General features: G+C 62.2%; 52 protein-coding genes (2 of these 52 cut by a window edge). 12 read left to right on the forward strand and 40 right to left on the reverse strand.

Annotated features, from left to right (window positions below; genetic code table 11):
- Both G485_RS0100835 and G485_RS0100840 read right to left on the reverse strand, forming a co-directional pair.
- Nucleotides 1-72: the start of a DAK2 domain-containing protein gene (locus tag G485_RS0100835; RefSeq protein ID WP_027090944.1), read on the reverse strand. It extends 1,773 nt beyond the left edge of the window; 72 of the gene's 1,845 nt are visible here — the first part of the coding sequence; its start codon is at nt 70-72; the stop codon falls past the left edge of the window.
- Nucleotides 73-142: 70 nt separating this feature from the next.
- On the reverse strand, nt 143-502 hold the full coding sequence (locus G485_RS0100840) for an Asp23/Gls24 family envelope stress response protein (RefSeq protein WP_027090945.1): 360 nt from the start codon (nt 500-502) through the stop codon (nt 143-145).
- Between the two features lie 154 nt (nt 503-656).
- On the opposite strand from G485_RS0100840, the gene rpmB reads away from it, so the two are divergent.
- Entirely contained in the window at nt 657-845 is a 189-nt protein-coding gene (rpmB, locus tag G485_RS0100845) for a 50S ribosomal protein L28 (protein ID WP_027090946.1), read from the forward strand.
- 226 nt (nt 846-1,071) lie between these two features.
- Here rpmB and spoVM read toward each other — a convergent pair whose 3' ends face one another.
- From spoVM to dapF, 15 genes are all read right to left on the reverse strand, one after another.
- Nucleotides 1,072-1,152 (reverse strand): stage V sporulation protein SpoVM, encoded by an 81-nt coding sequence (gene spoVM, locus G485_RS24680; RefSeq protein WP_010345573.1) that lies wholly within the window; start codon nt 1,150-1,152, stop codon nt 1,072-1,074.
- Nucleotides 1,153-1,288: 136 nt separating this feature from the next.
- Nucleotides 1,289-1,948 carry a ribulose-phosphate 3-epimerase gene (rpe, locus tag G485_RS0100855; protein WP_027090947.1) on the reverse strand — a complete coding sequence of 220 codons (660 nt, stop codon included), beginning with the start codon at nt 1,946-1,948 and terminating at the stop codon, nt 1,289-1,291.
- Nucleotides 1,949-1,952: 4 nt separating this feature from the next.
- Nucleotides 1,953-2,855, reverse strand: a complete 903-nt coding sequence (gene rsgA / locus G485_RS0100860) for a ribosome small subunit-dependent GTPase A (protein WP_027090948.1) — start codon at nt 2,853-2,855, stop codon at nt 1,953-1,955.
- Nucleotides 2,856-2,871: 16 nt separating this feature from the next.
- Nucleotides 2,872-4,947, reverse strand: a complete 2,076-nt coding sequence (gene pknB, locus G485_RS0100865; protein WP_027090949.1) for a Stk1 family PASTA domain-containing Ser/Thr kinase — start codon at nt 4,945-4,947, stop codon at nt 2,872-2,874.
- Nucleotides 4,944-5,699, reverse strand: a complete 756-nt coding sequence (locus G485_RS0100870; RefSeq protein WP_035154304.1) for a Stp1/IreP family PP2C-type Ser/Thr phosphatase — start codon at nt 5,697-5,699, stop codon at nt 4,944-4,946. Before G485_RS0100870 ends, pknB begins: the two co-directional genes overlap by 4 nt.
- 17 nt (nt 5,700-5,716) lie before the next feature.
- Nucleotides 5,717-6,814, reverse strand: a complete 1,098-nt coding sequence (rlmN, locus tag G485_RS0100875) for a dual-specificity RNA methyltransferase RlmN (protein WP_240489033.1) — start codon at nt 6,812-6,814, stop codon at nt 5,717-5,719.
- A gap of 83 nt (nt 6,815-6,897) precedes the next feature.
- Nucleotides 6,898-8,241, reverse strand: a complete 1,344-nt coding sequence (gene rsmB / locus G485_RS24685) for a 16S rRNA (cytosine(967)-C(5))-methyltransferase RsmB (RefSeq protein ID WP_035154422.1) — start codon at nt 8,239-8,241, stop codon at nt 6,898-6,900.
- A 662-nt stretch (nt 8,242-8,903) separates the two neighbouring features.
- A complete protein-coding gene (fmt, locus tag G485_RS0100885) occupies nt 8,904-9,857 on the reverse strand; it encodes a methionyl-tRNA formyltransferase (RefSeq protein ID WP_027090952.1) in 954 nt (317 codons plus the stop codon).
- 1 nt (nt 9,858) lies between these two features.
- On the reverse strand, nt 9,859-10,344 hold the full coding sequence (gene def, locus G485_RS0100890; protein WP_027090953.1) for a peptide deformylase: 486 nt from the start codon (nt 10,342-10,344) through the stop codon (nt 9,859-9,861).
- A 168-nt stretch (nt 10,345-10,512) separates the two neighbouring features.
- Nucleotides 10,513-13,143: a primosomal protein N' gene (gene priA / locus G485_RS0100895; protein ID WP_027090954.1), complete on the reverse strand. Its 2,631-nt coding sequence runs from the start codon at nt 13,141-13,143 to the stop codon at nt 10,513-10,515.
- Nucleotides 13,140-14,387 (reverse strand): bifunctional phosphopantothenoylcysteine decarboxylase/phosphopantothenate--cysteine ligase CoaBC, encoded by a 1,248-nt coding sequence (coaBC, locus tag G485_RS0100900; RefSeq protein ID WP_027090955.1) that lies wholly within the window; start codon nt 14,385-14,387, stop codon nt 13,140-13,142. The genes priA and coaBC overlap by 4 nt, the downstream gene beginning before the upstream one ends.
- Before the next feature lie 149 nt (nt 14,388-14,536).
- Complete coding sequence (gene rpoZ, locus G485_RS0100905) at nt 14,537-14,752, reverse strand: DNA-directed RNA polymerase subunit omega (protein WP_027090956.1); 216 nt, start codon at nt 14,750-14,752, stop codon at nt 14,537-14,539.
- Between the two features lie 4 nt (nt 14,753-14,756).
- On the reverse strand, nt 14,757-15,392 hold the full coding sequence (gene gmk / locus G485_RS0100910; protein ID WP_027090957.1) for a guanylate kinase: 636 nt from the start codon (nt 15,390-15,392) through the stop codon (nt 14,757-14,759).
- Nucleotides 15,393-15,405: 13 nt separating this feature from the next.
- Nucleotides 15,406-15,666, reverse strand: a complete 261-nt coding sequence (gene remA, locus G485_RS0100915) for an extracellular matrix/biofilm regulator RemA (RefSeq protein WP_005548256.1) — start codon at nt 15,664-15,666, stop codon at nt 15,406-15,408.
- A gap of 322 nt (nt 15,667-15,988) precedes the next feature.
- Nucleotides 15,989-16,825 carry a diaminopimelate epimerase gene (gene dapF, locus G485_RS0100920; RefSeq protein ID WP_027090958.1) on the reverse strand — a complete coding sequence of 279 codons (837 nt, stop codon included), beginning with the start codon at nt 16,823-16,825 and terminating at the stop codon, nt 15,989-15,991.
- A gap of 226 nt (nt 16,826-17,051) precedes the next feature.
- On the opposite strand from dapF, the gene G485_RS0100925 reads away from it, so the two are divergent.
- From G485_RS0100925 to tatA, 4 genes are all read left to right on the forward strand, one after another.
- The gene (locus tag G485_RS0100925; protein ID WP_027090959.1) at nt 17,052-17,843 is read left to right on the forward strand and encodes a gluconate 2-dehydrogenase subunit 3 family protein; all 792 of its coding nucleotides are present in this window, start codon (nt 17,052-17,054) and stop codon (nt 17,841-17,843) included.
- Between the two features lie 18 nt (nt 17,844-17,861).
- Nucleotides 17,862-19,583, forward strand: a complete 1,722-nt coding sequence (locus G485_RS0100930; RefSeq protein WP_027090960.1) for a GMC family oxidoreductase — start codon at nt 17,862-17,864, stop codon at nt 19,581-19,583.
- A complete protein-coding gene (gene tatC / locus G485_RS0100935) occupies nt 19,580-20,329 on the forward strand; it encodes a twin-arginine translocase subunit TatC (protein WP_156922035.1) in 750 nt (249 codons plus the stop codon). Before G485_RS0100930 ends, tatC begins: the two co-directional genes overlap by 4 nt.
- 61 nt (nt 20,330-20,390) lie before the next feature.
- Nucleotides 20,391-20,588, forward strand: coding sequence for a twin-arginine translocase TatA/TatE family subunit (gene tatA / locus G485_RS0100940; protein WP_027090962.1), 198 nt, complete (start codon nt 20,391-20,393; stop codon nt 20,586-20,588).
- Here tatA and G485_RS0100945 read toward each other — a convergent pair.
- Nucleotides 20,575-23,379, reverse strand: a complete 2,805-nt coding sequence (locus tag G485_RS0100945; protein ID WP_035154424.1) for a calcium-translocating P-type ATPase, SERCA-type — start codon at nt 23,377-23,379, stop codon at nt 20,575-20,577. The two genes, tatA and G485_RS0100945, sit on opposite strands and share 14 nt — an antisense overlap.
- A gap of 190 nt (nt 23,380-23,569) precedes the next feature.
- Here G485_RS0100945 and G485_RS0100950 point away from each other — a divergent pair, with 190 nt between their 5' ends.
- Nucleotides 23,570-25,321, forward strand: a complete 1,752-nt coding sequence (locus G485_RS0100950) for an Rqc2 family fibronectin-binding protein (protein ID WP_027090964.1) — start codon at nt 23,570-23,572, stop codon at nt 25,319-25,321.
- Nucleotides 25,322-25,540: 219 nt separating this feature from the next.
- Here the strand turns inward: G485_RS0100950 and G485_RS0100955 are convergent, their stop codons facing one another.
- The 11 genes from G485_RS0100955 to G485_RS0101005 all read right to left on the reverse strand — a co-directional run bounded on the left by G485_RS0100955 (nt 25,541) and on the right by G485_RS0101005 (nt 39,032).
- Nucleotides 25,541-26,386, reverse strand: coding sequence for a PHP domain-containing protein (locus G485_RS0100955; protein ID WP_027090965.1), 846 nt, complete (start codon nt 26,384-26,386; stop codon nt 25,541-25,543).
- Entirely contained in the window at nt 26,373-27,281 is a 909-nt protein-coding gene (locus G485_RS0100960) for a LysR family transcriptional regulator (RefSeq protein ID WP_027090966.1), read from the reverse strand. Before G485_RS0100960 ends, G485_RS0100955 begins: the two co-directional genes overlap by 14 nt.
- A gap of 204 nt (nt 27,282-27,485) precedes the next feature.
- Nucleotides 27,486-27,923 carry a hypothetical protein gene (locus tag G485_RS0100965; RefSeq protein ID WP_027090967.1) on the reverse strand — a complete coding sequence of 146 codons (438 nt, stop codon included), beginning with the start codon at nt 27,921-27,923 and terminating at the stop codon, nt 27,486-27,488.
- Between the two features lie 122 nt (nt 27,924-28,045).
- Entirely contained in the window at nt 28,046-31,444 is a 3,399-nt protein-coding gene (locus G485_RS28160) for a response regulator (protein ID WP_051317929.1), read from the reverse strand.
- 80 nt (nt 31,445-31,524) lie between these two features.
- Nucleotides 31,525-32,223, reverse strand: a complete 699-nt coding sequence (locus tag G485_RS0100975; protein WP_027090968.1) for a response regulator transcription factor — start codon at nt 32,221-32,223, stop codon at nt 31,525-31,527.
- A gap of 229 nt (nt 32,224-32,452) precedes the next feature.
- On the reverse strand, nt 32,453-32,776 hold the full coding sequence (locus G485_RS0100980) for a YlbG family protein (protein ID WP_084423041.1): 324 nt from the start codon (nt 32,774-32,776) through the stop codon (nt 32,453-32,455).
- On the reverse strand, nt 32,773-33,261 hold the full coding sequence (locus G485_RS0100985; protein ID WP_420805715.1) for a YlbF/YmcA family competence regulator: 489 nt from the start codon (nt 33,259-33,261) through the stop codon (nt 32,773-32,775). Before G485_RS0100985 ends, G485_RS0100980 begins: the two co-directional genes overlap by 4 nt.
- Nucleotides 33,262-33,331: 70 nt before the next feature.
- A complete protein-coding gene (locus G485_RS0100990; RefSeq protein ID WP_027090971.1) occupies nt 33,332-35,338 on the reverse strand; it encodes a helicase-associated domain-containing protein in 2,007 nt (668 codons plus the stop codon).
- The gene (locus G485_RS0100995) at nt 35,335-37,059 is read right to left on the reverse strand and encodes a DNA repair helicase XPB (RefSeq protein WP_027090972.1); all 1,725 of its coding nucleotides are present in this window, start codon (nt 37,057-37,059) and stop codon (nt 35,335-35,337) included. Before G485_RS0100995 ends, G485_RS0100990 begins: the two co-directional genes overlap by 4 nt.
- A 218-nt stretch (nt 37,060-37,277) precedes the next feature.
- The gene (locus tag G485_RS0101000; protein WP_027090973.1) at nt 37,278-37,718 is read right to left on the reverse strand and encodes a CBS domain-containing protein; all 441 of its coding nucleotides are present in this window, start codon (nt 37,716-37,718) and stop codon (nt 37,278-37,280) included.
- 135 nt (nt 37,719-37,853) lie between these two features.
- Nucleotides 37,854-39,032 carry a M20 family metallopeptidase gene (locus tag G485_RS0101005; protein WP_035154308.1) on the reverse strand — a complete coding sequence of 393 codons (1,179 nt, stop codon included), beginning with the start codon at nt 39,030-39,032 and terminating at the stop codon, nt 37,854-37,856.
- 190 nt (nt 39,033-39,222) lie between these two features.
- Between G485_RS0101005 and G485_RS0101010 the strand changes: the two genes are divergently transcribed.
- Nucleotides 39,223-39,567, forward strand: coding sequence for a YugN family protein (locus G485_RS0101010; RefSeq protein ID WP_027090975.1), 345 nt, complete (start codon nt 39,223-39,225; stop codon nt 39,565-39,567).
- A 19-nt stretch (nt 39,568-39,586) separates the two neighbouring features.
- Nucleotides 39,587-40,768: a putative lipid II flippase FtsW gene (ftsW, locus tag G485_RS24695; protein ID WP_035154310.1), complete on the forward strand. Its 1,182-nt coding sequence runs from the start codon at nt 39,587-39,589 to the stop codon at nt 40,766-40,768.
- A gap of 155 nt (nt 40,769-40,923) precedes the next feature.
- On the opposite strand, the gene G485_RS0101020 is transcribed toward ftsW, so the two are convergent.
- Complete coding sequence (locus G485_RS0101020) at nt 40,924-41,304, reverse strand: Asp23/Gls24 family envelope stress response protein (protein ID WP_027090976.1); 381 nt, start codon at nt 41,302-41,304, stop codon at nt 40,924-40,926.
- A 169-nt stretch (nt 41,305-41,473) separates the two neighbouring features.
- Here G485_RS0101020 and cax point away from each other — a divergent pair, with 169 nt between their 5' ends.
- Nucleotides 41,474-42,532 (forward strand): calcium/proton exchanger, encoded by a 1,059-nt coding sequence (cax, locus tag G485_RS0101025; RefSeq protein WP_027090977.1) that lies wholly within the window; start codon nt 41,474-41,476, stop codon nt 42,530-42,532.
- A 74-nt stretch (nt 42,533-42,606) separates the two neighbouring features.
- Here the strand turns inward: cax and G485_RS0101030 are convergent, their stop codons facing one another.
- From G485_RS0101030 to G485_RS0101055, 6 genes are all read right to left on the reverse strand, one after another.
- A complete protein-coding gene (locus tag G485_RS0101030) occupies nt 42,607-42,897 on the reverse strand; it encodes an Fpa/YlaN family protein (RefSeq protein WP_027090978.1) in 291 nt (96 codons plus the stop codon).
- Between the two features lie 163 nt (nt 42,898-43,060).
- Nucleotides 43,061-43,663 (reverse strand): DedA family protein, encoded by a 603-nt coding sequence (locus G485_RS0101035; protein WP_051317930.1) that lies wholly within the window; start codon nt 43,661-43,663, stop codon nt 43,061-43,063.
- Nucleotides 43,664-43,767: 104 nt separating this feature from the next.
- Nucleotides 43,768-44,007, reverse strand: a complete 240-nt coding sequence (locus G485_RS0101040; RefSeq protein WP_027090980.1) for an HPr family phosphocarrier protein — start codon at nt 44,005-44,007, stop codon at nt 43,768-43,770.
- 83 nt (nt 44,008-44,090) lie between these two features.
- Complete coding sequence (locus G485_RS0101045; RefSeq protein WP_027090981.1) at nt 44,091-45,206, reverse strand: aminopeptidase; 1,116 nt, start codon at nt 45,204-45,206, stop codon at nt 44,091-44,093.
- A gap of 29 nt (nt 45,207-45,235) precedes the next feature.
- On the reverse strand, nt 45,236-45,994 hold the full coding sequence (locus tag G485_RS0101050; RefSeq protein WP_027090982.1) for a hypothetical protein: 759 nt from the start codon (nt 45,992-45,994) through the stop codon (nt 45,236-45,238).
- A 183-nt stretch (nt 45,995-46,177) separates the two neighbouring features.
- Nucleotides 46,178-48,166 (reverse strand): sensor domain-containing diguanylate cyclase, encoded by a 1,989-nt coding sequence (locus G485_RS0101055; protein ID WP_051317931.1) that lies wholly within the window; start codon nt 48,164-48,166, stop codon nt 46,178-46,180.
- Nucleotides 48,167-48,549: 383 nt separating this feature from the next.
- Here G485_RS0101055 and rpsD point away from each other — a divergent pair, with 383 nt between their 5' ends.
- Nucleotides 48,550-49,149 (forward strand): 30S ribosomal protein S4, encoded by a 600-nt coding sequence (gene rpsD / locus G485_RS0101060; RefSeq protein WP_027090984.1) that lies wholly within the window; start codon nt 48,550-48,552, stop codon nt 49,147-49,149.
- Nucleotides 49,150-49,248: 99 nt separating this feature from the next.
- Here rpsD and G485_RS24700 read toward each other — a convergent pair whose 3' ends face one another.
- The 3 genes from G485_RS24700 to tyrS form a co-directional block, all read right to left on the reverse strand.
- Nucleotides 49,249-50,751: a flotillin family protein gene (locus G485_RS24700; protein WP_035154312.1), complete on the reverse strand. Its 1,503-nt coding sequence runs from the start codon at nt 50,749-50,751 to the stop codon at nt 49,249-49,251.
- Nucleotides 50,752-50,796: 45 nt separating this feature from the next.
- Entirely contained in the window at nt 50,797-51,321 is a 525-nt protein-coding gene (locus tag G485_RS0101070) for an NfeD family membrane protein (RefSeq protein WP_027090985.1), read from the reverse strand.
- Nucleotides 51,322-51,537: 216 nt separating this feature from the next.
- Entirely contained in the window at nt 51,538-52,797 is a 1,260-nt protein-coding gene (tyrS, locus tag G485_RS0101075) for a tyrosine--tRNA ligase (protein WP_027090986.1), read from the reverse strand.
- A 119-nt stretch (nt 52,798-52,916) separates the two neighbouring features.
- Here tyrS and G485_RS0101080 point away from each other — a divergent pair, with 119 nt between their 5' ends.
- Entirely contained in the window at nt 52,917-56,015 is a 3,099-nt protein-coding gene (locus G485_RS0101080; RefSeq protein ID WP_027090987.1) for a penicillin-binding protein 1A, read from the forward strand.
- 24 nt (nt 56,016-56,039) lie between these two features.
- On the forward strand, nt 56,040-56,606 hold the full coding sequence (locus G485_RS0101085; RefSeq protein WP_027090988.1) for a DUF1697 domain-containing protein: 567 nt from the start codon (nt 56,040-56,042) through the stop codon (nt 56,604-56,606).
- A gap of 88 nt (nt 56,607-56,694) precedes the next feature.
- On the opposite strand, the gene acsA is transcribed toward G485_RS0101085, so the two are convergent.
- On the reverse strand, nt 56,695-57,671 hold the 3' portion of the coding sequence (gene acsA / locus G485_RS0101090) for an acetate--CoA ligase (protein ID WP_027090989.1). Its footprint extends 748 nt past the window's final position; the window shows 977 of its 1,725 coding nt (coding positions 749-1,725); its start codon lies beyond the right edge, outside the window — the gene reads right to left on this strand; it ends in the stop codon at nt 56,695-56,697.

Consider the following 57,671-nt stretch of genomic DNA (forward strand, 5'->3'; position numbering starts at 1 on the left):
CAGGGCAAGACGCTCCGCGCCCGCCAGCACCATGGCCGTCCATTCCGCTGCGTTCAAGCTGCGTTTGCTCAAATGAGAAATCCCCTTCCGAAAGGTACGATCGGTCGTAGTCCAGATCATGTAGCGTTTGTCCGGTCGATGCCTAGCGAGTCACGCGAACGCCTTGAACATAAATGTTGACCGAATACACGCGAAGCCCCACGACTTCCTCCAGCACGTATTTGACCTTGGTCTGGATATTGTGGGCGACTTCGGATATTTTCGTCCCGTAGCTTACGATCACGTGCAAATCCAAATGAACTTGTTCGCCTTCCCGGCGGACTTCCACGCCTCTGGACAGGTTCTCCCGTCCAAGCAGCTCGGCGATGCCGTCCTTCAGCTGCTTGCGCGACGCCATGCCGACCAGTCCATAACAATCCACGGCCGCCGATCCGGCAATGACCGCCACAACTTGATCCGCTATATCGATTTTCCCGTATTCCGTCGACAGCTGCATGGGCATGGAAATTCACTCCTTTATGGTGGTATTATGGACTATGTCTCATTGTACTATAAAAAATCCCCGGATTGAAGCCGAAATCGCCGATTGCAACGCCTTTGAGCCTATGCTATGATAGGGAAAGTGTCTGCAAGGACTTGGTAGGGAGGTGGATTTAATGGCACGCAAATGTTATATTACGGGCAAGAAGCCCGGCTCCGGAAGCAACGTATCTCACGCCAACAACCATACCCGCCGTACTTGGGGGGTCAACGTGCAGAAAGTGCGCATTCTGGTCAACGGCAAGCCGAAGCGGGTCTACGTCAGCACCCGCGCCCTGAAATCCGGCAAAGTGACCCGCGTATAATCGCGCTGCGCGTGGGCTCGGAACGTTCGGGATCGAATAAGCCGTGTAATGAACCTATACGATCGTCATGACAAAAGCACCTGGAGGCCAGGTGCTTTTGGTTATTTCGCCTTCGAACGCGGAATCCGTCTGTGCCCGGATCGGCGTCCGCCGGCGTTTTTTTTATCGTTGAAGCGCCTTCCCGGCAAAGCCGGAGCCTCCGGGAACCGCGGGTTCCATGGAGGCGTCAGTTCTTCTGGAACGTGTTCAGGATCGCCTTGACAAACCCGCCCAGAAATTTCGGAAGCTTGATCGTATAAAACTTCATCCTCACACCCTCCTCCGGTCCCTTGGCGGCCCCGCAGAATGAACGCGCGAACGCGTCCGTAACCTCCCGGCGCGCGCTGTTGATTCATATGTATGCGGAAGCCGCTTTGTCCTATACCGGCAGGAAGGGATCCATTTCAACTTTGGGCTGCCGCCCGGAGTGTCGAAATGGCGGAGGAACGGTCCTGCTGTCCGAAAATGTAATTGCCCGCCACGAGCGCGTTCGCTCCGGCTTCCGCAACGAGCTTCGCCGTCTCGCCGTTGATGCCGCCGTCGACCTCGATGTGCGCCTCGGTCCGCCCGCGCCGGTTCAGCTCTTCGCGCAGGGCGCGGATTTTGGGCAGCATGGCGGGAATGAACGATTGCCCGCCGAAGCCGGGGTTGACGGTCATGATGAGCACGAGATCGAGATCGTCCAGCACGTAATCGAGGACGGACAGCGGCGTATGCGGATTGAGCGCCACCCCCGCCTTGAGGCCGAGCTCGCGGATCGCGTGAACGGTCCGGTGAAGATGGACGCAGGCTTCCGCGTGCACCGTAATCCGGTCCGCTCCCGCCTTGACCAAGTCGTCCAACAGCCGCTCCGGCGTGTTCACCATCAGATGAACGTCGAACGGCAGCTTCGTATAAGAGCGGATAGCCGCCACGACCGGCGGCCCGAACGTCAGATTCGGGACGTACTGCCCGTCCATAATATCGATATGAATCCAATCCGCTCCGTGAGTTTCCACTTCGCGGACCTCCTCTCCCAGCCGGGCGAAATCCGCCGACAGGATGGAAGGTGCGATAATCGTCATTGCTTCAGTACCTCCGTCTGTTCTCTTTCCATTCCGCCATGAAGCCGGCGTAATGGTCGTAACGGCTTGGCGCGATCTCGCCGCTCTCCTTCGCGGCTCGCACCGCGCAGCCGGGTTCGTGAAGATGGGTGCAGCCGCGGAACTTGCAGCCGGGCGCCAGCTCCCGGAACTCCCGGAAGCAATCGCCGATCTGCTCGATGCCAAGCTCCGCGAAGTCGAGCTGGCTAAAGCCGGGCGTATCGGCCACATATCCCCCGCCGCCCAGCCTCACCAGCTCGACATGCCGGGTCGTATGGCGGCCCCGGCCGAGCTTCTCGCTGATTTCGCTCGTCTCCAGCCGCAGGCCGGGAACGAGCGCGTTCAGCAGCGACGACTTGCCGACGCCGGACTGCCCCGCGAATACGCTGATATGGCCGACGAGCCGCTCTCTCAGCTCGCCGATGCCATCGCCCCTCTTCGAGCTGGTCGCGATCGTCTCGTAGCCGATCGCAGTGTACAACGCGCGGGCCGACTCGATATCCGCCCGGATTCGTTCCCATTCGTCCGACTCTTCCGCTGCGTCCGTTTTCGTCAGGACGATCAGCGCGTCGAGTCCGGCGTGTTCGGTATGCACGAGGAACTTGTCGAGCAGCTGCAAATTCAGCTCCGGCCGCACGACGGAGAAGACGAGAACGGCCATATCCGCGTTGGCGACCGGCGGCCGGACGAGCGCCGTCGTCCGGGGCAGGATCTCGTCGACCGTTCCCTCTCCGTTCTCCGTAGCGGCGAACCGCACCCGGTCTCCTACGAGGGGGGATTCCCCCCTTTTCTTGAAGATGCCCCGGGCCCGGCATTGCACTTCGCGACCTTCGTCGTCGACGACGTAATAGTAGCCGCTGAGCGCTTTGTAAATCATGCCTTCAGGCATTCAAAGCCTCCTTTGGTCATCGTCCGTTGTCCTGGTTGTTGTCCTGGCCGCCATCCGGATAGCCGTTCGGATTGTCCTGCCCGAATCCCGGATCGGCGTATGGATCCGTCGACGCCGGAACGTCCGGCTCCGTCGCGGCCGGAACGTCCTCGTACGGCACCGGGAAGGTGTCCACGAGCTGGTTGTCCCGGTACACCTTGATCTCCCCTTCCGTGTCGGGGGCGAGAACGAGCGTTACCGGGAACGTCGTCGTCGACTGGATCTTTTTCGTTTTATATTCGATATTTTGACCGCGCGCATCCGAATATACGATCCGAATCGTGCTCGCCGTCCCTTCCACGGCCGGCGATACGGTTACGTTGTAGGTCTTCTCCTTCGCTTCCGCCGGATAACCGTTGCTAATCCACACCTGCACGGCCGTGCCGACCTGAACGGTCTCGTTCTGCTCCGCCGGGAACTGCTTGAAGATCGTTCCCTTCGTTACGTAGCTCGGCTCGTAGCTGATCTTCTGCTCGTCGAGCCGCAGATTGTTTTTGAGCAGTTCGGCTTTCGCCTCTTCGAGCGTCATTCCGATCAGATTCGGCATCTTGACCGTTTCCGGCCCCTTGCTGACGGTCAGGGTGACGGTCGCCTCCTCCGGATCGAACCCCTGGTTCGCCGGCGGGTCCTGGCTAAGCACCGTTCCTTCCTCGCTGTCGCTGTACTCTTCCTTCTTGACGATCCGGTCCTCGGTCATCCCGAGGCTCTTCAACTGATCGACCGCATCGTCGTAGGAGGAGCCCGTAAGCGCCGGCATCGGGGTAAGCTCCTTGCCGGAACTTACGGTCAGCGTAATGGTCGCCCCTTCCTTGACGGACATGTCCTGTTTGTCCTGCTCCATGACGACGCCCACGTCGTACTGGTCGCTCGCCTTCTGCGGAGGCGGATCGACGACGTTGAGGCCGAGCTGCTCCAGCTGCGCCTTGGCGTCTTCGTACTTCGTGCCTACGACGGTCGGAACCTGCACGTCCTTCGGGCTAAGCTGCCCTTTGAGCGCCAGAACCGCCCAGATCAGAATGCCGACCAGCACGAGCGCGACGGCGGACAGCACGGTCGGCATAACCCAGCGCCGCTTCGGCTCCTCGAAGCCGGCGTCCCGCTTCCCGTCTTCTCCCCTGGCGACCGTCTCCTCTCCGGACATGCGCATGTCCGGCTTCAGCGCCGGAATGACCAGCGTCCGCTCTTCTTCCTCGTCGTCGTCGCCAGGGAAATGCAGGCGCGGCTCGTTCAGCCTTTGCGGCTGCAGGCTTGTCTCCAGGTCGTCCAGCATTTGCTTGGCCGACGCGTAGCGCTCCTGCGGATTTTTGCGCATCGCCTTCAGAATGACGTTCTCGACGCTCTGCGGAATGTGCGGATTGACGAGCCGGGGCTCCTCGAAAGGTTCCTGCAGATGCTTGAGCGCCACGCTGATCGGGCTCTCGCCGAGAAAGGGCAGCCTTCCCGTCAGCATCTGGTAGAGTACGATGCCGAGCGAGTAGATGTCCGACTTCTCGCCGGTCGCCACGCCCTTCGCGTGCTCGGGCGAGAAATAATGCACCGAGCCGACGACCGAGCCCGTCTGCGTGATCGTCGAAGAAGTGACCGCCCGCGCGATGCCGAAGTCCGTTACTTTCACCCGGCCGTTCTTGCCGATCAGGATGTTGTGCGGTTTAATGTCGCGATGGATGATTTGATTATGATGGGCGTGGTCGAGCGCGTCGCAAATTTGCGAAGCGATCCGGACCGCTTCCTCCGCCTGGAGCGGCGCCCGCTCGCGAATAATTTCGTTGAGATTGTTCCCGTCCACGTATTCCATGACGATAAAATGCGTGTCTTCGTCCTGGCCGACGTCGTAAATACTGACGATGTTCGGGTGGGACAGCGAAGCCGCGGCCTGCGCCTCGCGCCGGAACCGCCTGACGAAATCCTCGTCGTGCATAAATTGCTGCCGCAGCACCTTGACGGCGACGAACCGGCCCAGCACCAAGTCTTTGGCCTTGTAGACGAGCGCCATGCCCCCGCCGCCGATGCGGGCCAGGAGCTCGTACCGTCCTCCCAGCGTCTGACCGATCATGCCGCACCGCCTCCCGAGACGTCGCCGTCCGAATCGTAAACGACCAGGGCAACCGTAACGTTGTCATCGCCGCCGGCAAGCAGGGCAAGCGCGATCAGACGGTCGACCGTTTGTTCCGGATCGTCTTCCGGTCCCGCCATCGTCTCCGCGATGGTATCCGCTTCGACCAGATTGCTCAGCCCGTCGCTGCATAGAAGCAGACGGTCGCCCGGCCGCCAATCGATCAGCCGGACGTCGGCCTCGACCTCCTTGTCGGTGCCGAGCGCGCGGGTCAGCACGTTGCGGCGGGGATGATGGGCGGCTTCCTCCGGACTGAGCTGACCGGATTTGGCCAGCTCGTTCACGAGGGTGTGGTCGTCGGTCAGTTGCGCGAGCTCGCCCTCCCGCAGCCGGTAAATGCGGCTGTCCCCGATATGGCCGATGAGCCCCCGGCTGTCGTCCAGCAGCGCGACAACGACGGTCGTCCCCATGTTGGAGTACCGCTCGTCGCCCGAAGCCGCCTCGTAGACGGCCGCGTTCGCGCTCGCGATCAACTCCCGCAGCTTGTCGGCGCTCCCGGCGGCCGCGATATCCTCCCGCCAGGCGGACAGCGACAGCTTCAAGCTTTCGACCGCCATGCCGCTGGCCACTTCTCCGGCTTTGTGCCCGCCCATGCCGTCCGCGACGACCGCCGCGACCAGCCCGTTGCCGGTGCGCCCGATCCAGGCGCAGTCTTCGTTCACTTGTCTTACTTTGCCAACATGACTTCGCATTGCCGTTCTCACAGCGGTCACCTCGCCTGCGCCTCCATATGTTTCGCCCGCAGTTGCCCGCAGGCGGCCGCAATGTCGTGGCCTTGCTCCCTGCGAATCGTCGCGTTGATCTTCTTGCGCTCCAGAATGCGGTGGAACTCGAAGATGTCGTCGCGCGGCGTGCGGACGTAGTCCCGCTCCGGAACGTAGTTGACGGGAATCAGGTTGACGTGGCACAGCATTCCCTTCAGCACGTCGGCCAGCTCCTCCGCGTGTTCCGGGCGGTCGTTGACGCCGCCGATCAGCGCGTATTCGAACGTGATGCGGCGGCCCGTCTTCTCGATGTAGTACCGGCACGCGTCCATCACCTCCGCGAACGGATAGCGGCGGTTGACCGGCATCAGCTTCGACCGCAGCTCGTCGTTCGGAGCGTGAATCGAGATCGCGAGATTGATCTGGGTGTTCTCGTCCGCGAAGCGGATGATATTGGGAACGATGCCGCTCGTCGATACCGTGATATGGCGCTGGCCGATGTTCAATCCCTTCGGATGGGTCATCAGCTTCAGGAACGTCATCGTGTTGTCGAAGTTCTCGAAAGGCTCGCCCGAGCCCATAATGACGATGCTGGACACCCGCTCGCCCTCCGGGTCGAGCAGCTTCTGCGCCTGCACGACCTGGGCGACGATCTCCCCGGCCGTCAGATTGCGCTTGAGGCCGCCGAGCGTCGACGCGCAGAACGTGCAGCCGATCCGGCAGCCGACCTGCGTCGTGACGCAGACGCTGTTGCCGTAATTGTGGCGCATAATGACCGTCTCGATCGCGTGGTTGTCGTGCAGCCCGAACAGGAACTTGACCGTTCCGTCCTTCGACTGCAGCTTCGTAATCTCCGTCAGCGTGACGAAGGCGAACGAGGCCGCAAGCTTGTCGCGCAGCGACTTCGGCAGATTCGTCATCTCATCGAACGAATCGACCCGCTTGACGTACAGCCAGTCGAAAATTTGTCCGGCGCGAAAAGCGGGCTCGCCCTGCACCTTCGTCCATTCCTGGAGCTGCTCGAGCGTCAGGTCGTAAATAAAAGGGATGTCCGGCTTATAGTTTAATTTGCTGTCCAATCCCTTGAGTTGTTGTTTTTCCAATGAGGTCACCACCGTTCGCTCTATTTTACCATAAACGCCGTGAGAGCCAAAAGCGGCGCGGGTCCGGCCCGGAAGCCGGTCCTTCAGCCTAGCCCGCGGCGCTTCATGCGGGCGATGAAAAATCCGTCGCTGCCGAACTGATGGGGAAGAAGCTGCGCCATCCCTTCGAACGGAACGGGCAGCGCACCCGCCCTTTTCAGCGTTTGCACGATCTCAGCGGGCCAGCCGGGGTCCAGGAAGAAGTCCGGATGCTCCCGCAAAAAGCCGCGCACCGCTTCCTCGTTCTCTTCCGGCGCGATCGTGCAGGTGCTGTACACGAGCGTTCCGCCCGGGCGGACGAGCTGGCCGGCCTGCGCGAGCAAGCGGCGCTGAAGATCGGCCAGAGAGGCGACGTCTTCGGCCGTCTTGTTCCATTTGATCTCCGGCTTGCGGCGGATGACGCCGAAGCCGGAGCAAGGCGCGTCCAAGAGCACGACGTCCATCGACGCTGCGGGCAGCTTCGCGGCCAGCTCCGCCGCGTCGCCCACCGTCGTGCGGATGCACGTCAGGCCGAGCCGCTCGGCCTGCTGCGCGATGAGCGCTTCCTTGTGCGGGTGAATGTCGTTGGCAATCACCTCGCCCCGGTCGCCCATCAGCTCCGCCAGATGGGTCGACTTGCCGCCCGGCGCGGCGCAGCAGTCGAGCACGCGCATGCCCGGCTCCGGCGCGGCGACGGCGGCGACGAGCATCGAGCTCTCGTCCTGCACCGTGATGCGCCCTTCGCGGAACCACGGCGTCGCCGCCAGGCTCCCCGCCCGGGTCGCAACGATGCCCGCCGGGGCGAGCTCGGACGGCCGCGCATCGATGCCTTCGGCGGCCATCGCCTTAAGCAGCTCCCCGCGTTCCGCGCGCAGCGGGTTGACGCGGGCCGAAGCGCGCGGCGGCTCGTTGCCGGCCGCGCAAATCGCCTCCGCCGCCGCTTCGCCGTAGGCGGCGATGAAGCGCTCGACGAGCCAACGCGGATGGCTGTGCTCGAGCGCGATGCGCACCGCCTCGTCCAGACCGGCGGGCAAGGTCGGGGCGACGCCTTCGCGGAGCAGGCCGCGAAGGACGCCGTTGACGAGCCCGGCGATGCCGGCGTGGCCGCGCCTCTTGGCGATGCGCACCGCCTCGTCCGTGACGGCGTGCGCCGGGACGCGATCGAGCCAGCGCAGCTGGTAATAGCTCAGACGCAGAAGGCTGCGCACCCACGGCTCCACCTTGTTCGGCCATCCCTTCACTCTCGGCGCCAGCACGAAGTCGATCGTGTTCAGCCGCTGGATCGTGCCGTAGACGATCTCCGTCGCCAGGGCGGCGTCCGGACGCGACAGCTCCGCCTCCGTCAGCATGCGGTTGAGCTCCAGGCCGCTGTACGCCCCCTGCCGCTCCACCCGCTCCAGCACGCGCAGCGCAACCTCGCGCGGGCCGGCCGGCTTCCTTCGCTCGGGCGGCGCGCTCCTGCCGCCCGCCGGAGCCGGGCCGCCTGGCTTGGCGGAGGCGGCTGCGCGTTTGTCGCCGGGCCGGTCCGGCCTATGACGTCCGTCCTTGCCGCCCGTACGGCTATGATAAGGCTTGTCTCGGTTGCTCAACGTCGGAACCCTCCGATTGCTATACGATTGCTTTTTACGAAACTTCTACGCCGTCCGCTTATCCGACAGTATGTCCACGGACAAGCTTTGCGGCTGCATGAACGATCGCTGCCTTGCATCCCGCCGCCCCTCGGCGCCCGCAAGCTTCCACGCCTTCGGGCTCCTTGGACGGGGCGGAGAGCTTTGCGCCAACACCCGTCCGGGGGCTCGTTGCCGGCCTGCGTCGATGCCGCTGCCCCCGCAGCCCCGCGAACGCCTATCGCAACGGACACAGAATCCGCTATTTTCCGGAATCACCGCATTTTTGGCATGCTAACGGACCGTCGGTCCGCTTACGGCGGGATTTCCCCCGAATACGGCCCCTCTCCAAGCGAATAAGGGATTCTCTGTCCGTTTAAGTTTCCAAATGAACTCCCGCTCGCTTAAATAAGGGATCTCCTGTCCGTAAGCCGCAAAATCGCCAAACGAAAAACGGCGCTCGTCTACCCGAGCACCGTACCCAGGGGAAGCCGCGCCCCTCTCGCATACTCCGCCGCGGACATCGCTTTCTTGCCCGCCGGCTGCACTTCCGTCAGCACGACGCTGCCGTCGCCCGTCCGCACGCGAATGCCGAACGGGCCGGTGTCGAGCACCGTGCCCGGCGCCGCCGCCCGCCATTCCGGGCGCAGGTCGAAGTCCCCGGCATCGGGCGCCTTGACGCCCCACACCTTGAACACTTCGCCCGCAAGATACGTGAACGCCCCGGCCATCGGATACAGGCCGCGCGTCCGGTTGAACAGCTCCCGCGACGTGCGCTCCCAGTGAAGCCGCTCGTCGTCGCGCGTCAAATTCGGCGCGTACGTCGCCAGCGCGTCGTCCTGCGGGACGCGCGGAGCCGTACCGTCGGCCAGCCTCGGCAGCCATTCGAGGAGCAGCTCCGCTCCCGCCGCGCTCAGCTTCTCGAACATCGTCCCCGCCGTGTCTTCGTCGGTAATCGGCACTTCGACGCGGGCGATCATGTCCCCCGTGTCGAGCCCTTCCGCCATGTACATCAGCGTAACGCCGGTCACGCTCTCCCCGTCGATGATCGAGCGCTGGATCGGCGCGCCGCCGCGATAGCGGGGCAGCAGGGAGCCGTGCACGTTGACGCAGCCGAGCCTGGGCAGATCCAGCACCGCCTTGGGCAAAATTTGCCCGTACGCGGCCGTCACGATCAGATCGGGCTTCAGCGCGGCCACCGCCTCGACCGCCTCCGCCGCCCGCATGCGCTCGGGCTGAAGCACGGGCAATCCGCGCTCCAGCGCGAACGCCTTGACCGGCGGCGGCGTCAGCTCCCGCTTCCGCCCCTTCGGGCGGTCGGGCTGCGTGACCGCCGCGACGACGTTCCAGCCTCCGTCGAGCAGCGACCGCAGCGAAGGAACGGCGAAGTCCGGCGTTCCCATGAACACGATCCGCATGTCATTCCCCATCCTGTTCCGGAATCGCCTTGCGCTCGTACACCGATTCGGCCAGATCGATGAACAGCACGCCGTTCAGATGGTCGACCTCGTGCTGGAACGCCCGCGCCAGCAAGTCGGTTCCCGTATATTCGACCGGATTGCCGTAGCGGTCCTGGCCGCGGATGACGACCTTCTGCGCGCGGCGGACGTCGCCCTGCAGACCGGGAATGCTCAGGCACCCTTCCGGTCCGAATTGCTCGCCTTCCTTCGAGACGATCTCCGGATTGACAAGCTCGATCAAGCCGTGCTCTTCGTCCGCGTCGACGACGATGACCCGCTTGGAGATGCCGACCTGCGGCGCGGCGAGACCTACGCCGTCCGCGTCGTACATCGTCTCGGCCATGTCGTCCAGCAGCTTATGCAAATTCGCGTTGAATTTCGTCACTTCCTTCGCGCGTTCCCGCAGAACTTCGTCCGGATGTTTGACGATAATACGAATGGACATGAATTCATCACCCTTTTGCCGGGATTGTAAGAAAAACTTCTATCGAAGTCCCTCAAGCATAAGCGACCGCGATTTGGCGGAAGTTTTTCCAAGTACGCAAAGTTCTTATTCGCTTTAACGCTTTAGCGAACATAAACTTTCTGTAACATTCGAAACAACTGGCCGGACCTACAGCATCATCTGAGGGTCTACGTCCACGCTGACCTGGACGCCGGAGCGCTTCACCGTCTCCGCCAGCTCTTTGAGCGCCTGTGCGGTCCAGGCCGGACCGTCCACGTCTCCCCGATATTTTACCATACATTGAAAACGGTAGCGATCCTTCAGTCTCGGAATCGGCGAAGGAACCGGCCCGAGCACCTCGAGCGCGTGCGGCGCCCCGCCCGCAAACGAGCCTGTAAGCCCCGCTCCCGATGCGCGCTCGCGCAGCTTGGCGGCGAACGCCTCGCCGAGCGCGATCAGGCGCGGCGCCTGCTCGTGCGACAGCGTCACGGCGATGAGCCGGCCGAACGGAGGATAACCGAGAACCCGGCGATGGCGCAGCTCCTGGGCCGCGAAGGCGTTGTAATCGTGCTGCTGGACCAGAGCCACCGACGGATGCTCCGGCTCGTACGTCTGAATGATGACCTCGCCGGGAAGCTCGTGCCGTCCGGCTCTCCCGGCCACCTGGGTCAACAGCTGGAACGTCCGCTCCGGCGCCCGGAAATCCGGCAGCTTCAAGGCGGAGTCCGCAGCCAGCACCCCGACGAGCGTCACGCGGGGAAAGTCGAGCCCTTTGGCCACCATCTGCGTTCCGAGCAGCACGTCGGCGCGGCGCTCGCGGAATTGCGTCAGCCATTTCTCGTGCGAACCTTTCTCCGACGTCGTGTCAACGTCCATGCGAATGACCCGGATGCCGGGAAAGGCCAGCGCCAGCGCCTCCTCCACCTTCTGCGTTCCCGTGCCGAAAAACCGGATGTGCCGGCTCTGGCACGAAGGGCAGGCTTCGGGCTCGCGTTCGGCGTAGCCGCAATAATGGCAGCGAAGGTTCTGCGAGCCGCGGTGATACGTCAGCGCGATGTCGCAGTGGGGGCATTGCGCCGTGTAGCCGCACGAGCGGCACATGACGAAGGTCGAGTAACCGCGCCGGTTGAGCAGCAGCACCGCCTGCTCCTCCCGCTCGAGCCGCGCCTGGAGCGCCTCGGACAGCGCCCGGCTGAACATCGCGCGGTTGCCGAGCTTCAGCTCCTCCCGCATGTCGACGATGGCGACGCCGGGCAGCGGACGGTCCGCTACCCGCTCCGGCAGCGGCACGTACACCGGGCGCAGGCGTTCGACCGCCCCGCTACCCGCTTCGGCGGCTGCGAACCCGCCTTCCCGCCCGAGTCCGCCGCTCCGCTCACCGGCAGCGGCGGCGACTTCGCTTCGCGCGCCTGCTGTTGCGGCTTCGCTTCGCGCGCCTGCTGCTGCGGCTTCGCTCCGCGCGGCGGCCGCCGCGGCGTACGTCTCCAGCGAAGGCGTCGCCGAGCCGAGCACGACGGCCGCTCCGTGCTTTCTCGCCCGCTCCGCCGCGACGTCCCGCGCATGATATTTCGGACTCTCTTCCTGCTTGTAGGAGCTCTCGTGCTCCTCGTCGATGACGATCAGGCCGATCCGGGAGAACGGGGCGAAGATGGCCGAGCGCGCCCCGACGGCCACCTGAGCGCGGCCGTCGCGGATTTTGCGCCACTCGTCGTAGCGTTCTCCGTTCGAGAGGCGGCTGTGCAGCACGGCGACGCGTTCCCCGAACCGGCTTTTGAACCGTTCGACCATCTGCGGCGTGAGCGCGATCTCGGGCACGAGCACGATCGCTTCCTTCCCCCGCTCCAAACATTTCTGGATCGCCTGCAAATAGATTTCCGTCTTGCCGCTGCCCGTCACGCCGTGCAGCAGAAACACCTCATGGCGCCCGGCCTCCACGGCCGCGGCGATCGGCTCGAACGCCGCAGCCTGCGCCGGCGTAAGCCGCATCGGCGAGGACGGCGGAAACGCGCGGCCCGCGTACGGGTCGCGGTCTTCCGTCACCGGGCGCAGCTCGAAGACGCCTTTGTCCGCCAATGCGCGCAGCGTCGCCGTCGTCGTCCCGACCGCTTCCGCCAGCTGCTGCTGCGGGACGGGTTCGGGGTGCTCCAGCAAGTATTCGACCGTCTCGCGCTGCTTGACGGCCCGCGCCGGAAGGCCCGCAAGCGCCTCGCGCAACGCTTCGGGCCCCGGCGGGAACACGGTCAGCACCGTCCGCACGGAGAGCCGGTCCTCGACCTTCTGCAGCTCTTCGAGCTTGCCCGACTTGATCAGCTTCTTGATCGCGTCGGCCTGCCCCGGGAACTGCTGCAGCAAATTCGCCAGCTTCAGCGGAGAATGCCGCTCCAGCGCCTGCCGCAAGGCGCCGAACGCCAGCGTCTCCTCCTCCGTCCATACGGCTCCGCGGGCGAGCGCGACGTATTTCTCCGTCCGGCCCTTCAGCGCGGCGGGCAGCATCGCCTGCAGCGAGATCGCCAGCGGACAGAGCCACCGCCGGCTCATCCATTCGCCGAGCTCGATCAGCTCCGCGGACAGAGGCGGAACGGCGTCCAGCACGTCCGCGAGCTCCTTCAGCCGCGCGCGGTCGACCGAAGCGTCCTCGGCGACCGCGACGACGATGCCCTGCAGCGTCCGGCCGCCGAACGGAACGGCCACGCGGCTGCCCGTCTCGACCCATCCCAGGAGCCGGTCCGGGATAAGATAGTCGAACGGCCGGTCGGTATCCCGGCTCGGCACGTCGACGATCACTCGGGCTACGCTCATGAGCGGGGCGCCTCCCCGTTCCAGCCCGCCCGCTCGCGCACCCATTGCCAGATCCGCTCGGCCGCGGCGCGCTTCGATTGCAGCGGCATCGATTCGAGCAGCCCTTCGGCGCCGAACACGCTGACGACGTTCGTGTCCGTGCCGAAGCCCGCCCCTTCCCGCGTCACGTCGTTGGCGACGATCAGATCGCAGCCTTTGCGGCGCAGCTTGTCGAGGGCGTTCCGCTCCACGTCGTTCGTCTCGGCGGCGAAGCCGACGACGAACGGACCTCTGCCCGCCGCCCCGCCTTCGCGCCGCCATTCCCCGATCGCCTGCAGGATGTCCGTCGTCCGCTCCAGCTCCAGCGTCAGCTTGTCCGGCCCTTTCTTCATCTTCTCCGCATGCCGCACCACCGGCCGATAATCCGCCACCGCGGCAGCCTTGACAACCGCGTCGGCCTCAGGCAGCCGCTGCATGACGGCGTCGAGCATCTCCTGCGCGGATTCCGCCTTCACAACGCGCACCCCGGGAGGCGGGGGAGCGTCCGTCCGCGCGCAGACGAGCGTCACGTCCGCCCCTTGGTCGCGCGCGGCTTCGGCCAGGGCGAACCCCATTTTGCCGGAGGAATCGTTCGTTATATAACGGACCGGATCGAGCCGCTCCACCGTTCCCCCGGCCGTCACCAGCACCTTCCGCCCCGCGAGCGGACGATCGCCGGCAAGCAGCCCGACGATCGCGGCGACGATCTCGTCCGGCTCCGCCAGGCGGCCCTTGCCCACGTAGCCGCAAGCCAGCTGGCCCGTGCCGGATTCGACGAAGCGCACGCCGCGGTCCGCGAGGATGCCAAGGTTGGCCTGCACGGCCGGATGGGCGAGCATATGAACGTTCATCGCCGGGGCGACGAGCACCGGAGCCGTCGTGGCGAGCAGCGTCGTGCTCAGCATGTCGTCCGCAAGTCCGTGCGCCATCTTCGCGATGATGTTGGCGGTCGCCGGGGCGACGACGACCAGGTCGGCGGCGTCCGCGAGGTCGATATGCTGCACCTTCGCGGCGTCGCGCTCGTCGAACGTGTCCGTCGCCACGGGGTGCCGCGACAGCGTCTGCAGCGTAAGCGGCGCAATGAACTTCGTCGCTCCCTCCGTCATGATGACCCGGACGTCCGCGCCGTACGACACGAGACGGCTGCACAGCGTCGCCGCCTTGTACGCCGCGATTCCGCCCGTAATGCCGAGCACGATCGTGCGGCCTGCCAACGTTTTGCTCATACAATCCCCTCCCGTTACTGGAAACGCCGCGCTTCCCTCCACCCGCCGGGGCGGCCTTTACCCTTGAAGCCGAGAAAAAAAACAACCGCTCGGGTTGTCCTTATCTTCTCGTCTTTATTTTCTCTTTTGCCTTCAACCGGCCGGCCGAATCATTTGTTGTCCGGCTCCGTCTTCTGCGCCTCGACGCTGATGTAATCCAAATAAATTTCCTCCAGCGCGAAGCCGACGACCTTGTGCGACTTCGGCGCCGTCAGCTGCGACGGCTTGCCGTCCCGCAGCGCCCGCGCCCGCTTGGACGCCGCCACGACGAGCGTATACTTGCTGTCTACTTTACGTACCAGTTCGTCAATCGACGGGTATAACATGCGCTCACCTCTCCGATCCGTTTTTGGCTGCCGTCAGGCCCTTCAGCTCGTCGAACAGCTCGTGCAAAAACCGTTCCCGCCTGCAGTGCTCGGCCGTTATGATCGCCTGAATGCGCGCGCAGGCGCAATCGATCTCGTCGTTGACGACGGCGTAATCGTAACGGCTCAGCAGGTTCATCTCCTCGACGGCGACGGCCAGCCGGTGGTCGATCTTGTCCTGCGACTCCGTGCCGCGGCCGACGATCCGCTGCTTCAGTTCGCCGAGCGACGGCGGAAGCAGGAAGACGAACACGCCGTCGGGAAATTTCTCTTTGACTTTGAGAGCCCCCTGGACTTCAATCTCCAAAATGATATCTTTGCCCTCGTTCAACGTCTTCTCTACGAATTCGCGCGGCGTGCCGTAATAGTTGCCGACGTATTCCGCGTACTCCAGAAGCGCGTCCCGGGCGATCATCTCCTGAAATTGTTCCTTCGTCTTGAAGAAATAGTTCACGCCCTCCTGCTCGCCGCTCCGGGGAGCGCGAGTCGTCGCGGAGACGGAGTACACCAGATCCGGCATTTTGCGGCGGAGAGACGCGCATACCGTTCCCTTGCCGACGCCGGAAGGCCCGGATAACACAATTAGCAAACCTTTGTTCATGGACTTCCCCGATTCATTCGTCATTATCGTCGTCTTTGGTCGACAAACGGTGAGCGACCGTTTCCGGCTGGACGGCCGACAGAATTACGTGATCGCTGTCGGTAATGATGACGGCCCGCGTGCGGCGGCCGTACGTGGCGTCGATCAGCATGTGCCGATCGCGCGCTTCCTGGATGATTCTCTTGATCGGCGCCGATTCCGGACTGACAATGGAAATAATGCGATTCGCCGAAACGATGTTGCCAAAACCGATGTTGATCAGTTTGATCGCCATGCAACTTTTCCCTCCGGTCATTCCTCGCAAGCATTTCCGGGGCAACCCTGCTACGCTCCCATTGTTACCGAAAGCGGCCCCCCGCATACTGCGGGACATAGATACGGTAGATACAATAGCATAACCGGCTTCGCGAGAACGCCGGAGCCTCGCTCCGAATCGCAAGCCATATTGATTCATTTTACTTGAAAATGCTAGGCCGGACAAGAGGGACGGCGCAGGTTGCGCGTTGAATAAGCGGTTTTTCCATCCTCTCGCCGCAGCCGTTCGACACGAGGAAGAACCCGGCCACGGCCGGGTTCTTCTTCGCAACGTCTCTCGTTCACGCTTCCGCTTCGCCCGTGAAAACGATAGCGGCGGGCCCCGTCATGTACACGCGGTTGTCCTGTTCGCTCCATTCGATCAGCAGGTCGCCGCCGGCGAGCGAGATCGTCGCTTTCCGGTCCGTCAAGCCGTTCAGCACGGAGGAGACGAGCGTCGCGCAAGCTCCCGTGCCGCATGCGAGCGTCGGGCCCGCGCCGCGCTCCCATACCCGCATGTCCACCCGGTCCCGCGAATGCACCGTCGCGAATTCGACATTGATTTTCCGCGGGAACAGCGGATGGGTTTCCAGCTTCGGCCCCCACTTCGCCAGATCGAAGCTCTTCGCGTCGTCCACGTAAATGACGGCGTGCGGATTGCCCATCGACACCGCCGTGAACGCGAACTCCCGGCCGTCGACTTCGACCTTGTGGCCGACAACCGGGTTTGCGTCGATCGTCGTCGGCACGTCAAGGCCGTTCAGAATCGGCTCGCCCATATCGACGCGAACTTGCCGCACCTTGCCGTCCTCGACCGTCAGCCGCAGCGGCTGAACGCCGGCGCCGATCGTCTCGATCGTCAAGTCCGTGCGGTCCGCAAGGCCGTTGTCGTATACGTACTTGGCCACGCAGCGGATCGCGTTGCCGCATTGCTCCGCCTCCGAGCCGTCCGAGTTGATGATGCGCATTTTGAAATCCGCGCGTTCCGAAGGCAGAATGTACACCAATCCGTCCGCGCCGATGCCGAAATACCGGTTGCACAGCCGCACCGCCAGCTCCGGCGCGTTCGCGGGCAGCTCCTTCTCTCCGTAGACGACGATGAAGTCGTTGCCGAGTCCGTGCATTTTCGTAAATCGCATAGGTTGTCCTCCTGTATAGGCGTCTGCCGACGCGTCCGAAGCGTCCGTCGGACCGTCTTCTATTTCTCTATCATACCTCAAGGAACGGTATCTGCGCATATAGCATTTTCGTATTTGTTTGCACTTTTGCGTCAATCGGAACCCCGGTGGATAGGAAATGCAGGAGTGGAAAAGATACGACTGAACGACCGATAATCCACTCGTATAGAAAGGGTTGGCGATCCAGATGTCAAACGACAATCCGGGCGGGAAGCCAAACGAACCCCAGGACGAATCGAGAAGGCGATTCCTCAAATATACCGGCACCGCCGTGGGCGGCCTTGTCGTCGGCGGCGTCGTCGGCGGACTGATCGGAGCGAACCGGAAGGCGGGCACGGGCAAGACCGCTCCGTCCCCGTCCCCTTCCGGCACGCCTCCCGCCGCCGAAGCGGACCGGGACTACAACCAGGCGCTCATGTTTTTCACCCAGGATCAATTCCAGACGGCCGAAGCCGCCGCGGAGCGGATTTTCCCCGCCGACGATCTGGGTCCCGGCGCCAAGGAGCTGGGCGTCGCCTTCTTCATCGACCATCAGATGGCGAGCGCGTACGGAACGAACGCGAGAGATTACATGTCGCCCCCCTTCCATCCCGGCGAAGCCTACCAGGGCTACCAGTTGACGTTCAAGCGGCAGGAGCTGATCGCTCTCGGCCTGGACGCGCTGAACGAATACAGCGAGGACAAATATAAGAAAAAATTCACCAAGCTCGCGGCGGAGGAGCAGGACGCCGTCCTGACGGCGTTCGAGGCGAACGAGGTCGAGCTCAAGGGCGTTCCCGCGGCGACGTTCTTCAACATGCTCCGATCGCTGACGCTGGAAGGCGTCTACTCGGACCCGCTGTACGGCGGCAACAAAAACATGGGCGGATGGAAAATGCGCAACTACCCCGGCAACCAGATGAGCTACTATGATGTGATCGAGAAGGAAGGGCTCGTCAAGCTCGACCCGCTCAGCTTGCACGACCATCTGACATCCTGACAGGAGGCGACGGCACCGATGGCCACCAAATTACCGAAGACAGACGTCGTCATCGTCGGCATGGGCTGGGTGGGCGGCGTCATTGCCTCCGAGCTCACGAAAGCCGGCCATAAAGTGGTCGGTCTCGAGCGAGGCAAATCCCGGAGCACCGCCGACTACTACCACGTGCACGACGAGCTCCGCTACGCGAACCGGTACGAGCTGATGCAGGATTTGTCCAAGGAGACCGTCACGTACCGCAACAACGAGAAGATTACCGCCCTGCCGATGCGCTCGTACGGCTCGTTCCTGCCCGGCATCGGATTGGGGGGAGCGGGCGTCCACTGGAACGGCCAATATTTCCGTTTCCTCCCCTACGACTTCCAAATCCGGTCCAAGACGATCGAGCGCTACGGCAAAAGCAAAATTCCGGAAGGCATGCTGCTTCACGACTGGGGCATCACCTACGACGAGTTGGAGCCCTACTACGTCAAGTGGGAGCAAATGGCCGGCATCTCCGGCGAGCCGACGACGACCGAGCACGTCGGCAAAATGTCGAAGCCGTTCCCGACCGGGCCGATGAAGGCGCCGCCCTCCGTCAAGCTGTTCATTGACGCCGCGAAGAAGCTCGGCTACCAACCGTACCGGATGCCTTCGGCGAACTTGTCCGAGAATTACAAAAACCCGGACGGCATCGAGCGCGCCGCCTGCCAATACTGCGGCTTCTGCGAGCGCTTCGGCTGCGAGTACGGGGCCAAAGCCGACCCCGTCGTCACGGTTATCCCCGTCGCTCAGAGCACCGGCAAGCTCGACTTGCGGACGTTCTCCAACGTAACGAAAATCGTGCACGACGGCAAGAAAGCCTCCGGCGTGCAGTACGTGCATATGCCGACGGGCGAGGAATACTTCCAGCCGGCGGACGTTGTCGTCATGGCCAGCTACGTCTTCAACAACGTGCGGACGCTGCTGCTGTCGAAGCTGGGCAAGCCCTACGACCCGAAGACGCAAACCGGCGTCGTCGGCAAAAACTACTGCTACCAAGTGAACGGCGCGTCGACCGCCGCTTATTACGACGACAAGGAATTCAGCACGTTCATGGGCGCGGGGGCGCTCGGCGCCGTCCTGGACGACTTCAACGGGGACAACTTCGATCATTCCGATCTGAAGTTTCTGCACGGCGCGAACATCGCCCTCACTCAGACCGGCCTTCGTCCGATCGCGAACAATCCGACGCCTGACGGCACGCCGGCGTGGGGCAAGCAGTTCAAACAGACGTCGATCAAATACGCCAACCGCATGCTGAACGTCGCCGCCCAAGGCTCCTGCATGCCGTGGCGCCACCACTACCTCGACCTGGACCCGACCTACAAAGATTCGCTCGGGCAGCCGCTCATCCGGATGACGTTCGATTTCGAGGACCAGGACAAGGAGCTCGTCAAATATTTGGCGGCCAAAACGAAGGAAATCGCCGACCAGATGGGCGCGACCAAGACGGAAATGCACGACAAGCTGGCGACGTACAACATCGTGCCGTACCAATCGACCCACAATACCGGAGGAACGATCATCGGTTCGGACCCTTCCGATTCGGTCGTGAACAATTACTTGCAAATGTGGGACGCGGAAAATGTGTTCGTCTGCGGAGCTTCGAATTTCGCGCACAACAGCGGCTATAATCCGACGGCGACGGTCGGCGCGCTCTCCTACCGGGCGGCGGAGGGCATTTTGAAATATTTGCAGAAAGGCGGCTCCCTCGTGTGAACGAACGGGACAACGCGATCGACCGCGAGCTTGTCGCCCATCTCGGCGAGCTGCGCAGGAGGCTCCTCTTCGTCGGCTCCTGGTTCGTCGCCGCACTCGCCGTCGGGCTGTACGCTTCCCCCCGGGTGCTCGACTTCGTCAGGCGGCATTCCGGCGCGATCCGCGTGGAATGGAGCGTGTTCTCGCTGTCCGACGGGCTGATCGTCTACATGAAATGCGCGCTGCTGGCGGGCATCGTGCTGACGCTGCCCTTCGCGCTCTATCACGTGTGGGCGTTCTGCCGCCCCGGGCTGACCGAGAGCGAAGCGAGGTCGGCGCTCGTTTACGTGCCGGCGTCGTTCGCGCTGTTCCTCGTCGGCATCTCCTTCGGCTATACGGTGGGGCTGCCGATGATGATCCGCTTCATGATCCGGCTCAACCAGAGCATCGGAGCGCAAGAGGTGTACGGCATCCGGCATTACGTCTCGTTCGTGCTCGGCTTCCTCCTACCGATGGGGGTGGCGTTCGAGATGCCGCTCGTGCTGCTGTTCCTGACGAAGCTCGGCCTTCTGACGCCCGATTCGGTCAAGCGGGTGCGCAAGTTCGCCTACGTCGGTCTGGCCGTGCTCGGGTCTTGCATCTCCCCGCCGGACTTCGTCTCCCACCTGTCGGTGACGGTTCCGCTCATTTTGTTGTTCGAGCTGGGAGCCTTCGTCTCGATCCGGTACTACCGGCGGCGGGCGAAGCTGTCCGTGCAGCCGGCGTAAAGTTTTGCAATCACAAGACAAGCCGCTCCCGAAGGAGCGGCCGCAAAGGAGGTGAGCGCGCATGTTCAACAACATCGGCGTATCCGGCTTGATCATCATCCTCGCGATCGCCCTGATCGTCTTCGGGCCCGCGAAGCTGCCGCAGCTCGGCCGCGCCTTCGGCGACACGCTGCGGGAATTCCGCAACTCGACCCGTGGCATCGCGGACGACCATGGCGACGAGGAACCCGCCAAGATCGAGGAAGTTACCGGGCGATAGGCCGCGGAGCGCTGCCGTAAGAGATGCGGTTCGTTTTACGGCGGCGGCGCGACGAGCCCCAGACGCTCCCGATGCCCATCAAGAACGTCGGGATGCCGGCCGCGACGAAGACGAGCGCCCAGTCGCGAAGCGTGAGCGGCACTGTTTTGAACACCGGCTGCAGCGGTTCGACGTACAGCACGGCCAGCATCAGCAGCAGCGAAGACAGAGCCGCAAGCACGAGAAATTTGTTCTCAAAAAAGCGGCGGTGGAAAATCGAGCGGGAGCTGCGGCAGTCGAACACGTGAATGAGCTGCGCCAGCACGAGGGTGGCGAATGCGACCGTCTGCGCGTGAACGAGCTGGGCTCCCGATCCCGACATCCCGCCCAGCGTCAGGACGAACGCGGCGAGCGTGCAGACGCCGATCAGGACGCCGCGGCTGATAATTTTCCACCCGAGCCTGCGGGCGAAAATATTTTCCTTGGCGGAACGGGGACGCTGGCGCATCAAGTCGCTCTCCGGCTGGTCGACGCCCAGCGCCATCGCCGGCAAGCCGTCCGTCACCAGGTTAACCCACAAAATTTGAATCGGAATGAGCGGCAGCGGCAGCCCCATCATCATCGCCAGGAACATCGTCAAAATTTCGCCGACGTTGGAAGCGAGCAGGTAGCGGATAAACTTGCGAATATTTTCGTAAATGCCTCTTCCCTCTTCCACGGCGGCCACGATCGAAGCGAAGTTGTCGTCGGCCAGCACGAGCGACGAGGCTTCCTTCGTCACGTCCGTTCCCGAGACGCCCATGGCGATGCCGATGTCCGCCGCCTTCACGGCCGGAGCGTCGTTGACGCCGTCGCCGGTCATCGCCACGACGTGTCCCCTCCGCTGCAGCGCCTGAACGATGCGCAGCTTGTGCTCCGGGGATACGCGGGCGTAGACGTAGACGTCGTCGGCCATTCGATCGAGCTCTCCGTCTTCCATCGCCGCCAGATCGGAGCCGCTCAGCACTTTGCCGTCCTTCGGCACAATGCCGATCGTGCGGGCGATCGCTTCCGCGGTCGTGCGGTGGTCGCCGGTAATCATGACCGTCTTGATTCCGGCCTGGCGGCATTTGACGATGGCGTCGAACACCTCGCGGCGGGGCGGATCGATCATTCCGGCCATGCCGATAAACACGAGGCCGTTCTCCGCCTGATCCTCCGTGTCGCATGGATCGTGCGGCCGGACGTCGCGGTACGCGAAGCCGAGCACGCGCAGCGCGTCGCGCGCCATCGCCTCGTTCGCCTGCAGCACCTTCTGCCGGAGCGTGCCCGTTAACGGCACGACGTTTCCGTCCCACAGCACGTAAGCGCAGCGCTCCAGCAGCATATCCGGCGCGCCCTTCGTGCAGACCAGCTTGCCGCCCTGGTGGGACACCATGACGGACATCCGTTTGCGTTCCGCATCGAACGGAAACTCCTTGACGCGCGGATACAGCGCTTCGAGCGAAGAACGCGATAAGCCCGACTTGCCGGCCAGCACGAGCAGCGCGCCTTCGGTCGGATCGCCTTTGACTTGCCATTTCGGAGAGCCGGACGCGTCCGGCTCTTTGGCCGTTTTCTTCTTCCTCGCCTCGTCCTGCTCCTCCCGCGACAGTTCGGCGTTATTGCACAGCGCGGCGATCTGCGTCAGGCGGCGGAGCAGCGGGTCGCCTTTGACTTCAACGGTCCGTCCGTTCTCGAGAAATTGCCCGCTCGGCTCGTAGCCTTCGCCGGTCACCTCCACGTTCCGGCCGCCGAGCCACAGCCTCGTCACCGTCATTTTGTTCTGCGTCAGCGTCCCCGTCTTATCCGAACAAATGACCGAGGCGCAGCCGAGCGTCTCGACCGAAGGCAGCTTGCGGACGATCGCCCGCCGCTTGATCATGCGCTGGACGCCGAGCGCCAGCGCAACCGTCACGATCGCCGGCAGCCCTTCCGGGATGGCGGCCACGGCCAGGCTGACGCCGGCGAGGAACATGTCGTAAATCGGCTGACCGTGCAGCACGCCCGCCAGCACGACGACGACCGTCAGGGCGAGCGCCAGAACGATCAAAATTTTCCCGAGCTGCTCGAGCCGCCGTTGCAGCGGCGTATCCGCCTCTTCCGTCTGCTGGATGAGGTCGGCGATTTTCCCCATTTCCGTGTTCATGCCGGTCTTGACGACGATGCCCTTGGCCGTGCCGCGGGTGACCATCGTGCCGAGATAGCCGCAGTTTTTGCGGTCGCCGAGCGGAAGCTCCGCCGCGTCGATCACCCCTGCCGTCTTGGCGACGGGAACGGACTCGCCGGTAAGCGCCGCCTCCTCGATCGTGCATTGGTTGCTCTCGATCAGCCGCACGTCCGCCGGAACCCGGTCGCCGCTTTCCAGCAGCACCAAATCGCCGGGCACCAGTTCCTTCGCCGGAACGACCTGCATGGAGCCGCCCCGAACGACCTTGGCCAAAGGAGCGGACAGCTCCTTCAACGCCTTCAGCGAGCGCTCCGCCCGGTACTCCTGGAAGAAGCCGAGCACCCCGTTGAGCACGATGATGGCGATAATCGTGAGCGCGTCCAGCATTTCGCCGAGCAAGCCCGAGATGACGGTCGCGCCGGTGAGCACGAGCACCATAAAATCTTTGAACTGATTAAGGAACAGCTTCAAAGGCGACTCGCCCCGCCGTTCGCTCAGTTCGTTCACGCCATGTTCGCGCAGCCGGCGCTCCGCATCTTCCGGGGCTAATCCTGATTTGATGTCGGTACCAAGCGATGAAGCCAGTTCGTTCTCGCTTAACTGGTGCCAAGCCTTCCCTTCCACGACGGTCATCCCCTCCCGCAAATCGCCGTCCGCCGTCGGCTGGACAGCCGTTCTCCCCTATGTGTATTCAGACAAGCCGGGAAATATCCCCCCGCGCGGGGAGGCGAGGACTTTCCCTTTGCGTGCAACTGTGGCATCATAGGAGAACGGAATTCGTTCCGAATCGTAACAAACCGGGAGTTAATCAGAGATGTCGCTTGACGGAATCGTAACCCGAGCGCTCGTTCACGAGCTTCACGCTTTGAACGGGGCCCGCATTCATAAAATTTATCAGCCTACCGACAGCGAAGTCGTGCTTCATATCCGGGGACAAGGTTTCGGCAAAAAGCTGCTGTTGTCCGCCCACCCTTCGATGCCGCGCATTCATTTTACCGAGCAGACCTGGACCAATCCGCAGGAGCCGCCGATGTTCTGCATGCTGCTTCGCAAACATTGCGAAGGCGGCATTATCGAGCAGATCCGCCAGGACGGCATGGAGCGGATCGTCTGGATCGACGTCCGCCACCGCGACGAGTTGGGCGACTTGACGATCAAGCGGCTCGCGCTCGAGATTATGGGGCGGCACAGCAACCTCATCCTGCTCGATCCGGCCACCGGTACGATCCACGACAGCATCCGCCATGTGACGCCGGCCATCAGCAGCTACCGCGTCGTCATGCCGGGGTCGCCGTACGTCTCCCCGCCGCCGCAGGGGAAAATCAATCCGCTGGAAGCGACGGAAGCGTCGTTCCGGGCGATGCTGGAGACGCTTGGCGAAGAAGGCGGGGAGCCTTCCGTCAAAGCGTTGGCCGGCGCAATTGTGGGCGCTTATTCGGGCGTCAGTCCGTTGCTGGCGAAGGAAATCGTGTTTCGGGCGGGCGACGGCGGTCCGGACGCGCTATGGAACGTTTTCAAGGAGATGACGGGCGAATTCGCCCGGAACCGGTACGAGCCGACGATCGCCCAGACGGCCGACGGCAAAACGTATTTCTCAGCCGTTCGCCTGACGCATCTCCAGGGCGACGAGCGTTCGTTCCCAACGATGAACGAGTGCCTCGAGTCGTATTACGCAGACAAGGCGGAGCGAGATCTCGTTCGCCAGCGGACGACCGACCTGACCCGCCTGCTTCTGAACGAAATGGCCAAAAACGAGAAAAAGCTGGAGAAGCTGCGGGAGACGCTCGCGGAAGCGGACGAGGCCGACCGTTTCCGCCGGTTCGGCGAGCTGCTGACCGCGCATTTGCATCAAATCGAGCGGGGCGACGTGCGGGCGGAGGTCACCGATTATTACGAGGAAGATCAGCCGACGATCGCCATCCCTCTCGACCCGCTGCTGACGCCGACGGAAAACGCGCAGCGCTATTTTCGAAAATACAACAAGCTCAAAAACAGCCGGGCCGTCGTCACCGAGCAGATCGAATCGGCCGAGGCGGAAATCCGTTACCTCGAGTCGGTGCTGCAGGGGCTGGAGACGGCGTCCCCGGCCGATATCGAGGAAATTCGCGAGGAGTTGGCGGAGCAAGGGTACATCCGCAGCCGCGGGCCCGGCAAAGGGATGAAGAAAAAGAAAAACGACCGCCCGGCGCTGCTCTGCTACACGTCCAGCGAGGGCGTCCCGATCTACGTGGGCAAAAACAACACCCAGAACGATTACGTGACGAACCGCCTGGGCCAGCCTTCGGATACGTGGCTTCATACGAAGGACATCCCGGGTTCCCACGTGCTCATTCGCGGCGCGGACTTCGGCGAGACGACGCTGCACGAAGCGGCCATGCTGGCCGCCTACTACAGCAAGGCGAAGGAGTCGAGCCGCGTGCCCGTCGATTACACGCGCATCCGCCTCGTGCGCAAGCCGAGCGGCGCGAAGCCGGGCTTCGTCATTTACGAGGGGCAGAAGACGCTGTTCGTCACGCCGGACGAGAGCGTCATTCGCAGCCTGGCGAGTACGATCAAGCAGCCTTGAGCGCAAAAAAACGAGAAGTCCTGCCGATTTCGGGGGACTCCTCGTTTTTTTGGGGTTGCGGTTGGCGGCACCTCGCACGCTCCTCTAAGCCGCTTTTTGCGGCTTACAGACGCCGATTCAGCCGCGCGCGCTCACCTAAGCCGCTTTTAGCGGCTTACAGCGGCCCCCAGCGCATCCGCCCCGCTGCGAAGCGGATGCGCCGTTCCGCGCAGTTGCGGGCTACCTCGCCGCGTGCCGCCGCAGCACGGTCAGCACGGCCGCGTCCACCGTCCGGTTGCCGATCGGGCCGTGGTACACCTTCCCCTTGCGCGCGCCGTGGAAATCCGAGCCACCGGTTACGAGCTTGCCGTGACGTTCCGCAAGCTCGCGGAAGTACGATTCGGCGGCGGGCTCGTGATCCGAATGGTACGCCTCCAGCCCGTCGGCGCCGCTCAGCAGGAACCGCTCGGCGAGCGCGTCGTTGCGGTACAAGCCCGGGTGGGCGACGATCGCCGTCCCCCCGGCTTCATGAATCCACGCGAACGCCTCCGGCGGCGAGATGCGCGGCGGCGGAGCGACGTAAGCCGCCTTGCCCTCGGCCAGGTAGCGGTCGAACGCTTCCTGCGTCGTCGCGACGGCTCCCAGGCGAACGAGCGCATCCGCGATATGCGGCCGCCCGATCGTCTCGTCCTGGCCCGGCTCCCGGCCGGCCGCCTCCATGACGTGCGCCATCGTGATCGGAATGCCGAGCTCGTTCAGACGGGAGACGATGCCTTCGTTGCGGCTGTCGCGAACGCGCCGCTGGGAGATCAGCCTGCGAAGCAGCGTTTGATCCGCCGTGTCGACGTAGTAGCCGAGCACGTGAATTTCACGGCCTTCGAAGGAGGTGCTGATCTCGACGCCCGGCACCACTTCGATGCCGTATCGTTTGCCGGCTTCGGCCGCCTCGGCCACGCCCGCGACCGTATCGTGATCGGTAATGGCGATCGCGGCCAGCCCCGCTTCCTTCGCCATCCGGACGTTGTCCGCCGGGCGGTGAAGTCCGTCCGACGCCGTCGTATGTGTATGCAAATCAGCTCGGTTCATGCGTCAGTCCCCTTAAATATTCTAGCAACACGGAAGCGTGAAAAGGCAGATCGGCCGACTTCGACCGGACCGCGTAAAATTGGCGCCGGAAGGCGACGCCCCGAATGCGCACCGGCTTCAGCAAGCCGAGCGCCGCTTCGTTCTTGATCGACCAGACCGACAGGCACGTCAGGCCGAGCCCGGCTTCGACCGCCGACTTGACGGCCCCGTTGCTGCCGAAATCGCTGACGATGCGCAGCTGCTCTTCCTTGATGCCGTGCCGCTCCAGCTCCTCCACCATCACCTGCCGCGTGCCGGAGCCTCTCTCCCGCAGCACGAGCGGCTCCCGCAGCACTTCCTCCAGCGTCACTTCCTCGCGGGAGGCGAAAGGGTGGGCGACGGGAGCGACAAGCACCAGCTCGTCGTTCATGACCGGCTCCGTGCTGACGGCCGGATCGTCGGTCGGCGCTTCGACGAGCCCGAACGCCAGCCCGTGATGGGCGATCTCCTCGACGATCTCGCTCGTGTTCATGACCCGCATGCTGACCGACACTTCCGGGTATTGAAGCAGGAACGGCCCCAGCAGGCGCGGCAGAACATATTCCCCGATCGTCAGGCTGGCCGCGAACTTCAACTGGCCTTTCAAATCTTCCACGTATTTCGCCATGAGTGAATCGGTCTCCCGCATCAGCTCGACCGCCTTGCGCGCCTGCGGCAGCAAGCAATGCCCGGCTTCGGTCAATTCCAGCTTCTTCGTCGACCGGAGCAGCAGCTTGACGCCGAACCGGTCTTCCAGCGACTGAATCTGCATCGTAACGGCAGGCTGGGTCATGTGCAGCGCCTGCGCTGCGGCGGAGAAGCTTCCCCGCTCCGCGACCGTGTAGAAGATATGGAGCTGGTGCACGTTAAGCGACATCTGTCTTCTTCACGCCTTTCCGTTCGAAAGTTCGTTACCATTATATCACAACTCGGGCCGCTCCCCGACCCGCTCCACGCCGCCTTCCGCGGGCCAAGCAAAAACGCCTTCGCGTCCTTGGACGGCGAAGAAGCTTTGTATTCAAAGAAGTTCTGAATGATGAAGAAAAAGCATGCCTTGCGGCATGCTGGAAATGAATGCTTGTCATCTTCGCTTGCGGTTGTTCTTGATCAAAGTCATCCGCCTGGAATGGCGCAGCCAGGAATAATAAGTTTTCAGATCGCGGAGCTCCATCGTCTCCGACATGCGGCCGAGAAAGGTGACGACGATCATCTTGTGCAGCGGATTGCCGAGCAGATCGACATCCTTCTCCGACACCGCGAATTCGGCGACGAAAATCAGGTCGTCGTCGATCGTATAAACATCCTGCTCATGTCGATAATAGGAAGCGATTCGGCCTTCTTTCAGGCATTGCCACATAAACTGGGCAATATCGGAGTAACCGGTCTTCACGGCTTCGACCCGATCGGTCCAACGGGCGCGCGCGTGATTGGTGATAATGATGTCGACAATTTTCTTGTCGCCTAGCGGGACGTGAAACGGCTCGTATGTACTCCAACGTTCGGTCTGCTTGTCTTTCACCGGGTTACCCCCTTCCTGAATGTAAGCCTAAAGAACTATATCGATGGCACAAAAATAGGAAGTTAAGTACATTCTAACTCATGGATTCCCGATGATTCAACACAAAAATAAATCGACTCCATCTATGGAATATAAAGGGAGTTATTTTGTCTATTTTCCTCAAAATAGATCGCCTCCAAAAGCTCCCGCAAAGCTCGCTCCAGCCGCTCGAAAAGCTCCTTCCATGCGGCGGCTCCCGCATGCGCCCCCTCATCGTCCGCGAGCGCGGTTTCGAGCGCCGCGGCCGCTTCGAACACCGGCCGGGCGGACAAATTGCCGGCCACGCCCTTGAGCGCGTGAAGCAGCTTTCGCGCTCCCTCCGCGTCGCCTTCCGCCAGCCGGCTCCGGAGGCGGCCGTCGAAGCCGGCGTATTGCTGTCCGAACGTCCGCAGCATGTGCCGGATAATCATCTCCTTGCCGTTCACCCGTTCGAGCGCGTCCTCCCAATCGATCTGACGGGCGTGCCGCACCCATCGCTCCACGACTGCGAACAGCGTATCCGCCTGAATCGGCTTCGTGACGACGTCGTTCATCCCGGCGTTGAAGCATTTCTGGCGATCTTCGAGCAGGACGTTGGCCGTCATGGCGACGATCGGCAACTGCCAGCCGTTCCGGTCGGCCCGAATTCGGCGGGCCGCTTCGAAGCCGTCCATCTCGGGCATATGCAAATCCATCAGCACCAGATCCCAATGCTCCTCCCGGAGGCGCTCCAGCGCTTCCCGGCCGTCGGAGGCGATGCCGGTCTCGTAGCCTTTGCTCTGCAGCAGTTCGCAGGCGATCTGCTGATTGATCGTATGGTCCTCGGCCAACAAAATGCGGGGCTTGTCCGACTTGCGCCGCTTTCGCGTCCCGCTTGAAGCCGCCGGGCGCTCGTGCGTCCGCTCCTGCTGCATGCTCTCGAACAGATTGCGCAGCGACTTGCGGTTCACCGGCTTGATCAGCGTCCGATACGGCCGCTCCGCTTCCTCCAGACGCAGCCATTCGCTCTGGCCGAACGGCGTCGTCATCGCAATCGTCCTCGCCGTTCCCGCCGCCTCCAACAGCTCGAGCCACGTCTCCGTCCCGTACATGTCCGGCATTTCCATATTGCAAATCACATAATCGAAGCGGTGGTCGTCCCCCAGGCCGTTCAGCAGCGACAGCGCCGCCCGCCAGGAGTCTGCGAACGTCGTCTCGGCGTTCAGCGAAGCGAGCATGCCCTGCAGCGCTTGCTGCATGAGACCCGGCCGTTCGATGCACAGAATGCGCATCCGGGCATCCTCCGCGGGCGGAACCGGCGGCTCCGCCGCGGGATCTCCCTTGGCGACCGGGAACGTCAGCGAGAACGAGAACCGGCTGCCGACGCCGGGGACGCTGTCGGCTTCCAGCTTCCCTCCCATCATCGCGACGAGCTCGGCGGCAATGACGAGGCCGAGGCCGGTGCCGCCATATTTGCGGCTCGTCGAACCGTCGGCTTGCGAGAACGGCTGGAACAGACGGGCCATCTGCTCCTCGGAGATGCCGATGCCCGTATCCTCGATCGCAAATTCCAGCGTAACCTTATCTGTGCCCGCCTCGGTCATTTGCACCTGAAAAAGCACATAGCCCCGGTTCGTAAATTTGATCGCGTTGTTCGCCAGGTTGAGCAGCACCTGCTCCAGCCTGAGCGGGTCGCCGACGAGGCGCTGCGGCAGCGTTCCCGGAACGTCGAAAATCATCTCCAACTGCTTCTTGCTGAGGAAAATGCTCAAGGTGTCGCCAAGCTTGCGGAACAGTTCCTCCGGCTCGAACGCCGATTTATCCAGCTTGAACTTGCCTGCTTCGATTTTGGAGAAATCGAGAATGTCGTTGACGATGCCGAGCAGCACTTCCGAGGAGGTGACGATTTTCTGCAAATAGTCCTGCTGCGCTTCCGTCAGTTCCGTTCTCGCGAGCAGCTGCGCCAGGCCGACAATGCCGTTGATCGGGGTTCGAATCTCGTGGCTCATGCGCGCCAGAAACGCGCTTTTGGCCGTGTTGGCGTCTTCGGCGGCCTGCTTCGACCGGATGAGCTCGGCCTGGATTTGCTTCTGCCCGGAGATGTCCCGGAACAGGCCGACGTAGCCGGATACCCTGCCGAGATGATCGACGATCTTGCTCACGTTCAGGAAAACCGGAAAGGAAGAGCCGTCCTTCCGAACGTACGTCCGCTCCTCGGAATAGGACATTCGCCGGTCCAGGTTGGCCCGAAAATATTCGATTCCCGGACGGATCGCGTATCCGCGCTTGACCGACAGCTTCCGGGCTTTGGCTTCGAGCTCTTCCATCGAGGAGAAATAAACCGGCGTCCGCTTCTTGACGACCTCTTCCGCCGAGTAGCCGAGCATCCGCTGGGCGGTCTCGTTAAACTGGGTAATCACGTAATTTTCGTCCGTCACGATAATGCCGTAATCGTTCTGCTTCGTGACCGCCTGCAGCGGCTCGAACAAATTCCGGAGCTGCTCGACCATCCCGTTGACGGACGACGCGAGCGCTCCGATCTCGTCGTTCCAGCCCGGCGCCAGCGGCCGAACGCGGAACTGGCCCGCCGCGACCGCCTCGGTCGTTCTCAAAATTTTCCGGATGCGCTTGAAAGGGGGAGAAATGAGCGCCAGCAGCAGAACGGCAAGCGCCAGCTCCGCCGCCAGGCTAATCGCAATCGTGCGGGCGAGCAGCCGCCGCAGCGGTTCGAACAGCTTGCCGGTCGGCACGACGAACACAAGGCTCCAGCCGGTGCCCTTCACGTTCGAAGCAAACAGCTTGTCGGCGCCGTCGTCCACGATCGTCCCGTCCTCCTTGTCCAGCGAACGGACGAGGCTGCGGCGGACGCCGTAATCGATGCGGGCCGTGTCCTTCGTCGCATAGATGACATTGCCTTCGCTGTCCAACAGCACATAATCGCCGAGCTGACGTTCCCGCACTTTGTCGTCGGAATCGAACGGAGCGAGACCGTCGACGATCGTCTGGATGGACGCCGTCGCCCAGAGCACGCCGGCGACCATCCGATAGCGGTCGCGGATTGGGACGAGCAGGTGGACGCCCGGAGCGACGTGACCGATCGGGGCGTTGTACGATTGGGTCACCGCTGTGACGCCGGCGGCGGCCTTGGCGAATGCGGGACTCGTCTTGATGTCGGCCACGGTGCCGTCGGTCAGTACGAGGCGGCCCTTCAAATTGCTGTAGCCCAGCGAGGTGAACGACGCCAGCGGCCAAAATTCGCGCTTCAGCGCCGTCATATACGCTTCCTCGGAGCCGGCATTGGCCGAGATGCGGTCGCTGAGCGCCGAAGCTTGCTTGAGCAGCGTGTCGATTCGGGCCTCCAGCGATTCGGAGCCCGTGCGGGCCGAAGTGCCGGCATTGTCGAGCAGTGAGTTGCGGATCGTCGTCCCGGCCGACTCGTAATAGATCCATCCGCAGATGAGGAGCGTGAGGCCGGTCGTCAGAAGAAGCAGGAGCCAAGTGCGCAAACGCAGCGAATGTAGCATAACGGCGGCCTCCTTCCCGTTCGTCGGCGCTTGTTGCGGCCCTCACGGGAGATCAATCGGGGGAATGGCACGAAGGGAGCTCACTCCAGTACCAGTTTATAACCGACCCCCCATACCGTGCGGATAAACTTGGGCTCCTTCGGGTTGCTCTCCACCTTTTTGCGCAAATTCGTAATATGTACGTCGATCGAGCGGTCGTTCACGTAGGAGTCGAGGCCGCGCAAGGTGCTGATCAGCTCGTCCCGCGAGAAGACGCGCCCGGGAAATTCGAACAGCAGCTTCATCAGCTCGAATTCCGAAAAGGTCGTTTCCACCGGCTGCCCGTCCACCAGAACGAGCCGCTTCTGAAGATCGAGCTCGATTCCGCGCCCGGAGCGCGATTCGGCGGCGGCACCCGCTTCCTCGGCGGCGAGGGAAGGCTTGTACCTGCGTACGGCCACTCCGATTCTCGCCTTCAGCTCCTGCATGCTGAACGGCTTGCACAAGTAATCGTCCGCGCCCGCATTCAACGCCCGGATGCGCTCGTTCACCTTCGTGTTCATCGAGATGACGATGATCGGCGTATCCGAATGGCGGCGCACCTTCTTGCACAGCTCGATGCCGTCCATATCCGGCAGCATCAGATCCAGGAGGATGACATCCGGCCCGAAGGTTCGAAGCGCCTCGAGACCTTCCTTGCCGTTCTCGACTCGGCAGACGGAGAACGCTTCGTCGGTCAAATACATGGAGATCATTTCTCCGATGATCTTCTCATCCTCAATGACGAGAATTCTGGTCAATGTGGGCGCACCTCGCAACGAAGCGAAATTGTTTTAATTATTAAAAAAACGTTAACATTTTGTTCGTTTTTAATTATATAGTTAACTGAAAATGATGTCCACTTTCCGTTTTTCCTGAATTTTCATGCAAAAGCCGCGAATTTGTTAAAGAAATATTAAGAAAAAAAGAATCTCCCTGGCCGCTTCAAGCGTTCAGGGAGATTCGTTCGGTCAGGCGCTCCGCCTCGGCTCACAGTCCGTAAAAGCGCGTCTTGTCCGGCACGTTGCGGTCGTACTCGGTCTTGATCTCGTTGCGGTAGGACCGCTCGATCTTCTTCACGTAAGGAAGCCGCTGCAAATTCCGCATCGTCTCCTCGGAGACGTCCGAGTCGACGTACAGAACCGCGTAGTGCATTTTGCGGGACAAATAGTGCAGCGTCCCGTACTTGTCCAGACCGCGGGCAGCCTTCCAATCGCTGTACCAGACGATGAAGCCCGTCCGCTCGCCGAATTTGCGGGCAAGGCCGTTCGCTTGCTCCGCGGAACCGTTCGGCGTAGGCGTATGTTCCGTCATCCGCAACCTCCTCCGCCGCAAGAGCAGCTTCCTCCGCTGCCGCAGCCCTTCGGATTCGGATCGTTGTCCGGCACCTTGATGCTGCTGGACACCGCTCGGGCGATCAGCAGCGATACTTCGTGCAGCAGGAGGTCGACGGCTTGCTCGGCTTCCTTGAATTGCTTGACCGGCTCGATGGCGGCCAGCCGGGCCTCCATCTCGTACACCCGGTCCAACGCTTCGTTGTAATCCGGATGGAACCGGCCGAATCTTTCGCATTCGGCGAACCTTTCCTTGGCTTTGGCGAAGTCCCGAACCAAGGCGTGGACCGTGGCGTCGCGTCCGACCCGGTCCTTGTAATAAACGTATTCCGCGGCCAGCGCGGATTGCTTGATCATTTCTCCCAGCTCGTAGGCGAGGGACATGAGAGACGCAAAGTCGGCGGCTTCTCCTTCCCTTGCGATCCCTGGCGCCTCGGCGGCGGGGAAGTGCTCGGTCAATCCGATCAACGGGATCACCCCACCTTTTCGGCTTGTAGTGCTCCCCATTATCATACCATAAACGGAAGCCTAGCGGTCAACGATTTGTCCGGGACGCGCCCGCGGGCTCGAGCGGAAGCTCGATCATCAGCTCATCCAGATTGTCGGCGGACAATTCGAGCGCGCGGTCCGCCGCCGTTTCTCCGTCTTCGAAGCCTCGCCGGCGTCCGGCGACCTTCCACCCGCCCTCGTCGGAGGTCAGCGTCTCCGGAACGAAGGCGAACCAGCGGTCGCCCTGTTTCACTTTCAGGCCGGTGCGCCAAGCGATGGCGCGCTCCACCAGCTCCCGGCGGGTGGAGACGTGATACCTCCCCGGCCGCTGCACCCAGGCCGCCGGAACGGCGTCCAGTCCGGGGAACAGGTCTTCGCGGCCGGGAATCGATTCGTCCGGCTCGTAGAGCGACAAAGCCGGCCCGCGCCGTATCCAGCCGGGATCGGTCGTACCGGGGGCGGGCGGGTTCTTCGAACGTTTGCCGGGCGCGCTTCCGTTCGGGGAAGAGGCAGCCGACGGCGAAGGCGCTGTCTCTACGGCGGGCGGATAGCCGAGCTCGTTCAGCCGGCGCGTCAGCTCCTTCACCCCGTCGGGCTTGACCGCGAAGGCGCGGCTGCCGAGCCGCTCCAGCAGCAAGCCCTCGGCTTGCGCATCCCGGGCGATCCGGTCGGCCAGCTCCTCGTTCTCGACCCGAAGCAGCTTCGCGTCGGAGATCGACAATTTGCCGATGCGGCCGAACCAGTCCTCCAGCGTCCGGCGGGCCGGCTCGGCAAGCGGCATGCCCGACGCTCGCTCCAGCCACGCCGCCACATCGGCGAAGCCGAAGCCGGCTTCGCCGGCCCGAACGCACGACGCCCGGGTCAGCCGGTAGATCGACACGACGTCGCACGCCATCCGGTCGGCGATGCGCTCGAGCTTCCAGCGCGCGCCGAAGCTCGTCTCGGGCGGCACGATCACCTCCAGATCCGGCTGGACGAAGAAGGCGCCGCCCTCCGATGCGATCGGACCGAACGCGGGCTCGTCCGAACGGAAGCTCTGCGGGGCCGGATCGATCCTCCAGCGGAAAGCCGTCTCGTCCCCGTACATGCCGAGCTCCATCCAACCGAACGATGCCATCAGCTTCAGCCATTTTCCGAGCGCTTCCCGTTCTTCCGCCCCCGGTTCCCGGAGCGCCTCCCTCTTAAGGTACCACCTGCCCGGCTTCAGCCCGCGAAGCGCGGTCGCAGCCCAGTGCAGCCCGGCCTCCTGCCCGCCGTAGCGGGCCGTGGCGAGGTCGAGCAGCGCGGCGTCCGCGTCGCAGAGGGGCTTGTCCGCCCATACGCCGTCCAATTCGTCCTTCGCCGCGATGCCTCCCGAATCCCGAACAAGCCGTCCCGCACACAGGCCGATGTCGAGCGCCAAGGCGACGTTGGCGGGAACCGGCTGTCCGCCTTCGCCCAGAATGCCCGAATCGGCGATTTCTTCGGCCGTCAACCGCATGCCGCTCGCCAGCTTCTGCACATGCGCCTTGTGGGGGGCTCCTTTGGCCGTGAGCGGAAAGCCGCGCCGCCGAATGTCCGCCCAAACTTGCAGCAGCTCCAGCGACAGAGGAAGCCGGGCCGGCGAACGAACTTCCACGGCGCCCTCGCGCTCTTCGGGGAGCGGTTCCGCGGTTGGCGGACAAAGCGTCAACTGCCATACGCCGACCATGTCGGTCGGGACGTACAGCAGCCGGTTGCCCCACGCTTTGCGAACGGCGAACAGGATGCCGTCCCGCCGCAGGCGGGCGAGGCCCACGCGAATTTCCGCCCCCGTCAAATCCGTTGCCCGCGCCAGGCGGGCTTCCGCGGCTTCTTCCCCGAACGGAAGGCCCGCGAACGTCCGGATCAGTCCCTCCAGAAGCGCCTGGGAAGCCGCGTCGGCAGCTGCTGCCCACCGCCGGGCCCATTCGGCGCCGCCGACGGCCGACTCCAGCGGCTCCCCTTCCTTCAGCCTGGCCTGAATGGCGGGATGGGCCAGCAGCTTGGCCCGCAGCTTCTCCGGCAGTCGGGACAGCGTCTCCGACAGGTTCATGTCCGAGCCTCCTTCGGCGCAGGCGTCGGCGATGAGGAGGGCGCTTCGGGAACGAACCGGTCCACCTCGTAGCGATAGCCTTGCTCCAGAAGAAATTGCTGCCTTTTGCGGGCGAATTCGACCTCGTCGGTCCCCTCGCTGACGAGCGAGTAGAAATAAACGTCCGCTCCGTTCGACTTGGGCCGGAGAATGCGTCCCAGCCGCTGGGCTTCCTCCTGCCGCGATCCGTAGCTGCCCGAGATTTGGATGGCGACGGAGGCGTCCGGAAGATCGACGGCGAAATTGGCCACTTTGGAGACGGCGAGCGCGTTCAATTCCCCGCGGTTAAAGCGGTCGAACAGCCGCTCGCGCTCCGACTGCGGCATGCTGCCCGTAATGACGGGAAGACCGAGCCGGTCCGAGACGAAGCGCAGCTGGTCGAGGTATTGCCCGATAATCAGCGTCTGCCGTTCGGGATGAAGGGAGAGCAGCCGGCGGAGCGCGTCGAGCTTGAGCGGATTTTCTCCGGCGATCCGATGGCGTGCGCGCTTCGGCGCGGCCTGGTAAAGCGGAGCGGTCTCCTCGTCGAGCGGAACCCGGACTTCGCGGCAGGTCGGCTTCGCGATCCAGCCTTCCCGCTCGAGACTTTTCCAGGCGGCGTCGTACCGCTTCGGGCCGATCAGGGCGAAGACGTCGCCTTCCCGTCCGTCTTCCCGCACGAGCGTCGCCGTCAGGCCGAGACGCCGCGTCGCCTGCAGATCGGCCGTCATCCGGAAGACGGGAGCGGGAAGCAGATGAACCTCGTCGTAGATGATCAATCCCCAATTCCGGTCCACGAACAGCTTCCAATGCGGAAACCCGCCGTCTTTGGTTTGACGGTGCGTCAAAATTTGATACGTCGCCACCGTGACCGGCCGAACTTCCTTGCGCTCGCCCGCGTAGACGCCGACGTCCCGTTCCCGGAGCGTCGTATTCCGGAGCAGCTCGCGAATCCATTGCGACACCGATGTGGCGTTGGGCGTCAGAATCAGCGTTTCGCACCGAAGCCTCGCGAGCGCGCCCATGCCCACCCACGTTTTGCCCGCGCCGCACGGGAGCACGACGACGCCGCTTCCGCTCTCGCGGCGGCCGCCGGCCGCCGGGGCGAACGCCTCCACCGCCTCCGCCTGGTAATCCCGAAGCGCGACCGTTCGCCCGTCTTCGGTCGTCCGCCGCAGCTCGACGTCCAGCGCTTCCCCTGCCCGGTACCCGGCTTCGTCCACGATCGGGTATCCCCGGGCGATCAGCTCCCGCTTGATCCAGCCGCGGGCTTCCGGGCGGATCGGGACGCTGTCGCAGGCGGGAGGCCCGAGCAGGCAAGCGTCAACACCCGGGTAGGACAGCGCCTCGCGCAGCAGCCCGGGATCTTCCGAACGCAGCACGAGCTCGTCCTCCCGGACGAGGCGCAATTTGCCGTACCGGCCCATGAGGCTGCGAATTTCCGCTTCCAGCAAAGCCGGCAAGCCGTACCGGGCCAGATCGCGGAGGTTCGCGACGACTTCTTCCGCCGTCCAGCCGGAAGCGGCGGCGTTCCACAGCGTCACCGGCGTGATCCGGTACGTATGCCACTCGCCCGGACGCTTGCGCAGCTCCGCCACGTCCCGGAGGATGTCGCGAGCTTCCGCGTACCGGGGATGCGACTCGCTGAGCAGCAACGTGCCGTCGGATTGGGCCACGAGAGGCCGCGACTGATTGGATGGCATCATGGAACAACTTCATCCCCTTTCTGTCCCCATGATGTCCAAATCCGGGCAGATTCAGCCGCGTTATCGCCTCGTCCATAGCAAAAACGCCTTCGCGTCCTTGACCGGCGAAGACGTTCTGCGGAGACGATTCGGACAGGCATAAACGCGAAGCTTATCTGCGCTGAACCGTCCAAATGAAAAGCGGAGCCGCCCCGACGAGCCGCTCCGCCTTCTTCTCAATGCGTATAGCTTGGTTCCCGATGCTCCTGCTCGGAGATGCCGCTCAGCGCTTCTCCCGCTTCGTTCACGAAAATTTCTCTCATCGCCAGGTCCCCGATCGAGATGACGCCCAGCAGCTCGCCGCCTTCCACGACGGGAAGCCTGCGGATTTGGCGGGAAGCCATGATCGAGCCGGCTTCGTCGACGGACAGGTTGGGCGAGATCGTCTCCACTTCCTTCGTCAGAACCGTCATGACCGATTCCGAGCCCGGGTGCTTCTCCGCGTAGCCCCGGACCACGAGGTCGCGGTCGGTGACGACGCCGATCAGCTTTTTGCCGTCGACGACGGGAAGAAACCCGATGTCGTGCTTCTTCATCAAGACGGCGCATTCGTAAATATTGTCTTGCGGCGTGACGGTCACGCAGTCCTTGCTCATGATGTCGGACACTTTGCGCATGTTCTGCTCCTCCTTTCGGTTACGCAAACCATAGCGTGACCGAAAAGAGCGCCTGCCATTCGTAAAAGGGTCCTGCGCCGCGCTGTAAGCCGACATCTGCGGGTTGCAGCGCCGCCGGCCCTTTGCGCGCTTCCGTTACCTTCTCGTATCTTCGGCGGAATCGTCCGCGATGCCGACGAGAAGCCTGGCGGCCGTCAGCATCGCCCTCTCGTCGATGTCGAACCTCGGATGGTGATGGGGCGCGCTCGTCCCGTCTTCCCGGCCCGCTCCGACGAAGAAGAAGCATCCCGGACGCTCGCGCAAGTAATAGGAGAAGTCTTCTCCCGCCATGATCGGATCGCAGCGGCGCGCTTCGCCGGGCTCGAGCAGCTCCGAGGCGACTTTGAAAAAACGCTCCACTTCCGCCGCGTCGTTGACGACCGGAGGATAACCTTCGAAATAGGTCATCCGGGCTTCGGTGCCGTGCATGGCGCCGATATGCCGGGCCACCTCTTCAAGCCTCTGGCGAACAAGAGCCCGCGCCTCGGGCGTGAACGTGCGCACCGTGCCCTCCACCTGGCAGCGGTCCGCAATGACGTTCCTCGCGCCGCCCGCGCTGAGCCGGCCGACGGACACGACCGCCGATTCCAGCGGATCGACGTTGCGGGACACGATCGTCTGCAGCGCCACGACGAGATGCGCCCCCGCGACGATCGCATCCGCGCTCTGATGCGGCAGGCCGCCATGGCCCCCGCGCCCGAGAATCTCCGCTTCGAACTCGTCAGGCGACGCCATAAGCGGGCCCGGACGGGTCGCGACCACGCCGTAAGGAAAAGGCGACCACAGATGAACGCCGTACACCGCGTCCACGCCTTCCAGCGCCCCCGCCGCGATCATCCCGACCGCGCCGCCGGGAAGCACCTCTTCGGCCGGCTGGAACAGAAAGACCCGCGTTCCGGCCGTTTCTTCCCGATGCAGGCTGTAATACCGGGCGACGGCAAGCAGCTCGGCCGTATGGCCGTCGTGCCCGCAGGCGTGCATGACGCCCGGAACGGTCGACGCGTATTCGCACGTCTTCTCGTCCTGAATCGGCAGCGCATCGATATCGGCGCGCAAGGCGATCGTCCGTCCCGGACGGCCGCCTCTGAGACGGGCAACGATCCCCGTCCCCGCCACTCCCCGGGTCACTTCGAGCCCCCAGGCCTCCAGCTTCTCCGCGATCCAGGACGACGTCTTGAATTCCTGGAAGCTCAGCTCCGGATGACGGTGCAAATATCGGCGCCATTCGACCATCTCGCCGTACAGCGACCGCAGCGTCTCTTCTCTTATCGGCATGGCGCCTCTCCTCTCCCTAAATGCGATTTGCCTTCTATTGTAACAGAAAGCGGCCGTCTTCGTAATCCCGCCCGATGGATCGGCGAACGTTCGCAAATCCCGACGACGGCAGGCTTGCAGAAGCCCGCCAAACCGTCTATGATGGAGGGTAAACAGAGGCTTGTTTGCATTTTCCAAAGGAGGCACTTTGATGATTCTCGAGAATACGGGACTGAACGGTTTGAAGAGCGACCTTGCGCATCTGGACGAATCGGCCGAGAAGCTGGGCTTCGTCCGTTGGCAGTGGGAATATACCCGCGCTACATACGATTTGAAGCTCGAAGACCGCGCAAGCAACAACGATTATTACCTGCGCATCAGCACGCGCGCCGTTGAGGGCAAGCTGGAGCGTCCCGACGCCGTGCTGCAGATCGAATCCGTTTACATCGGCCGCGCCACGTTCCCGCACGGCCTGGAATACGAATCGCCGGTTCCGCAGCCGATTCTGAACACGGCTAACCAGCGGCTTCAGGAATTAAAGCAATTGCTGAGCTGAGAGGCCGGGGGACGAAGAAATGAAGACCCCTGCAGGCGGCGGGCGGGGAACGCCGGATTTCCTGCTGCTTATTCTGACGCTGCTCATGGTCGGATTCGGCTTGGTCATGGTATTCAGCGCCAGCTCGAGCATGACCGTCGTATCCAAGAAGTACGGGTACGACGCTTTGTATTTTACGAAGCGACAATTGATGTGGGCCGGAATCGGAACGTTCATGATGCTTTTCCTCATGAACGTTTCTTACGTGAAGTTCAAGAAATGGTTCGCTCCGTTTCTGTTCGTCTCCATCCTGCTGCTGATGATCGTGCCGTTCGCATCCTCGGACATTAACGGCGCGCACAGCTGGCTCAGCCTGGGAGGCTTTTCGATCCAGCCGACCGAGTTCGCCAAGATTGCGGTCATTCTCTACTTGGCCTCCATCATTACGAAGAAGGAGGACAAGTTTCGGGAATTCAAGCGCGGGCTGCTCCCGGTCATGATCGTCATCGGAATCGTCGCCGGCCTCATTATGCTCCAGCCCGATCTGGGATCCTGCCTCATTCTGGTCATGTGCGCCACGGCGATGATCGTCGCCGGCGGCGCGAACCTGAAGCATGTGTTCCTGTCGGCGGGCGTGCTCGCAGGCATCGGCGCCTTGGGTTTGAGCCTTTATTTTTTGACTCATCCGGACTTCGACGGAGGCTATCGTCTCGCCCGCTTCACCGTTTTTCTGGATCCGTTCTCGGACTCGCAAGGCTACGGCCTTCAACTGCTCCGCTCGCTCGAGGCGTTCGGTCACGGCGGTCTAACCGGCGCGGGACTCGGGAACAGCGTACAGAAGCTTTTTTACTTGCCGTACGCCTATAACGACTTTATTTTCGCCGTCATAGCCGAGGAGCTCGGCTTTATCGGAACGAGCCTGTTCCTGCTGTTCTACCTGCTGTTCCTCTGGCGGGCGCTGATCGTCTCGCTTCGCTGTCCCGACATCTTCGGAACGCTGGTCGGCGTCGGCATGGTGTCGCTGATCGGGCTGCAGGCTCTGATTAATATGGGCGGCGTCAGCGTCGCCATTCCGCTTACGGGCGTTACGCTTCCGTTCATTAGCTACGGCGGGTCCTCCTTGCTGGCCTTGATGATGGGCATGGGTATCCTGCTCAGCATCTCAAGAGAGTACAACCGGGACGGCCGAGACGTCCGGGAAGCCGCTCAACGGAGAAGGTAAGACTCTACCTGCAAAGGACCGCTCACCTGCCCAGCCGGATCGGCCGCTTAACGGCGAGTCTCCGCAAGCGGGATTCGCATAAGCGGCGATTCGATATTGAAAAAGCGCCTCTATCCGGCCGATAACCGGAAGAGGCGCTTTTTTGCTTCTCTCGTTTATTTCACCCGCTGGCTGTCGTCGCTCTCCGTCTCGTCCTTGAAGGCGACGCCTTCGACTTTGACGTTCACTTCCACGACGCGAAGACCGGTCATGTTCTCCACCGCTTCGCGAACGTTCTCCTGAAGACGAACGCCGACCTCTTGAATCGGAATGCCGTACTGTACGACAATCCGCAAATCGATGGCCGCCTCGACTTGGCCGACCTCGACCGACACGCCCTTCTGCGCGTTGCGCCCGCTCAGCCGTTTGGCAAGTCCCTCGGAGATCCCTCCGGACATCGCGGCGACTCCCGGCGTTTCCAGCGCCGCGAGGCCGGCTATGGTGGCAACGACATCGTCGGAAATACGAATCAATCCTTGCTGCAGCTCTTCGGTCATCGGCGGCTCACACTCCCGGAACATTATCACTCCTATTGTAAAGGAAGAAGCCGCCACAAGGCAACAAGACGGCTTTTCCGCCGTTCACATTTACTTCATCTTTTATTTTGGATATAGTAAGAAAGTCAAGCTCATTCCCAAGTTCCCCCATTCGAGAGGTGTCGTACAGTTGAAGAAGTTGTTTTTCCCCTTGCTCATCGTTTTTTTCGTTCTTAGCGCGATCGCGCATTATGCGCATTGGAACGTGACGTTGCAGTTCGTTCTCTCCGCCGTCGCCGTCATTTTCGTGGCGGGGTTCCTCGGCAAGGCGACGGAAGCGGTCGCCCACTACGCGGGCCAACGGCTGGGCGGATTTCTGAACGCGACGTTCGGCAATGCCGCCGAGCTCATTATTGCGATATTTCTCGTCAAGGAAGGCCTGTTCGACATGGTCAAGGCCAGCCTGACAGGTTCGATTATCGGCAACCTGCTGCTCGTGCTCGGGGCCAGCGCGTTTGCGGGCGGGCTTAAATTCAAGGAGCAAAAATTCAACATTCATCTGGCCGGGCAGAACGCCTCCTTGATGCTGCTGGGCGTCATTGCGCTGTTCATCCCCGCCGTCTTCGTCAAAACGGAGCATCTGTCCTCGCAAGATACGATGTCGGTCAGCGTCACCGTAGCCGCCGTTCTGATCGTCGCTTATGCAGGATGGCTCGTGTACTCGATGATCACGCACAAAAGCCTGCTCGAGGACAACGAAGAGACGAAGCCGGACCACGGCGAGACGGCCGCCTGGTCGCGAGGCAAGTCCGTACTGTATCTCGTGCTGGCCACCGTCATGGTCGCCTTCGTCAGCGAATGGCTGGTCGGGACCTTGGAAGTGTTCACGCACAAATTCGGGCTGTCCGAGCTGTTCGTCGGCGCCTTCATCGTCGCCATTGTCGGCAACGCCGCCGAACACAGCGCCGCGGTCATGCTCGCCTTGAAGAACAAGATCGGCGCCGCCGTGGAGATCGCCGTCGGAAGCAGCCTGCAGATCGCCCTGTTCGTCGCTCCCGTGCTCGTCTTCGTCAGCCTCTTTTTCAATAACCATATGGACATCCTCTTCTCGACCATCGAATTGGCCGCGATCGGCGTCGCCGTGCTGATCGCGACCTCCATCTCGCGGGACGGCGCGACCACCTGGTACGAAGGGAAGCTGCTGCTGCTCGTTTATATCGTGCTCGGCGTCGCCTTCTTCTTCGTCTGACATCGGCCAAACGCACAAAAAGCCTTGGAACGGCCAACCGGCCCCTCCAAGGCTTCTTGCATCTCAAGAGAAATTTATGCGTCCCTCTGCGCCATCGCTTCGTATAGCAAGGCAAGGTTGCGCTCCAGCTGCATGATCAGAAGCTTGCCTGCGCCTTCGTCCACGAGTCCCGCCCGCACCGCAAAATCGACCGCCCGCGAGAAGCCGTACATTTGGGTGTCCAGCACTTCCTCATAAAGCGGGCATTTGCGGGTCGCCAGATTCTCCATTTGGATGGCGATCAGTTTCTCGATTTTGTCCGCATCTTCCTGCAGGAGGCGAAGCGCCTTCTGATTCAGGTGCACCATGACATCCGATGAAGCCATTCCAACTCCCCCTGTGCCCTTACTTGCCAACCAATGCTATACCTTTCATATTAGACGAAATCGGCCGCAAGCACAAGGACAGGAACCCGCTAAATCGCTTTATTCGCAAGAAAACCCGAAGGAAGCTCCGGCGTCCCGTCTAAGACGGAAGACGGCCGGGGCCTCAGCTTCGAACGCCGACTCGCCAACGCCACAGCAAGGCCGTTACGGACAGGAGCGCGGCTCCCGCGATCAGATAGACGAAATTGCGGTGGACGATGGCGGTCACTTCTCTCCAATGTTCCCCCAGCAATACCCCGATAAGCTCGAACACGCTCGTCCACAGCAGGGCGCCGATCGCCGCGTACAGCGCGAACGAACGGTACGGGCGCCTGCCGACGCCCGCGAGCACTGCCGTCGCGTGCCGAAGACCGGGCACGAAGTAGCCGATCAGAATGATCGCCTGGCCCCACTTGGCGAAGAGCTTCTCGTGTCGCTCCAGCCGGGACGGCGAGAAGCCGATCCGGCGGCCGTATTTCTCCAGCAGCCTCAAGCCGATAACGCGGCCAAGCGTGTAGCTGGCCGACATTCCGACGACGCTGCCGGAGACGGCTGCGAGCATCGTCCAGCCCAGATGCATGCTTCCGCGCGACATGAGGTAGCCGGCGGCGGTCAGCAGCACTTCGTCGGGAACCGGGAGCCCGACGATGCCGAGCGACATCGCACCGAACAGGCCTATGTATTGGTAGCGGAACACCAGTTCGAGAAGTTGATCGGTAATCGACACGGGAACATCTCCTTGCTTTGGGAGAACGCCCCCGTCCGGGACGGACGGGGGCGTTCGGCTCATGCTGTCTGTCTATTCATTCCACGATGCCTTATGAAGGCGGATTAATCCACGATCGTGACATTCAAATTGTGCTTCGCGAATACCGCCGCCAGCTCCTTCTTCGCCTCGTCGGCATCGGGGCCGTGCACGTGCAATTCGTAAGCGTGTCCGCCTACCAGCGTCGTGAACAGCCCGAGGATGCTCTTCACATCAATGTATTTATTCTCGGCTTGAAGCACGATGGAAGAGCGGAATTTGTTGGCGGTTTGAGACAATTCCACGATAGCTGCGTTGTTGGACATGGAAATCCCTCCAGATAATAGGGTGGTCAATTACTTCCCTCATCATACCTTGATTTTACCATGACGTGCAAGAGGAAAACGCTTTATTTCAACGCTTCCGGGTTAAGCCCCTGCAGCTCGGGAAGGACGAACAGCCCGTCTTTGCGGATGAGCACGTCGTCGAAATAAATCTCTCCGCCGCCGTACTCCGGCCGCTGAATGAGCACCAGATCCCAGTGGACGGACGAGCGGTTGCCGTTGTCGCAATCCTCGTAGGCCTGACCGGGCGTGAAGTGCAGGCTGCCCGCGATTTTCTCGTCGAACAGAGTGTCCTTCATCGGATGCAAAATGTACGGGTTGAATCCGAGGCTGAATTCCCCGATGTAACGGGCGCCTTCGTCCGTGTCGAGCACCTGGTTGATCCGGTCCGTGTCGTTCGCCGTCGCATGGACGATTTTTCCGTTTTCGAACGTAAACCGGATGTTCTCGAACGTGAAGCCGTTGCGGACGCTCGGCGTGTTGTAAGCGATCGTTCCGTTCACGGAATCCCGGATCGGGCAAGAGTAAACTTCCCCGTCCGGAATGTTGCGCTTGCCGGAGCATTTCTTGGCTCCGATGCCTTTGATCGAGAACGTCAAATCCGTTCCCGGGGAGACGATCCGCACTTTGTCTGTGCGCTCCATCAACGCGTGCAACGGTTCCATCGCCCGGTCCATCTTGGCGTAGTCCAGGTTGCAGACGTCGAAATAAAAGTCCTCGAACGCCTCCGTGCTCTTATTGGCAAGCTGGGCCATCGAATCGTTCGGGTAGCGGAGAACGACCCATTTCGTCCGTTTCACCCGCTGCTCCAGATGCACGGGGTGCTGGTAGATGCTCTCGTACAGCTTGAGCTTGTCGGGCGGAATGTCGGACCATTCGCTCGCGTTGCCGCTCGCGCGAATTCCTATGTAGCCTTGCATCCGTTCCATTCGGTTCAGATCGTAAGCGGCCCAGGTTTTGAGCTGCTCTTCCGTCGCATTGCGGAGCAACGTCCGCGTGACGGAGCGGTCCTCGATCTCGACGAACGGATGTCCTCCGCGCTTCGCCACTTCCTCGATCAAACATTTGAGCAACTCCCGCTCGGAGCCGATCATCTCGATCAGCACGTTGTCGCCCGGCCGAACGTCGATTGAATAGCCGGCCAGATTGGCGGCGAGTTTCTGCAGACGCGGATCGCGCATCGTTGTTCCTCCCAGCATGGTCATGATTCCTAACGGTCGGAGAGAGGCTTCATGCCTTCCGACCTCCCTATTGTATCACTGTCTCGCCGCGCTCGAAAACTCGTCACGGAGGATCTTTTTTCCACATACGCCTTGCCGGCGATCGTGTACCGGAGAACGGTCTCCTCCTTGAGCTGCAACGGAAACCATGTGCGGCGGTCCGCGGTCCACCGGCAGACGGTCGATGCCTCCAGCGTGGCCAGCGCTTCGCGGAACCGCCCCTCCGCCTCTTCTCCCGCCGCCGGCCCGGCGCGCTTCCCTCCCGAGGACGCGGCGATCAGCGTTGCGGCGAGGCTCCCCGTCGCGCTCCATTCCGCCCGCAGCGCCTCCTGCATCCGTCTGCGGGCGGCATCGGGCCGCAGCGTGACGGTCAGCACGACGGCCTTCCCGTTCGAAGACCCGTAAGCCACCTCCGCGGCATGCTTTTGAACGGCATCGGCCAGCGCGAGCGGGTAATTCCACCCGAGAGGGGCCGCACCGGAGGACGGCTCCCCATTCAACACGACGGTCCGGTGGCCGGACACTTCTCCGCGATACCGGCGCGGAACGCCCGCCCGGCCGCTAGCGTCGTAGGCAACGGTCTCTCCTTCGAACGTGAAGCGGTCGCGGCCGGACAGCGCGGAAGCCGACAGAGCGAACGCCTGCCGCGGCGGAAGCTCGGAGGAAGCCGAACATCCGGCGCTTCCCAGGCACGCCAGACAACAGGCGGCGATGGCGATCCCTCGCCGAACAACCCATCGAACGCGCATTCGTCTCCCCCTTTCGCTTCCTATCGTTTCCTATCGTTTCCCCGCTCCCGATCGTTATGCTTCGGCCGCGCGAAAGAGCACTGCGGCGCAAAAAAAAGACCAACCCGATCCGCCCGGTTGGTCCCTTCCCGCGAGATCGGTCCGCCTTCCGCGTTCGACCCCGCTCTCTTCCTTCCATCGGCTTTAACCGACGGCCACCTTGTTGCGTCCCTTGTGCTTGGCGTCGTACAGCGCCATGTCCGCCCGGTAGAACAGCGTCTCGACGCTGATCTTGTCGTCCGACGACGTCCATTCGGACAATCCGCAACTTACGGTCACTTGCGGATCGGTCTCTTCCTCGACCCGCCTGCGAATGCGCTCGGCCACCTTCACCGTCTGCTCCAGCCCGAGCCGCGGCAAATAGATGGCGAGCTCTTCTCCGCCCCATCTGGCGGCAATATCGGAATCCCGGATCGCCGACCGGATGATCGCGCTTACCTGGATGAGGATCGCATCTCCGATCTGGTGGCCGTACGTATCGTTCACCTTCTTGAAATGGTCGATATCGACCAGGATCAGCGAGCCGAAGTTGTCCTTCTGCAGCTTGCGCTGAATCCGCTCGTTCAGGTAATGCCGGGCGAACAGCCCGGTCAGATTGTCGGTAATGACCATCCGGCGCACTTCCGCGTGCAGCGAAGAGTTCGAGACCGCAAGCCCCAGATGGGCGGACAACACGTGAAGAAGCTTGTAATTGTCGTAAGAAAAATGGTTCGGCAGACGGTGCGTCACCATGACGGCCCCGATGACCTCCCCGTTCAGCAGCAGCGGCGAAGCGAGCAGGGACCGCGATTGCGTGACGTCCATCAGATGCGAACGGACCGGAGTCGCCGAGTGGTAATCCGACAGAATGATCGGTTCCCTGGTCGTCAGCATGACGCCGCAAAAGCCGTAGTCCTTGTCGAACTTCTCGTTGAACATCTCGGGGGCGTTCGTCGACATGACGACGAAACGCCCGTTGAGCCGATCCAACTGGAGGATGAAGCAATAATCGGCCTTGAAAATATGCAGCAGCTCGCTGTTCGCGAACTGCATCGTATCCGATAATCGCAAGCTGCTGTTAAGCCGCTGAGTCAGCTCGTTGATGAGCCGGAGCTCCCCGATCAGCGTATTGGCCTGTTCGTGAAGCTTCGCCTTCTCGAACGCCGTCCCCGCTCCCGCCGTCAGCGTCTTCATGAACTGCAAGTCCACGTCGTCGAACTCTCCCGCGGAGACGTCCATCCGAAGGACGCCGTACACGCCCTGCTTGCCCGTCAACGGAAACGCGATCCGCCTGCGGGAGCCGTCGTTTTCTTCGCGAATCTCGCCTTCCATGAACGCCTTCCAGCAAATGTCCATCTCTTGTTGATGGAAAGCGAGCGGCTTCACCTTCTCGTTGGAACTGGCGTAATCCTGCGAGAGGAACAAGTCGATACGGCACATGGCATAGACTTGCTCCAGAATGTCGAACACTTCGGCCAGAACGCTCTCGACGTCGATGTGGTCGTTGAGCCGCCTCAGGACATCGAACAGCAGGTCGCGGCGGCGTTCCTCCCTGCTGGAAAGTTGCGTGCGGTGAAGCAAATCCTGGATGAAAAGCAGTTCGAAGCGCCGGTAGAGGCAGTTGCGGAAATGCAGCGAGGCGGCCTGGAGCAGCTTCAGTTCGGCGGCTTGGGCTTCGCCGGCGGGCAGCAGGCAAGCCATCGCCGCGCAAGGAATGCCCGAGGAGCGGGTGAAAACCGGAACCGCTAGCGAATCGAAAGCCTTCATGGCGGCGGAAGTGTGTTCGTCCGAGTGAAGGACGGTGGGACGGCACGTCTCCAGCGCGACGCTGCCCGCCGTAAGCCCGATCGCTTCCTTGCTCCAGTTCCGGGGGACGGAGAAGCGGTCTTCGGCGCCGCCGCTTCCGGTCATGGCGACGGCGGTGCCGTCGGGGTGGAGGAGCACAATCGGATGATCCGACGGCCAGAGATATCCTTCGGTCTGCTCCCGCCAATCGGCGAAGCTGTCGGCCAGCAGGGAATGCGTATAAGGCATGTCCGCTTCGGACAGATCCTGCCGCTCTATCCATTGCGGCAGCTCGGTCGGCGTGCGGGGGAGGCTTGCGTCTGCTTGATCTTGCCTGTTCAATATTCGAATTTCGTCTTGATAAGCCATCCCCACTGCCTCCCTTGCCTTGCACAACGTGCCGTTTCATTTAAATTAACTATACAATGGATACAGGAATTTTGCACTATATACGGAACAAAATACAGGGACTTGGGGCGTAATTTCGCCCTGTGAATTGTTTTCCGGGATGATAGCGGTTACCGGAGGCGATGCGCTTGACATCGCCATCTGCAATCGTATAATATAACTTGTTGAATATTGGGCAAACGGTTTGTGTCACCCTCACGGAAGATTCACCGGCAGGCAGCGGCTGAGATCCTTGCCGGGTCTTGGCGGGAGACGGACAAGTCTTTCCGCCGGTTTGGAATGGACCGGCGCAACGTACCCCATTTTCAAAAAACTTATTTTTGAAAAAGGAGTCACGCACACTCATGGCACGTTATACAGGACCCAAGTTTAAATTGAGCCGCCGCCTGGGCATCTCCCTGCTCGGCAACGGCAAAGATCTGAAGCGCCCGTTCCCTCCGGGACAACACGGCGCAAACCAACGCCGCAAAGTGAGCGGCTACGGCCTCCAGTTGATGGAGAAGCAAAAACTGCGCCATATGTACGGCCTGAACGAGAAGCAATTCCGCAACCTGTTCGACCGCGCATCCAAGCTCAAAGGTAAAGCCGGCGAGAACTTCATGTTCCTGCTCGAGAGCCGTCTCGACAACCTCGTGTACCGTCTGGGCTGGGCCAACTCCCGTCCGGGTGCCCGCCAATTGGTGTCGCACGGCCACGTAACGGTCAACGGCCAGAAAGTCAACATCGCTTCCTACACGGTGCAACCGGGCGATGTGATCGGCCTGCGCGAGCGCAGCCGCGGTCTGAAGACGATCAAGGAAGCGTTGGAAGGACGTCACCATCTGCCGGCTTATCTCGACTTCAACGCGACGACGATGGAAGGCAAGTACATTCGTCTGCCGAGCCGCGACGAGCTGCCCCAAGAAATCGAAGAGCAACAAATCGTCGAGTTCTACAGCCGTTAATCGGCATCGTCAAGCGGAAGATAAAACCCCGGATCGCCCAGCGATCCGGGGTTTTATTCGTGGCATGACGCCGCGCTTGGGCGGCGCGGCATCGCGCCCTTATTCTTCCGCCGACGGCGCCGCAGGCTTCGGTCCGGACGCCGGCAGCGCCCGGTTGGTCAGCCCCTGCACCAGCTTGTCGATGTCGATGCCGGAGACGTTCTTCAGCATCTCCGGAGCGGTCGCCATCAGCGAGGTGACGTAGTTGCTGACCCGGGCCGCCCCTTCGCCGTGCCCCGTGTCGACGACGGTCAGCTTGTCGATGGAGGCGATCGGCTCCGCTACCTTGCCTGCGAGCTCCGGCAGCATCTTGACGATAATGTCGAGAACGGCGGCTTCGCCGAACTTCTCGAACGCCTGCGCCAGCTTCTCCTTCGCTTCCGCTTCCGCCAAGCCGCGCAGCCGGATGACCTCCGCTTCGGCCGAACCTTTCGCGCGTTGCGCCTCGGCTTCCGCGAGACCGTTCAGCCGCTTCTGCTCGGCGTTCGCCTGCGCTTCGGCTTCGATCTTGTACTTCATCGCGTCCGCCTCGCGGATTCGCCGCGCCTTGTCGGCTTCGGCCGCTTGCTCGACGGCGTAGCGGTCGGCGTCCGCCTTCTTCTTCACCTCGGCGTCGTACTGCTTCTCGCGGCGCAGAATTTCCTTCGCTTCCAGATCGATCTCGCGCTCCTTGCGGACGAGCTCGACCTTCATCTGCTCTTCGACGACGCTCTGCTTCGAGCGCGCCTCCTGGATGGCGTACGCCTGATCCGCTTCCGCCTTCGCCTGGTCCTGCTCCTTCTTGAAGGAAGCGACCTTGAGCTCCTTCTCCTTCGTCGCTTCGGCGATGTTCGTATCGCGCAGCAGTTCCGCCTTCTGCCCTTCCTCCTCGGCGAGCGCCTTCTGAATCCGCGAATCCCGGATCGCCTGCGCTTCCGCGATGTCCGCGTCGCGCTTGACGGCCGCGATCCGCGGCTTGCCGAGCGCCTCCAGATAACCGTGCTTGTCGCGGACGTCCTTGATCGTGAACGAGACGATCTGCAGCCCCATCTTCTTCAAATCCCGCGCCGCCACGCCTTGAACCTCTTGAGCGAATTTGTCGCGGTTGCGGTAAACCTCCTCGACCGTCATCGTGCCGAGAATGGCGCGCAGATGGCCTTCGAGCACTTCCTGCGCTTCGCCCTTGAGCGATTCCGTCGGCTTGCCCATGAACTGCTCGGCCGCCGTGGCGACGTCCTCGACGGAGCCTCCGATCTTGATGATCGCCACCGCGTCGGTCATAACCGGCACACCTTGCTCCGTATACACTTCGGGCGTGGTGACGTCGAGCTTATGAGACAAAAGCGATAAAAATTGCGCTTGCTGAAAGATCGGAAGAATAAAAGCGCCTCCGCCCCGGACGATCTTGATCCTGCGGCCGGATTCGTCGACGGCCACGTTCTTGGTTCCGAGGAAAGAACCGGTCACGATCATCGCTTCGTCGGGCGACACCGTTTTATAGCGGGCCCAGAATGCCAGGCCGAGGACGACCAGCACCGCCACCACCAAAATCGGTATGTACAAATAATCCGGGAAATTTTCCATCCGCACAGCCCCTTCCTTTTCTATTTGAAATGAAGAATAAAGCCGCTAATCCATCCGAGAGACGTAAAGCGTTCCTTCCTTGACTTCCACGACGACGACGCGCGCGCCCGCCGGAACCTCTTCGCCGTCGAAGCTCGCCGCGACGTGGTTGACGTTGCCGGCGCCGACCTTTACGAGCACCTCGCCGCAGCCGGACGCCGGAATCGGCGTGAGCACCTCCGCGCGTTTCCCCGCCAGCTCCGACACCGAGTAGCCGGTCGAATTTTCGACGTTTCGCATCGGCCGTACGTACACGAAATACATCCCCGCTCCGACGACCGCCGCGGAGGCCCCAGCGACGGCATAAACGCCCGGACTCGGCCAATTCCCGTACCGGTGCAGCAGCAAACCCGCGCCTCCGAACACCGTGATGACGCCGGACAGCACGACCGGCTGGAACAGATGATGGACGTCGATCGACAGCCACCCGAACAGGCCGTCCGTCGCGCCGCCCAGGGCGTCTCCGAATACGAGCGTCACGACGGCCATCAGCGCGCCGAAGACGAGGCAGCACCAAAACACCGCATCCATAGGCACCCTCTCCTTCCCGTTGAAACCCCTTTACTTCCCTCCCTAGATTATACGTAATAGAGAAGGGTAAAGTTTCTATCCGAAGTCCCAGAAAGAATCGTCATCGTTCGACGGCAAGCCAAACTGCGGGAACGCAAAACCCGCCTCGGACGTCACGGAGCTGCAAGCAGCCGCAACCGCAGAGGCGGGTTTGAAAAGATCGAGTGCTATGGATCGTTATTTGAGCGCGATCTTGGCGAATTTCCGTTTGCCGACCTGGATGACGTCTCCGTCGTTCGGCGCGATCTCGCCGTTCGGATCGAGCAGCTTCTCTTCGTTGAGCCGCACCGCGCCTTGCTGAATGCTGCGGCGCGCTTCGCTGATCGAAGGCTGCAAGCCGAGCAGCGTCAGCAGCTTCGTCACGCGGATCGAACCGTTCACCAGCTCGGCGGCCGGCAGCGCGATCTCTTCGATGTCTTCCGGCAGCGCGCGCTTCTGGAACACGGTGACGAAGTGATCTTCGGCCGCCGCGGCCGCTTCTTCGCCGTGGTACATGCGGACGAACGTGCGGGCCAGGCGCATCTTCGCGTCGCGGGGATGGACGGTGCCGTCGGCGAGCCCGTCGCGCAGAGCGGCCAGCTCTTCGTTCGAAATATCGGTGGCGAGCTCGTAATATTTCAGCATCAGCTCGTCCGGGATGCTCATCGCCTTGCCGTAAATCTGGTTCGGCTCCTCGTCGATGCCGATGTAGTTGCCGAGGCTCTTGCTCATCTTGTTCACGCCGTCGAGGCCTTCGAGCAGCGGCAGCATGAGCGCGGCTTGCGCCGCCTTGCCGTATTCGCGCTGAAGGGTGCGGCCCATGAGCAGGTTGAACTTCTGGTCCGTCCCGCCCAGCTCCACGTCGGACTCCAGGACGACCGAATCGTAGCCTTGCATGAGCGGATAGAAAAATTCGTGCACGCTGATCGGCTGGCCCGACTGGAACCGCTTCGTGAAGTCGTCGCGCTCCATCATCCGGGCGACCGTGATCTTGGCGGCCAATTGAATGACGTCGCTGAAATTCAGCGGGGACAGCCACTCCGAATTAAAGTAAACCGTTGTCCGTTCCGGATCGAGAATTTTGAAAATTTGCTTCTGATACGTCTCCGCATTGCGTTTGACGTCCTCTTCGGACAATTGCTTGCGCGTCTCCGACTTGCCCGTCGGGTCGCCGATCCGGCCGGTGAAATCGCCGATGATCAGCTGCACGTGGTGGCCGAGCTGCTGGAACTGCCGCAGCTTCTGAAGCACGACCGTATGACCGACGTGAATGTCCGGCGCCGAAGGGTCGAGCCCCAGCTTCACCTTCAGCGGACGTCCCGTCGCAACCGCTTCCGCCACTTTGGCTTCGAGCTCCTCCTCGGGCACGATTTCCGCCGCGCCGCGCCGGATCAATTCCAGCTGGCGCCGGACCTCCTGCTGCTGCTCGGGCGTCAAAGTTCGTTTTTCCTCTGCCATCTCCGTTCGTTGCCTCGCATTCCTTCGCAATTTCTCTCTTTATAGCACACCCTTTCGAAAGAAGTCAAACGATCGGCAGTTATGCTATAATAGTTCTGGTTCGTTGAAGGAGGCCGTTTATGAACGATACGAAACAGATCCCTAGGCCGAAGGAGCGGGGAGGCTCCGGCTGGTGGTTGGCCGCACGCATCTTCCTCTATACCCTCCTCTGGCTCATCCTGTTCGGCATCTTGACGGGGCTTGTCGCCGCAGGCGCCGCAGGGGGATATATCGCCGCACTGGTCAAGGACGACCCGGTTCGTCCGAGAGCCCTCATCGAAGAGAAAATCAACGAGAACAGCATTACGGGCTTCGTCTACTTCCGCGACAATACGCTGGTCGGCCAGCTGCGCACGGAGGAAGACCGCCAACCGGTTACATACGACCAAATTCCGCAGAAAATCATCGACGCCGTCGTGTCGATCGAGGACCGGAACTTTTTCAACCATATCGGCATCGATACGAACGGATTGCTGCGCGCCGTCAAGCAGCAGCTTCTGAACGAGGACGTGCAGACGGGCGGCAGCACGCTCACCCAGCAGCTCGCGCGTCAGGTGTTCCTTACGCTGGACAAGACGACGAGCCGCAAGGCGAAGGAAATTTTCCTCTCGCTTCGGCTGGAACGGTTTTTGAGCAAGGAGCAAATCATCACGGCCTATTTGAACAAGATCAATTACGGCAACAGCTCGTCCGGCTACAATATATACGGCATCAAGGCTGCCGCCAAAGGCATCTTCGGCCTGGAGCTGAACCAGCTGAACCTGGCGCAGGCCGCTTACCTGGCCGGACTTCCCCAGCGTCCTTCCGCCTATTCCGCCTTTACGAGCAAAGGGGAATTCAACGAGGCGAACTTCAACCGGGCGCTTGCCCGGCAGAAGCTGGTGCTGGAGAAGATGCTGGAATACGGGAAAATCACCCGGAGCGAATACGACGAGGCGGTCCGCTTCGACCTCTATTCCTCGCTCGCCAAGCCGACGGAGAAAGCTTACAACACATATCCCTATCTTATGCTCGAAGCGGAGCGCCAGGCCGCTCAGCTGCTCGTGCTGAAGCAGAACCCGGATTTGAAGCCGGAGGATCTGAACAAGAAGGAGAACGCCGCCCTTGTCGAAGACGCCCGCGAGCAACTGCTCCGCGGAGGCTACAAGGTGAAGACGACGATCGACAAGACGGTTTACGATCTGATGCACAAGATTGCCGAGGACCCGGACAACTTCGCGCCGGACGACAAGGTCAAGGGCGTGGAGCAGACGGCCGCCGTCCTGCTGGATCATAAGACCGGCGCCATTCTCGGCATGATCGAGGGACGCGACTTCCACATCGAGCAGATGAACTTTGCGACCCAGATGACGCGTCAGCCGGGCTCGACGATGAAGCCGATCGCCGCATATTTGCCCGCCATCGAGAAAGGGCTCATCCAGCCGGCGAGCGTGCTCGACGATTCTCCGATCATTTTGAACAACGGCGGCACCGGCAAGCACATTCCGAAAAACTCGAACAACAAATACGCGGGTCTCGTCACCGCCCGGACGGCGCTCAACAAGTCGATGAACATTCCGGCGCTCAAGATTTTCCTGAACAAGGTGACGATCAAAGACGCCTGGGCATTCGCGCGGAAGCTCGGCATCACGACGCTCGTCCCGAAGGACGACGAAGCCCAGACGGGCGTCATCGGCGGCCTGACGTACGGCACGAGCGTGGAAGAGCTGACGAACGCGTACGGCGCCATCGCCAACAAGGGCGTGTTCAACGACGCTTATTTGATCGAAGAAATCCGCGACGCCGAAGGCAACATCGTCTACAAGCACGAAGCGCAGCCGAAGCGGGTCGTCTCGGAGCAATCCGCCTACATCATGACGGATATGCTGCGCACCGTCGTTACGGACGGAACGGCAACCTCGATCAAATCGCTGTTCAAAAACTACGGCAAAATCCCGATCGTCGGCAAGACGGGGACGACGCAGAACTATTCCGACGTCTGGTTCGAAGGCTTTACGCCCGACATCACGCTCGGCGTATGGGCGGGCTACGAGAAATCCATCTACACGCTGTCGACGGACGGACACAATCGGGCGAAGCAAATTTGGGCGAAAATCATGAACGCGGTCACCGACGCGAAGCCGGACCTGTTCCCGACCAAATCGTTTACGAAGCCCGACGGCATCGTCTCCATGACCGTGTCGAGCGTCAGCGGCAAGCTGCCGACCGACCTGACCCGACAGGCCGGCAAGCTGGTGACGGATATTTTCAACAAGAAATATATCCCGACCGAGCAAGACGACGCGCTCGTCAAGGTCAAATACATCACGTACAACGGCGTCAATTACTTGCCGAAGCCGGAGACGCCGGAGGACTTGCTTCGCGAAGCGGTTATGGTCAAGCGGGAGAAGCCGCTGGACGAACTGATGGAGGAGATTCAGGCCGCCTTGGGCAAGGTGGCGGCGGACAAACGCAAGCCGCTGTCGTATTACTTGCCGCAGGACGCCAAGGACAGCGCCCCGTCGAGGACGGACCCGCGCACCGACGACGGGCGCAAGCCGTCCCCGCCCGGCAACGTGGCGGCAGAGACGCTGGGCGGCAACAAGGTGCGGGTGACGTTTACGCCCAGCCCGGAAGCGGACGTCGCGGGATACCGGCTGTACCGCTCGGTCAACGGCGGCTCTTACCAGAAGGTGGAGGCTTCCGTGTTCGCGGGCGACGAGCCCAAATTCGTCAACTACATCTCCGCGGGCAATTCGTATCAATATTACGTGACGGCGGTCGACGTGGCCGGCAAGGAATCGGGCCGCAGCGAAGTCGTCTCGGGCGGGTCCGATTCCGGGCCCGATCCGATCGATCCGAGCTTCCCGTTGCCGGACGGCGGAGTCAATAAGTCCGGCGGCGGGCCGTCGCCGGATTCGGGGCAAGTCGTCGGCGCGCCCTCCGCTCCTTCCGGGCTCAAGGGTCAGACCGACGAATTCGGCGTAACGCTATCCTGGAACTCGAATCCGACGCTGGACGGCGTGAACAAGTACGAGGTCTGGTACAGCTCGACCGAGAGCGGAACTTACAGGCGGCTCGGATCGACGGCTTCGACGCATTTCGAATACACGACGCTGCAGCCGGCGGGCTGGTACCGCCTGACCGCCTCCAATGCGTCGGGAACGTCCGAACCGTCGGCATCGATCGAAATCAAATAGCGACGCAAGGGAGACGGGGAGCCAATGGCGATTCATGCGGCGCTGTTGCGCGGAATTAACGTAGGCGGGAAAAACAAAATCAAAATGGCCGAGCTGAAGGCGGCGTTCGAAGCGCTCGGTCCGGGCCGGGTGCAAACGTACATTCAGAGCGGCAACGTGCTGTTCGAATCCGACCGAACGGAGGCGGAGCTTCGCGAGCGGATCGAGCGGCAGATCGCGGACACGTTCGGCATCACGCTCACGGCTGTGCTGAGAACCGCCGAGGAGCTGGAGACGATCGTCGGCCGCTGCCCGTTCCCGGCCGAGGAAGTGGCGGCGGCGGAAGCCGCGTCGCAAGCCGAATGCCTCTACGTCGCCATGCTCCCGGAAGCCCCCGCCCCTTCGGGCGTCGCCAAGCTCGCCGGCGCGAACAACGGCGTCGACGAATACCGGATCGTCGGCCGCGACGTCTATTTGCTGTTCCGGGACAGCGTGCGGCACGCCAAGCTGGCCGCCAATCTGCCGAAGCTCGGCGTGCCCGCCACCGTTCGCAACTGGAACACGATGGGCAAGCTGGCCGAGATGGCCGCGGCGATGCGGTCGGGGACGTAACGCTCGGCTGCCTTCTGCCGAGGGGCACCTTAAGCAAAGAAGCTTCCAGCCCGCGATCAACGCGGTCTTGGAAGCTTCTTTGTTCATTTCAATCTTCGATCGTCGACAGGTCCCCGGTCGGGAGGTTCAGCTCCCAAGCCTTGAGCACCCGCCTCATAATTTTGCCGCTGCGCGTTTTCGGCAGCTTGTCGCGGAACTCGATTTCGCGCGGCGCCGCATGCGCGGACAAGCCGAGCTTGACGAACTTGGCGATGTCCGCCTTCAGCTCGTCGGACGGCGTATAGCCTTCCCGCAGCGAGATGAACGCCTTGATGATCTCGCCGCGAAGCGGATCGGGCTTGCCGATGACGCCGGCTTCGGCGACCGCCGGATGCTCGACCAGCTTGCTCTCCACCTCGAACGGACCGACGCGCTCCCCGGACGTGTTGATGACGTCGTCGATGCGGCCCTGGAACCAGAAGTAGCCCTCCTCGTCCTTGTAGGCGGAATCTCCGGAGACGTACCAGCCCGGAATCCGGAAATACTCTTCGTATTTCGCGGGGTTGTTCCATATTTTGCGCATCATGGACGGCCACGGCGTGCGGATGGCCAGGTTGCCCATCCGGTACGGCGGCAGCTCGTTGCCCTGATCGTCGATGATGGCGGCCTGAATGCCCGGCACCGGCTTGCCCATCGAGCCCGGCTTGATCTCCATGCTCGGGTAGTTGCAGATGAGGTGGCCGCCCGTCTCCGTCATCCACCACGTGTCGTGGATGCGCTGGCCGTATACCTTGAGGCCCCAGCGCACGACTTCGGGGTTGAGCGGCTCTCCGACGCTGAGCACATGGCGGACGCTGGACAGGTCGAACGGCTTGACCGCCTCTTCCCCCGCGCTCATGAGCATCCGGAAAGCCGTCGGCGCGCTGTACCAGACGGTGACTTTATATTTTTGCAGCGTCCCGTACCAATCCTGCGGGCTGAACCGTCCGCCCCGGACGACGTTGGTCACGCCGTTCAGCCAAGGCGCGAACACCCCGTAGGACGTGCCCGTTACCCAGCCCGGATCGGCGGTGCACCAATAGACGT

The sequence above is a fragment of the Cohnella thermotolerans DSM 17683 genome (assembly GCF_000429825.1).
Taxonomy (GTDB): domain Bacteria; phylum Bacillota; class Bacilli; order Paenibacillales; family Paenibacillaceae; genus Cohnella; species Cohnella thermotolerans.

Bases quoted from the DNA above. Each gene is read 5' to 3' on its own strand.
- G485_RS0100960 (WP_027090966.1), bottom strand. From the start codon at position 27,281: ATGTCGCTTAACGTGCACCAGCTCCATATCTTCTACACGGTCGCGGAG.
- priA (WP_027090954.1), bottom strand. From the start codon at position 13,143: ATGAGCGTAGCCCGAGTGATCGTCGACGTGCCGAGCCGGGATACCGAC.
- G485_RS0100870 (WP_035154304.1), bottom strand. From the start codon at position 5,699: ATGCGAAGTCATGTTGGCAAAGTAAGACAAGTGAACGAAGACTGCGCC.
- G485_RS0101050 (WP_027090982.1), bottom strand. From the start codon at position 45,994: ATGCGCGTTCGATGGGTTGTTCGGCGAGGGATCGCCATCGCCGCCTGT.
- rpoZ (WP_027090956.1), bottom strand. From the start codon at position 14,752: ATGTTATACCCGTCGATTGACGAACTGGTACGTAAAGTAGACAGCAAG.
- coaBC (WP_027090955.1), bottom strand. From the start codon at position 14,387: ATGAGCAAAACGTTGGCAGGCCGCACGATCGTGCTCGGCATTACGGGC.
- remA (WP_005548256.1), bottom strand. From the start codon at position 15,666: ATGGCGATCAAACTGATCAACATCGGTTTTGGCAACATCGTTTCGGCG.
- G485_RS0100950 (WP_027090964.1), top strand. From the start codon at position 23,570: ATGTCGCTTGACGGAATCGTAACCCGAGCGCTCGTTCACGAGCTTCAC.
- G485_RS0101000 (WP_027090973.1), bottom strand. From the start codon at position 37,718: ATGCGCAAAGTGTCCGACATCATGAGCAAGGACTGCGTGACCGTCACG.
- G485_RS0101070 (WP_027090985.1), bottom strand. From the start codon at position 51,321: ATGGATGCGGTGTTTTGGTGCTGCCTCGTCTTCGGCGCGCTGATGGCC.
- G485_RS0101080 (WP_027090987.1), top strand. From the start codon at position 52,917: ATGAACGATACGAAACAGATCCCTAGGCCGAAGGAGCGGGGAGGCTCC.
- tatA (WP_027090962.1), top strand. From the start codon at position 20,391: ATGTTCAACAACATCGGCGTATCCGGCTTGATCATCATCCTCGCGATC.
- G485_RS0101040 (WP_027090980.1), bottom strand. From the start codon at position 44,007: ATGTCCAACAACGCAGCTATCGTGGAATTGTCTCAAACCGCCAACAAA.
- G485_RS0100995 (WP_027090972.1), bottom strand. From the start codon at position 37,059: ATGCCATCCAATCAGTCGCGGCCTCTCGTGGCCCAATCCGACGGCACG.
- G485_RS0100955 (WP_027090965.1), bottom strand. From the start codon at position 26,386: ATGAACCGAGCTGATTTGCATACACATACGACGGCGTCGGACGGACTT.
- G485_RS0101020 (WP_027090976.1), bottom strand. From the start codon at position 41,304: ATGACCGAAGAGCTGCAGCAAGGATTGATTCGTATTTCCGACGATGTC.
- rpsD (WP_027090984.1), top strand. From the start codon at position 48,550: ATGGCACGTTATACAGGACCCAAGTTTAAATTGAGCCGCCGCCTGGGC.
- dapF (WP_027090958.1), bottom strand. From the start codon at position 16,825: ATGCGATTTACGAAAATGCACGGACTCGGCAACGACTTCATCGTCGTC.
- tyrS (WP_027090986.1), bottom strand. From the start codon at position 52,797: ATGGCAGAGGAAAAACGAACTTTGACGCCCGAGCAGCAGCAGGAGGTC.
- G485_RS0101005 (WP_035154308.1), bottom strand. From the start codon at position 39,032: ATGCCGATAAGAGAAGAGACGCTGCGGTCGCTGTACGGCGAGATGGTC.
- G485_RS0100980 (WP_084423041.1), bottom strand. From the start codon at position 32,776: ATGACGGAACATACGCCTACGCCGAACGGTTCCGCGGAGCAAGCGAAC.
- fmt (WP_027090952.1), bottom strand. From the start codon at position 9,857: ATGCGGATCGTGTTCATGGGAACGCCGGACTTCGCCGTTCCTTCGCTG.
- G485_RS0100925 (WP_027090959.1), top strand. From the start codon at position 17,052: ATGTCAAACGACAATCCGGGCGGGAAGCCAAACGAACCCCAGGACGAA.
- G485_RS0101010 (WP_027090975.1), top strand. From the start codon at position 39,223: ATGATTCTCGAGAATACGGGACTGAACGGTTTGAAGAGCGACCTTGCG.
- G485_RS0100990 (WP_027090971.1), bottom strand. From the start codon at position 35,338: ATGAACCTGTCGGAGACGCTGTCCCGACTGCCGGAGAAGCTGCGGGCC.
- def (WP_027090953.1), bottom strand. From the start codon at position 10,344: ATGTCCATTCGTATTATCGTCAAACATCCGGACGAAGTTCTGCGGGAA.
- ftsW (WP_035154310.1), top strand. From the start codon at position 39,587: ATGAAGACCCCTGCAGGCGGCGGGCGGGGAACGCCGGATTTCCTGCTG.
- rsgA (WP_027090948.1), bottom strand. From the start codon at position 2,855: ATGCCTGAAGGCATGATTTACAAAGCGCTCAGCGGCTACTATTACGTC.
- G485_RS0101030 (WP_027090978.1), bottom strand. From the start codon at position 42,897: ATGGCTTCATCGGATGTCATGGTGCACCTGAATCAGAAGGCGCTTCGC.
- G485_RS24700 (WP_035154312.1), bottom strand. From the start codon at position 50,751: ATGGAAAATTTCCCGGATTATTTGTACATACCGATTTTGGTGGTGGCG.
- rpe (WP_027090947.1), bottom strand. From the start codon at position 1,948: ATGACGATTATCGCACCTTCCATCCTGTCGGCGGATTTCGCCCGGCTG.
- G485_RS28160 (WP_051317929.1), bottom strand. From the start codon at position 31,444: ATGCTACATTCGCTGCGTTTGCGCACTTGGCTCCTGCTTCTTCTGACG.
- G485_RS0100930 (WP_027090960.1), top strand. From the start codon at position 17,862: ATGGCCACCAAATTACCGAAGACAGACGTCGTCATCGTCGGCATGGGC.
- rpmB (WP_027090946.1), top strand. From the start codon at position 657: ATGGCACGCAAATGTTATATTACGGGCAAGAAGCCCGGCTCCGGAAGC.
- G485_RS0100840 (WP_027090945.1), bottom strand. From the start codon at position 502: ATGCCCATGCAGCTGTCGACGGAATACGGGAAAATCGATATAGCGGAT.
- spoVM (WP_010345573.1), bottom strand. From the start codon at position 1,152: ATGAAGTTTTATACGATCAAGCTTCCGAAATTTCTGGGCGGGTTTGTC.
- G485_RS0101045 (WP_027090981.1), bottom strand. From the start codon at position 45,206: ATGCGCGATCCGCGTCTGCAGAAACTCGCCGCCAATCTGGCCGGCTAT.
- pknB (WP_027090949.1), bottom strand. From the start codon at position 4,947: ATGATCGGTCAGACGCTGGGAGGACGGTACGAGCTCCTGGCCCGCATC.
- G485_RS0101055 (WP_051317931.1), bottom strand. From the start codon at position 48,166: ATGGCTTATCAAGACGAAATTCGAATATTGAACAGGCAAGATCAAGCA.
- gmk (WP_027090957.1), bottom strand. From the start codon at position 15,392: ATGAACAAAGGTTTGCTAATTGTGTTATCCGGGCCTTCCGGCGTCGGC.
- G485_RS0101085 (WP_027090988.1), top strand. From the start codon at position 56,040: ATGGCGATTCATGCGGCGCTGTTGCGCGGAATTAACGTAGGCGGGAAA.